The 55,541-nt window shown below is 63.4% G+C and carries 60 protein-coding genes (2 of these 60 running past the window's edge); 25 read left to right on the top strand and 35 right to left on the bottom strand.

The features are described 5' to 3' along the window. A protein-coding gene (gene radA / locus F3N42_RS06855; protein ID WP_150863679.1) for a DNA repair protein RadA crosses the window boundary here: on the bottom strand, positions 1-941 show its 5' portion. Its footprint begins 421 nt before the window's first position; 941 of the gene's 1,362 nt are visible here — the first part of the coding sequence; its start codon is at positions 939-941; its stop codon lies off the left edge, out of view. A gap of 137 nt (positions 942-1,078) precedes the next feature. Between radA and pspF the strand changes: the two genes are divergently transcribed. Continuing rightward, on the top strand, positions 1,079-2,092 hold the full coding sequence (gene pspF, locus F3N42_RS06850) for a phage shock protein operon transcriptional activator (RefSeq protein ID WP_150863678.1): 1,014 nt from the start codon (positions 1,079-1,081) through the stop codon (positions 2,090-2,092). 30 nt (positions 2,093-2,122) lie between these two features. Here the strand turns inward: pspF and dnaB are convergent, their stop codons facing one another. The 5 genes from dnaB to F3N42_RS06825 form a co-directional block, all read right to left on the bottom strand. Then, positions 2,123-3,505: a replicative DNA helicase gene (dnaB, locus tag F3N42_RS06845; protein WP_150863895.1), complete on the bottom strand. Its 1,383-nt coding sequence runs from the start codon at positions 3,503-3,505 to the stop codon at positions 2,123-2,125. 54 nt (positions 3,506-3,559) lie between these two features. Beyond that, positions 3,560-4,009, bottom strand: coding sequence for a 50S ribosomal protein L9 (gene rplI, locus F3N42_RS06840; protein ID WP_150863677.1), 450 nt, complete (start codon positions 4,007-4,009; stop codon positions 3,560-3,562). 16 nt (positions 4,010-4,025) lie between these two features. Further along, positions 4,026-4,250: a 30S ribosomal protein S18 gene (gene rpsR, locus F3N42_RS06835; protein ID WP_150863676.1), complete on the bottom strand. Its 225-nt coding sequence runs from the start codon at positions 4,248-4,250 to the stop codon at positions 4,026-4,028. A gap of 1 nt (position 4,251) precedes the next feature. Beyond that, positions 4,252-4,725 (bottom strand): 30S ribosomal protein S6, encoded by a 474-nt coding sequence (rpsF, locus tag F3N42_RS06830; protein ID WP_150863675.1) that lies wholly within the window; start codon positions 4,723-4,725, stop codon positions 4,252-4,254. Between the two features lie 137 nt (positions 4,726-4,862). Then, complete coding sequence (locus F3N42_RS06825) at positions 4,863-5,186, bottom strand: HesB/IscA family protein (RefSeq protein ID WP_150863674.1); 324 nt, start codon at positions 5,184-5,186, stop codon at positions 4,863-4,865. A gap of 72 nt (positions 5,187-5,258) precedes the next feature. Between F3N42_RS06825 and asnS the strand changes: the two genes are divergently transcribed. The 4 genes from asnS (at position 5,259) to F3N42_RS15595 (ending at position 10,020) form a co-directional block, all read left to right on the top strand. After that, positions 5,259-6,659 (top strand): asparagine--tRNA ligase, encoded by a 1,401-nt coding sequence (gene asnS / locus F3N42_RS06820; protein ID WP_150863673.1) that lies wholly within the window; start codon positions 5,259-5,261, stop codon positions 6,657-6,659. Beyond that, positions 6,659-7,198 carry a 3-hydroxyanthranilate 3,4-dioxygenase gene (locus F3N42_RS06815; RefSeq protein WP_224784784.1) on the top strand — a complete coding sequence of 180 codons (540 nt, stop codon included), beginning with the start codon at positions 6,659-6,661 and terminating at the stop codon, positions 7,196-7,198. The genes asnS and F3N42_RS06815 overlap by 1 nt, the downstream gene beginning before the upstream one ends. A 945-nt stretch (positions 7,199-8,143) precedes the next feature. Then, positions 8,144-9,019 (top strand): DUF6502 family protein, encoded by an 876-nt coding sequence (locus tag F3N42_RS06810; protein WP_191621282.1) that lies wholly within the window; start codon positions 8,144-8,146, stop codon positions 9,017-9,019. Continuing rightward, on the top strand, positions 9,016-10,020 hold the full coding sequence (locus F3N42_RS15595) for a hypothetical protein (RefSeq protein ID WP_191621281.1): 1,005 nt from the start codon (positions 9,016-9,018) through the stop codon (positions 10,018-10,020). Before F3N42_RS06810 ends, F3N42_RS15595 begins: the two co-directional genes overlap by 4 nt. 170 nt (positions 10,021-10,190) lie before the next feature. Here F3N42_RS15595 and F3N42_RS06800 read toward each other — a convergent pair whose 3' ends face one another. Further along, entirely contained in the window at positions 10,191-10,535 is a 345-nt protein-coding gene (locus F3N42_RS06800; RefSeq protein WP_150863671.1) for a histidine triad nucleotide-binding protein, read from the bottom strand. A gap of 70 nt (positions 10,536-10,605) precedes the next feature. Then, positions 10,606-11,316 (bottom strand): SDR family NAD(P)-dependent oxidoreductase, encoded by a 711-nt coding sequence (locus tag F3N42_RS06795; protein WP_191621280.1) that lies wholly within the window; start codon positions 11,314-11,316, stop codon positions 10,606-10,608. Positions 11,317-11,332: 16 nt separating this feature from the next. On the opposite strand from F3N42_RS06795, the gene F3N42_RS06790 reads away from it, so the two are divergent. Then, complete coding sequence (locus tag F3N42_RS06790; RefSeq protein WP_191621279.1) at positions 11,333-11,719, top strand: FmdB family zinc ribbon protein; 387 nt, start codon at positions 11,333-11,335, stop codon at positions 11,717-11,719. A 24-nt stretch (positions 11,720-11,743) separates the two neighbouring features. Here the strand turns inward: F3N42_RS06790 and F3N42_RS06785 are convergent, their stop codons facing one another. From F3N42_RS06785 to efp, 6 genes are read right to left on the bottom strand one after another with little or no spacing between them, the layout of a single operon-like run. Further along, positions 11,744-12,193, bottom strand: coding sequence for a Slp family lipoprotein (locus F3N42_RS06785; RefSeq protein ID WP_191621278.1), 450 nt, complete (start codon positions 12,191-12,193; stop codon positions 11,744-11,746). A gap of 28 nt (positions 12,194-12,221) precedes the next feature. Continuing rightward, a complete protein-coding gene (locus tag F3N42_RS06780; protein WP_150863667.1) occupies positions 12,222-12,614 on the bottom strand; it encodes a GFA family protein in 393 nt (130 codons plus the stop codon). After that, positions 12,611-13,435 carry a squalene/phytoene synthase family protein gene (locus F3N42_RS06775; RefSeq protein ID WP_150863666.1) on the bottom strand — a complete coding sequence of 275 codons (825 nt, stop codon included), beginning with the start codon at positions 13,433-13,435 and terminating at the stop codon, positions 12,611-12,613. Before F3N42_RS06775 ends, F3N42_RS06780 begins: the two co-directional genes overlap by 4 nt. Beyond that, complete coding sequence (gene ubiG, locus F3N42_RS06770; protein WP_150863665.1) at positions 13,436-14,149, bottom strand: bifunctional 2-polyprenyl-6-hydroxyphenol methylase/3-demethylubiquinol 3-O-methyltransferase UbiG; 714 nt, start codon at positions 14,147-14,149, stop codon at positions 13,436-13,438. It abuts the gene before it with no gap. Continuing rightward, positions 14,146-15,465, bottom strand: a complete 1,320-nt coding sequence (locus F3N42_RS06765) for a TRZ/ATZ family hydrolase (RefSeq protein WP_150863664.1) — start codon at positions 15,463-15,465, stop codon at positions 14,146-14,148. The genes ubiG and F3N42_RS06765 overlap by 4 nt, the downstream gene beginning before the upstream one ends. Before the next feature lie 10 nt (positions 15,466-15,475). Continuing rightward, positions 15,476-16,048 carry an elongation factor P gene (gene efp / locus F3N42_RS06760; protein WP_150863663.1) on the bottom strand — a complete coding sequence of 191 codons (573 nt, stop codon included), beginning with the start codon at positions 16,046-16,048 and terminating at the stop codon, positions 15,476-15,478. A 245-nt stretch (positions 16,049-16,293) separates the two neighbouring features. On the opposite strand from efp, the gene F3N42_RS06755 reads away from it, so the two are divergent. Genes F3N42_RS06755 through dxs form a run of 7 tightly spaced genes read left to right on the top strand, consistent with a single transcriptional unit; the run spans position 16,294 to position 24,910 of the window. After that, positions 16,294-18,456: an EAL domain-containing protein gene (locus tag F3N42_RS06755; RefSeq protein ID WP_150863662.1), complete on the top strand. Its 2,163-nt coding sequence runs from the start codon at positions 16,294-16,296 to the stop codon at positions 18,454-18,456. An 8-nt stretch (positions 18,457-18,464) separates the two neighbouring features. Further along, on the top strand, positions 18,465-19,367 hold the full coding sequence (gene gluQRS / locus F3N42_RS06750; RefSeq protein WP_224784782.1) for a tRNA glutamyl-Q(34) synthetase GluQRS: 903 nt from the start codon (positions 18,465-18,467) through the stop codon (positions 19,365-19,367). A gap of 37 nt (positions 19,368-19,404) precedes the next feature. Next, positions 19,405-20,361, top strand: coding sequence for an acetyl-CoA carboxylase carboxyltransferase subunit alpha (locus F3N42_RS06745; protein WP_150863661.1), 957 nt, complete (start codon positions 19,405-19,407; stop codon positions 20,359-20,361). A 10-nt stretch (positions 20,362-20,371) separates the two neighbouring features. After that, the gene (tilS, locus tag F3N42_RS06740) at positions 20,372-21,772 is read left to right on the top strand and encodes a tRNA lysidine(34) synthetase TilS (RefSeq protein WP_150863660.1); all 1,401 of its coding nucleotides are present in this window, start codon (positions 20,372-20,374) and stop codon (positions 21,770-21,772) included. Positions 21,773-21,801: 29 nt separating this feature from the next. After that, on the top strand, positions 21,802-22,041 hold the full coding sequence (locus F3N42_RS06735; RefSeq protein WP_150863659.1) for an exodeoxyribonuclease VII small subunit: 240 nt from the start codon (positions 21,802-21,804) through the stop codon (positions 22,039-22,041). Then, on the top strand, positions 22,034-22,945 hold the full coding sequence (locus F3N42_RS06730; protein WP_224784780.1) for a polyprenyl synthetase family protein: 912 nt from the start codon (positions 22,034-22,036) through the stop codon (positions 22,943-22,945). Before F3N42_RS06735 ends, F3N42_RS06730 begins: the two co-directional genes overlap by 8 nt. Before the next feature lie 12 nt (positions 22,946-22,957). Beyond that, positions 22,958-24,910, top strand: coding sequence for a 1-deoxy-D-xylulose-5-phosphate synthase (gene dxs / locus F3N42_RS06725; protein WP_150863657.1), 1,953 nt, complete (start codon positions 22,958-22,960; stop codon positions 24,908-24,910). Here dxs and F3N42_RS06720 read toward each other — a convergent pair. From F3N42_RS06720 to F3N42_RS06650, 15 genes are all read right to left on the bottom strand, one after another. Continuing rightward, a complete protein-coding gene (locus F3N42_RS06720; RefSeq protein WP_191621277.1) occupies positions 24,852-25,445 on the bottom strand; it encodes an alpha-ketoglutarate-dependent dioxygenase AlkB family protein in 594 nt (197 codons plus the stop codon). The genes dxs and F3N42_RS06720 overlap by 59 nt on opposite strands. Then, a complete protein-coding gene (locus tag F3N42_RS06715; RefSeq protein ID WP_191621276.1) occupies positions 25,438-25,893 on the bottom strand; it encodes a universal stress protein in 456 nt (151 codons plus the stop codon). The genes F3N42_RS06720 and F3N42_RS06715 overlap by 8 nt, the downstream gene beginning before the upstream one ends. A 14-nt stretch (positions 25,894-25,907) precedes the next feature. Continuing rightward, positions 25,908-26,342: a RidA family protein gene (locus F3N42_RS06710; RefSeq protein ID WP_150863892.1), complete on the bottom strand. Its 435-nt coding sequence runs from the start codon at positions 26,340-26,342 to the stop codon at positions 25,908-25,910. 23 nt (positions 26,343-26,365) lie between these two features. After that, positions 26,366-28,045: a GMC family oxidoreductase gene (locus F3N42_RS06705; protein ID WP_191621275.1), complete on the bottom strand. Its 1,680-nt coding sequence runs from the start codon at positions 28,043-28,045 to the stop codon at positions 26,366-26,368. Further along, complete coding sequence (locus F3N42_RS06700) at positions 28,032-28,592, bottom strand: gluconate 2-dehydrogenase subunit 3 family protein (RefSeq protein ID WP_150863653.1); 561 nt, start codon at positions 28,590-28,592, stop codon at positions 28,032-28,034. The genes F3N42_RS06705 and F3N42_RS06700 overlap by 14 nt, the downstream gene beginning before the upstream one ends. An 86-nt stretch (positions 28,593-28,678) precedes the next feature. Next, positions 28,679-29,104 (bottom strand): cytidine deaminase, encoded by a 426-nt coding sequence (locus F3N42_RS06695; protein ID WP_150863652.1) that lies wholly within the window; start codon positions 29,102-29,104, stop codon positions 28,679-28,681. Further along, positions 29,101-29,814: a purine-nucleoside phosphorylase gene (gene deoD, locus F3N42_RS06690; RefSeq protein WP_150863651.1), complete on the bottom strand. Its 714-nt coding sequence runs from the start codon at positions 29,812-29,814 to the stop codon at positions 29,101-29,103. Before deoD ends, F3N42_RS06695 begins: the two co-directional genes overlap by 4 nt. A gap of 12 nt (positions 29,815-29,826) precedes the next feature. Next, positions 29,827-31,152, bottom strand: a complete 1,326-nt coding sequence (locus tag F3N42_RS06685) for a thymidine phosphorylase (RefSeq protein WP_150863650.1) — start codon at positions 31,150-31,152, stop codon at positions 29,827-29,829. Beyond that, positions 31,149-31,547: a hypothetical protein gene (locus F3N42_RS06680; protein ID WP_150863649.1), complete on the bottom strand. Its 399-nt coding sequence runs from the start codon at positions 31,545-31,547 to the stop codon at positions 31,149-31,151. Before F3N42_RS06680 ends, F3N42_RS06685 begins: the two co-directional genes overlap by 4 nt. Further along, the gene (locus F3N42_RS06675; protein ID WP_150863648.1) at positions 31,544-32,164 is read right to left on the bottom strand and encodes a hypothetical protein; all 621 of its coding nucleotides are present in this window, start codon (positions 32,162-32,164) and stop codon (positions 31,544-31,546) included. Before F3N42_RS06675 ends, F3N42_RS06680 begins: the two co-directional genes overlap by 4 nt. A 47-nt stretch (positions 32,165-32,211) precedes the next feature. Then, positions 32,212-32,940 (bottom strand): TSCPD domain-containing protein, encoded by a 729-nt coding sequence (locus F3N42_RS06670; protein WP_150863647.1) that lies wholly within the window; start codon positions 32,938-32,940, stop codon positions 32,212-32,214. A 26-nt stretch (positions 32,941-32,966) separates the two neighbouring features. Next, on the bottom strand, positions 32,967-35,114 hold the full coding sequence (locus F3N42_RS06665; protein WP_150863646.1) for an adenosylcobalamin-dependent ribonucleoside-diphosphate reductase: 2,148 nt from the start codon (positions 35,112-35,114) through the stop codon (positions 32,967-32,969). A gap of 298 nt (positions 35,115-35,412) precedes the next feature. Beyond that, complete coding sequence (locus F3N42_RS06660) at positions 35,413-36,426, bottom strand: NAD(P)H-dependent glycerol-3-phosphate dehydrogenase (protein ID WP_150863645.1); 1,014 nt, start codon at positions 36,424-36,426, stop codon at positions 35,413-35,415. Positions 36,427-36,446: 20 nt separating this feature from the next. Next, on the bottom strand, positions 36,447-36,956 hold the full coding sequence (gene secB, locus F3N42_RS06655) for a protein-export chaperone SecB (protein ID WP_150863644.1): 510 nt from the start codon (positions 36,954-36,956) through the stop codon (positions 36,447-36,449). Positions 36,957-37,050: 94 nt separating this feature from the next. Beyond that, on the bottom strand, positions 37,051-37,476 hold the full coding sequence (locus F3N42_RS06650) for a rhodanese-like domain-containing protein (protein WP_150863643.1): 426 nt from the start codon (positions 37,474-37,476) through the stop codon (positions 37,051-37,053). A 133-nt stretch (positions 37,477-37,609) separates the two neighbouring features. Between F3N42_RS06650 and gpmI the strand changes: the two genes are divergently transcribed. Genes gpmI through F3N42_RS06635 form a run of 3 tightly spaced genes read left to right on the top strand, consistent with a single transcriptional unit; the run spans position 37,610 to position 41,508 of the window. After that, the gene (gpmI, locus tag F3N42_RS06645; RefSeq protein ID WP_150863642.1) at positions 37,610-39,154 is read left to right on the top strand and encodes a 2,3-bisphosphoglycerate-independent phosphoglycerate mutase; all 1,545 of its coding nucleotides are present in this window, start codon (positions 37,610-37,612) and stop codon (positions 39,152-39,154) included. Positions 39,155-39,162: 8 nt separating this feature from the next. Next, a complete protein-coding gene (locus F3N42_RS06640; protein ID WP_150863641.1) occupies positions 39,163-40,299 on the top strand; it encodes a murein hydrolase activator EnvC family protein in 1,137 nt (378 codons plus the stop codon). A gap of 9 nt (positions 40,300-40,308) precedes the next feature. Then, positions 40,309-41,508 carry a S41 family peptidase gene (locus tag F3N42_RS06635; RefSeq protein ID WP_150863640.1) on the top strand — a complete coding sequence of 400 codons (1,200 nt, stop codon included), beginning with the start codon at positions 40,309-40,311 and terminating at the stop codon, positions 41,506-41,508. Here F3N42_RS06635 and F3N42_RS06630 read toward each other — a convergent pair. Genes F3N42_RS06630 through putA form a run of 5 tightly spaced genes read right to left on the bottom strand, consistent with a single transcriptional unit; the run spans position 41,482 to position 48,181 of the window. Then, on the bottom strand, positions 41,482-41,811 hold the full coding sequence (locus tag F3N42_RS06630; RefSeq protein WP_150863639.1) for a DUF1820 family protein: 330 nt from the start codon (positions 41,809-41,811) through the stop codon (positions 41,482-41,484). The two genes, F3N42_RS06635 and F3N42_RS06630, sit on opposite strands and share 27 nt — an antisense overlap. A gap of 21 nt (positions 41,812-41,832) precedes the next feature. After that, a complete protein-coding gene (locus F3N42_RS06625; protein ID WP_150863638.1) occupies positions 41,833-42,540 on the bottom strand; it encodes a rhomboid family intramembrane serine protease in 708 nt (235 codons plus the stop codon). Positions 42,541-42,545: 5 nt separating this feature from the next. Further along, the gene (locus F3N42_RS06620; protein WP_150863637.1) at positions 42,546-43,367 is read right to left on the bottom strand and encodes a general secretion pathway protein GspB; all 822 of its coding nucleotides are present in this window, start codon (positions 43,365-43,367) and stop codon (positions 42,546-42,548) included. A gap of 3 nt (positions 43,368-43,370) precedes the next feature. After that, entirely contained in the window at positions 43,371-45,008 is a 1,638-nt protein-coding gene (locus F3N42_RS06615) for an ExeA family protein (protein ID WP_150863636.1), read from the bottom strand. A gap of 5 nt (positions 45,009-45,013) precedes the next feature. Next, entirely contained in the window at positions 45,014-48,181 is a 3,168-nt protein-coding gene (gene putA, locus F3N42_RS06610) for a bifunctional proline dehydrogenase/L-glutamate gamma-semialdehyde dehydrogenase PutA (protein WP_150863635.1), read from the bottom strand. 236 nt (positions 48,182-48,417) lie between these two features. Here putA and coxB point away from each other — a divergent pair, with 236 nt between their 5' ends. The 5 genes from coxB to F3N42_RS06590 are packed head-to-tail and all read left to right on the top strand — an operon-like array spanning position 48,418 to position 52,526. Next, positions 48,418-49,260, top strand: coding sequence for a cytochrome c oxidase subunit II (coxB, locus tag F3N42_RS06605; RefSeq protein WP_150863634.1), 843 nt, complete (start codon positions 48,418-48,420; stop codon positions 49,258-49,260). A 15-nt stretch (positions 49,261-49,275) separates the two neighbouring features. Next, positions 49,276-50,922: a cytochrome c oxidase subunit I gene (ctaD, locus tag F3N42_RS06600; protein WP_191621274.1), complete on the top strand. Its 1,647-nt coding sequence runs from the start codon at positions 49,276-49,278 to the stop codon at positions 50,920-50,922. Positions 50,923-50,930: 8 nt separating this feature from the next. Beyond that, entirely contained in the window at positions 50,931-51,065 is a 135-nt protein-coding gene (locus tag F3N42_RS15835; protein ID WP_263595892.1) for a hypothetical protein, read from the top strand. Next, positions 51,062-51,625, top strand: a complete 564-nt coding sequence (locus F3N42_RS06595; protein ID WP_150863633.1) for a cytochrome c oxidase assembly protein — start codon at positions 51,062-51,064, stop codon at positions 51,623-51,625. Before F3N42_RS15835 ends, F3N42_RS06595 begins: the two co-directional genes overlap by 4 nt. 28 nt (positions 51,626-51,653) lie before the next feature. Further along, on the top strand, positions 51,654-52,526 hold the full coding sequence (locus F3N42_RS06590) for a cytochrome c oxidase subunit 3 (protein WP_150863632.1): 873 nt from the start codon (positions 51,654-51,656) through the stop codon (positions 52,524-52,526). Positions 52,527-52,551: 25 nt separating this feature from the next. Here the strand turns inward: F3N42_RS06590 and F3N42_RS06585 are convergent, their stop codons facing one another. Continuing rightward, positions 52,552-52,803 (bottom strand): DUF2909 domain-containing protein, encoded by a 252-nt coding sequence (locus tag F3N42_RS06585; RefSeq protein WP_224784779.1) that lies wholly within the window; start codon positions 52,801-52,803, stop codon positions 52,552-52,554. Positions 52,804-52,889: 86 nt separating this feature from the next. Here F3N42_RS06585 and F3N42_RS06580 point away from each other — a divergent pair, with 86 nt between their 5' ends. The 4 genes in view from F3N42_RS06580 to cyoE are tightly spaced (at most 2 nt apart) and all read left to right on the top strand, a layout consistent with a single transcriptional unit that may run on beyond the window. Beyond that, complete coding sequence (locus F3N42_RS06580) at positions 52,890-53,603, top strand: SURF1 family protein (RefSeq protein WP_191621273.1); 714 nt, start codon at positions 52,890-52,892, stop codon at positions 53,601-53,603. Next, positions 53,603-54,187 carry a hypothetical protein gene (locus F3N42_RS06575; protein ID WP_150863630.1) on the top strand — a complete coding sequence of 195 codons (585 nt, stop codon included), beginning with the start codon at positions 53,603-53,605 and terminating at the stop codon, positions 54,185-54,187. Before F3N42_RS06580 ends, F3N42_RS06575 begins: the two co-directional genes overlap by 1 nt. Then, entirely contained in the window at positions 54,184-55,164 is a 981-nt protein-coding gene (locus tag F3N42_RS06570) for a COX15/CtaA family protein (RefSeq protein WP_150863629.1), read from the top strand. Before F3N42_RS06575 ends, F3N42_RS06570 begins: the two co-directional genes overlap by 4 nt. Before the next feature lie 2 nt (positions 55,165-55,166). Next, on the top strand, positions 55,167-55,541 hold the 5' end (the start) of the coding sequence (gene cyoE, locus F3N42_RS06565) for a heme o synthase (protein WP_150863628.1). The gene runs 504 nt beyond the window's last position; 375 of the gene's 879 nt are visible here — the first part of the coding sequence; its start codon is at positions 55,167-55,169; the stop codon falls past the right edge of the window.

The following is a 55,541-nucleotide window of genomic DNA, read 5'->3' as shown; positions in this document are numbered from 1 at the left end:
GTATCGACCAGCGCCTGCAATTCCAGCAGCAGCGGCCGGGTGCCCTCGCGAATGACCGTGACCACGCTGCCGCTGGTGGATTCGACACCGCTGAGGAAAATGGCCGAGGGGTTGCTGACCGGCTTCAGCCCTGTTCCTGTCATCGCAAACAGCCCCAGCTCGTTGACCGTGCCAAAGCGATTCTTGACCGAACGCACGACGCGGTAACGGCTGCCGCTGTCGGACTCGAAATACAGCACCGCATCGACCATGTGCTCCAGCACCCTGGGGCCGGCCAGCGCGCCGTCCTTGGTGACATGGCCCACCAGCAGCATGGTGCACTGGTGCTGTTTGGCATAACGAACCAGCGCGGCCGCGCATTCACGCACCTGTGTGACCGAGCCCGGCGCAGAGGCTACCTGCTCGGAGAACAATGTCTGGATCGAGTCAATCACCACCAGCCCGGGAGAACGTTCAGCGATGGTGGCCAGGATCTGCTCGACGCTGGTCTCGGTCTGGCAATCCAGCGCGCCCGCGTCCAGGCCCAGGCGGCGCGACCGCATGGCAATCTGCTGCAACGATTCCTCGCCGGTCACGTACAGGCACGGCCCGCTGGCCCGAATATGCGCAAGCGCCTGCAGCAGCAAGGTGGACTTGCCGATGCCGGGGTCGCCGCCAATCAGCACCACCGACCCGGAAACCAGCCCGCCACCCAGCACGCGGTCGAGCTCCGCGAGCCCGGTCGAGCGACGCTCATCCGGTGTATCAACGACGCTGGCCAGTGAAACCACGCCGCGCGCACCCGAGCCGGCGTAGCCCAACCGGCCGCGCCCTTCTGACGGCGCCGGCTGCCGTGATTCGGAAAGGGTGTTCCATGCCTGGCAGTCCGGGCACTGCCCGACCCACTTGGATTGCACGCTGCCGCATTCCGAACACTGGAAGCGGGTTTTTGCCTTGGCCATATCGACTCCTGTCTGCAGGGGCGTTTGTAGCACTTCGGGCGCCGCTCATCCAGCCCGATCCGTCCATGACCGCTGACCCACGACAATAATCAGTTCATTTCCTACAATGAGCCGGCGAAAACTGAGGGAATACCCACTTGCGAAACCGTAAGGAGCAACCGTTAATTGGCGAATCGGCCGGCTTCCTGGAAGTACTGGAGCACGTTTCACGGGTCGCGCCGCTGGACCGGCCGGTCCTGGTCATTGGCGAGCGCGGTACCGGCAAGGAACTGATCGCCGCGCGTATCCACTACCTCTCCGCCCGCTGGGACCAGCCATTCGTGAAGATGAACTGCGCCGCGCTGGCCGAGTCCCTGCTGGAAACCGAGCTGTTCGGCCACGAAGCCGGGTCGTTTACTGGCGCCAACAAGCGCCGCCTGGGCCGCTTTGAACTCGCCGACCAGGGCAGCCTGTTCCTGGACGAGCTGGCAACCACGTCAACGCGTGTGCAGGAAAAGGTGCTTCGCGTGATCGAGTACGGTGAACTTGAGCGCGTTGGCGGCAATGACACGGTACGCACCGATGTCCGTATCATCGGCGCGACCCACGAAGACCTGCCATCGCTGGTCGACGAAGGGCGGTTTCGCGCCGACCTGCTCGACCGCCTGGCCTTTGACGTCATCACCCTGCCACCTTTGCGCGCCCGACCGGAGGACATCCTGCCACTGGCCGAGCATTTCGCCGTGAAAATGGCCGGTGACCTGGGGCGAGAGCTATTCCAGGGGTTCTCCGAGTCCGCCCGTGACGCCCTGCTCTCTTACGACTGGCCAGGCAATGTCCGCGAACTCAAAAACGTGGTCGAGCGCGCCGTTTACCGTGCCGACAGTGATGCCGAAACGGTCCGTGACATCGTGTTCGATCCGTTTGACTCACCGTGGCGCCCGAATGCGAACCCTGGCGAAGAAGCCGCGCCTTCACCCGGCCCGGCAACCACAGCGCCCGACACGCCGTATGACTTCAAGCAGCATATCCAGGACGTCGAGATCGAGCTGATCAAGTCGGCACTGGCATCATGCCGTTACAACCAGAAGCAGACCGCCGAACACCTGGGCATGACCTATCACCAGTTGCGGGGTTACCTGAGAAAGTATGAATTGACCGACGCAGAGTAAGCCGGTCGCGGCGAACGCAGTGAAGCCCGATCAGCCCAGTTCGTCGTGATGATGGTAGTAATCGGGCAGGATATTCACAAAGCGCAACCAGGGCCCCTGGAACGCCAGTTCGACCGTGCCGGTTTCGCCGTTTCGGTGCTTGCCGATGATGATCTCGGCCTTGCCCTTGTCCGGTGAATCCTGGTTATAGACCTCGTCACGGTAGATGAAGATGATCAGGTCGGCGTCCTGCTCGATGGAACCGGATTCACGCAGGTCGGCCATCACCGGGCGCTTGTTCGGGCGCTGCTCCAACGCACGGTTGAGCTGTGACAGCGCCAGCACGGGCACATCCAGTTCCTTGGCCAGGGCTTTCAGCGACCGTGAAATCTCGGCGATTTCCGTGGCCCGGTTCTCCTTTGAATCGGGCACCTGCATCAACTGAAGGTAGTCGACAACGATCAGCCCGATGTCGTGTTCGCGCTTCAGACGCCTGGCCCGTGCACGGAGCTCCGACGGCGACAGCGCCGGGGTTTCGTCGATGAAGATCTTGCTTTTCTTCAGCAATGTCATGGCCGAGGTCAGGCTCGCCCAATCCGTGTCATTCAGCTTGCCGGTACGAAGCCGCCCCTGCTCAATCTGGCCCAGCGAGGAGAACAGTCGCATGACCAGCTGCAGCGACGACATTTCCATGCTGAAGACCGCCACGGGCACACCGCCCTTCAATGCGGCGTTTTCGGCGATATTCATCGCGAACGTGGTTTTGCCCATGGCCGGGCGGCCAGCAATGATCAACAGGTCGGAATTCTGCAGCCCCGCCGTCTTCATGTCGAAATCCTTGAAGCCCGTGGGAATGCCGGTGATGTCACCCTGTTGCTCAACCAGTTGTTGAATCCGCTCGAAGGCGTGGTCGATGGTGTCCTTGACCGAAACAAAGCCGGCACCGGAGCGCTGGCCCTTGTCGGCGATTGCGAAAATCGCGCGTTCGGCCTCTTCGAGCAGATCGTGGCTGTTGCGGCCCTCGGTAGAGAACGCCTGGCCGGTGATTTTCGTGCCGACGTCGATCAGGGCGCGCAGAATGCTCTTTTCGCGAACGATATCGGCGTAGGCGCGGATATTCGCGGCACTGGGCGTGTCGAGCGCCAGTTGCTGGACATAACGGCCACCGTCGATACGGTCGATATGGCCGTTGCTGACAAACCACGAGGTGACGGTGACCACATCGCACGGCTCGTTGTCGTCGTTCAGTTCGGTAATGGCCTGGAAGATCAGGCGGTGGTCTTCGCGGTAGAAATCCGCCGCGCCGATACGGTCGGCAACCTCTTCGTAACCCCTTTCAGAAAGCAGCATACCGCCAAGAACGGCCTGCTCCGCCTCGATGGAATGCGGGGGTACCTTGAGTTTTTCGACAGTGGCCAGGTGGGGGTCGGACATCGGGTCGAAGAATAACACGGGCCCCGGTTGCCGGGACCCGTGTTTGAAGAATTTTTATTCTTCGGAGGTGACGATCACCTTGATGGTGGTCTCAACGTCGGCGTGCAGCTGCACCAGGACGTCGTACTCACCGGTTTCGCGGATCGGGCCTTCGCCCATGATCACTTCCGCTTTCTCAAGCTCGACACCCTTTTCGGTAGCGGCGACCGCGATTTCACGCGGGCCGATGGAACCGAACAGCTTGCCTTCGTCGCTGGCGTTGGCGCTCATTTCCAGCACCAGTTCCTCGATACCGCCACGGCGCTTTTCGGCTTCTGCCAGCTTCTCGTTGGCAGCCGCTTCCAGCTCGGCGCGACGGGCTTCGAACATCGCCACGTTGTCGTTGGTGGCCGGTACGGCCTTGCCCTGCGGCACCAGGAAGTTGCGGCCGTAGCCGGACTTCACATCGACGGTGTCCCCCAGGTTGCCCAGGTTCATCACCTTTTCGAGGAGAATCAGTCTCATGTCCTTCGTCTCCCGATCAGTGGTTGTCGGTGTACGGCAACAGGCCCAGGAAGCGCGCGCGCTTCACCGCGGTGGCCAGCTGGCGCTGGTAGCGCGCCTTGGTGCCTGTAATGCGGCTGGGAACGACCTTGCCGGACTCGCCAACGTACTGCTTCAGCAGGTTGAGATCCTTGTAATCGATCTCGGTAATGCCTTCAGCGGTGAACTTGCAGAATTTTCTGCGACGGAAATGACGTGCCATGTTATGCACCCTCCTCGCTGTTGGTTTCCGCAGCTTCTTCCGCTGCAGGCGACTTGTCGGCGTCAGCCTTCACGTCGTCGTTATCGTTGTCGTCATCGGATGACGGCTTGTCACCACGACGATCTTCGCGTTCCTTCTGCACCCGGTCTTTTTCTTCCTTGGCCTTCAGGATCGGTGATTCGTCAACGATTGCGTCCTGGCGGCGCACGGTCAGGTGACGCAGGACCGCGTCGTTGAAGCGGAACACGCCTTCCAGTTCGGCCAGGGTGTCGGCGTTGCACTCAATGTTCATCAGAACGTAGTGCGCCTTGTGCAGCTTGGCGATGGAGAAAGCCAGCTGGCGGCGTCCCCAGTCTTCCAGGCGGTGAATCACACCACCGTTTTCTTCGATCAGGCCCCGGTAACGCTCAAGCATGGCGGGAACCTGCTCGCTCTGGTCCGGATGAACCAGAAAGCAGATTTCATAATGTCGCATTGTCATTCCTCTCGGATAATCGGCCCATTTTCATGGGCTTTCAGAGCCTCCCCGGCCGACGGGCGCCCGGGTGAAGCAAGGATTCTTCACACAACGGAACGGGTCCGGCGCGCGAAGCCGGCGGATTCTAACAGAAATTACTGGATGGTGAAACTCTCACCGCAACCGCATTCCTCGGTCGCGTTGGGGTTATCAAACTTGAACGTGCGGTTCAGCCCATCAATGACGAAATCAATGCGCGACCCGTCAACCAGCGGCAGGCTTTCGGCATCCACCACGATGGTGATCCCGGCGTCTTCAAACTGGTGGTCACCCGGCTCGATCGTTTCCGCCAGCCCGACGACATAGGCCCAGCCCGAACACCCTGTCCGCTTGACGCCCACGCGCAACGCACGGCCGCCTTCACGCGCCATGAATTCGCGTACCCGGTGAATCGCTGCATCCGTCAGTGAAATGGACATTCAATTGCTCGTATCGTGGCCCTGTGTGCTTTATTATCTGGGGCCGATTCATCCCAGATCAACCGAAATTTCATGGCCGCAAGCAGCATCAAACACTGCCTGGCCGGCGACGTGCCGGCAGGTTCAACCGTCACCGTGCAAGGGTGGGTTCGCACCCGCCGCGACTCCAAGGCGGGTTTCTCATTCCTGACCGTTTCCGACGGCTCCTGTTTCGACCCCATCCAGGTCGTCGCGCGTGCCGAACTCGACAATTACGCCAGCGAAATCCAGAAGCTGAGCCCGGGCTGTTCCGTGCGCTGCACCGGCGAGCTGGTTGAATCGCGCGGCCGCGGCCAGGCCTTTGAAATCCAGGCCGACAGTGTCGAGGTCATGGGTTGGGTCGAAGACCCGGACACCTACCCGATCCAGCCAAAGCAGCACAGTTTTGAGTTCCTTCGCGACGTCGGCCACCTGCGCCCACGCACCAACACCTTTGGCGCGGTGACCCGGGTACGCAATGCAGCAGCCCACGCCATCCACCGGTTCTTTCACGAGCGCGGCTACTACTGGATCAACACACCGATCATCACCGGGTCTGATGCCGAGGGCGCCGGCAACATGTTCCGTGTCAGCACGCTGGACATGGCCAACCTGCCCCGGACCGACGCCGGCGACATCGATTTCGGCAAGGATTTCTTCGGCCGCGAGACTTTTCTGACCGTCTCGGGCCAGCTCAACGTCGAGGCCTACTGCCTGTCCATGAGCAATGTTTACACGTTCGGCCCCACGTTCCGCGCGGAGAACTCCAACACCACGCGCCACCTGGCCGAATTCTGGATGGTCGAGCCTGAAGTAGCCTTTGCAGACCTGGACGACCTGGCCAACCTGGCCGAGACGTTCCTTAAATATGTCTTTGAAGCCGTACTGGCTGAGTGCCCGGACGATATGGCGTTCTTTGCCCAACGTATCGAGCCGACCGCCATTGAACGCCTGGAGTCCGTGATCAAGGCCCCCTTTGTTCGTGTTGACTACGCTGAGGCGATTGAAATCCTGCAGGCGTCCGGCAAGACCTTTGAGTACTCGCCCGAATGGGGACTGGATCTGCAAACCGAGCACGAACGGTACCTGACGGAAGTTCACTTCAAGGCGCCGGTGATCGTGCTCAACTACCCCACCGAGATCAAGGCCTTTTATATGCGCCTGTCTGACGACGAGCGTACCGTGGCCGCCATGGACGTGCTCGCACCCGGCATTGGCGAGATCATCGGCGGCGCCCAGCGCGAAGAACGGCTTGACGTTCTTGAGCGGCGCATGGACGAACTGGGCCTGGATAAGGAAGGCTACGACTGGTACATCGACCTGCGCCGATACGGCACCGTGCCGCACGCCGGCTTCGGCCTGGGCTTCGAGCGCCTGGTCAGCTACATCACCGGCATGTCCAACATCCGTGACGCGATCCCCTACCCTAGGGTCCCGGGACGCGCTGACTTCTGATGCGCATGACGATCCCGGGGCTGCCGGTCAATTTCCAGGAATGGATCGTAGCGAACCGGGATCAACTGAAGCCGCCAGTCGGTAACAAGGTGATCTGGAAGAACGGCGACTTTATCTGCATGGTCGTCGGCGGACCCAACATCCGCACCGACTTCCACTTCGAAGAAGGGCCTGAGTTCTTTTACCAACTGGAAGGCGACATGGTGCTCCGCGTTCACGAGGACGGCGCCATCAGGGACGTTCCAATCGCCGAAGGGGAAATATTCCTGCTCCCTCCTCGTATCCCGCATTCACCGCAACGGTTTGAGAACACCGTCGGCCTGGTCATTGAGCGCAAACGGCTCGAAGGCGAACTGGATGGCCTTATATGGTATTGCGAACAATGCGAGACGTTGCTCTATGAAGAGTACTTCCAGCTGACCGATATCGAAACGCAGTTTCCTGCCGTGTTCGAACACTTCTATAACGACCTGGATCACCGCACCTGCAACAGCTGCGGACACCTGAACCCGGCACCCGCGGGCTACCCGCAGGCATAAAAAAAGCGGCCGGGGCAGCATCCTTACTGCCCCAAACCGCTCTGCGGACGTGTCGCCACCCGCGAATTGCCTCCTTGCGCCGAGGTCAAGACGATTCCTTCGTCCCGCAAATCCATCTGCCAAACAACGCTTCCTGCGTCGCTGAAAAAGGCGATCCGTGCCCTTTTCGTCCCTCGTTGAAAACAAGTATAGCCACATTTGGCTAAACACACAAGTGTCTAAACACAAAAAAGTCTAAATACATTTTCGGCTATGTGCGGATGCGGCTAATTTCATATATGGCTATAGACGTTAGTGGCTATACCTGATAAATTATTTCTGAAGGATTCGTGGAAGTGATGTAAACGCGTCAAGGACATGTATCCGGGGAAGCAACGGGACTTGAAGTCCCAGGCAAAACGAATACGACGGTTGTTGCGGGTCGAGAACACAGATGAGCGCAGTTCTAAGGAAGGAACATCACCGGTTCAAGCAAGTGACTGAAGACAGTCACCGCGCAGTAGCCGAAGCACTCACCAAGGACCTCGACCCGACATACGGATGTGGGAAATCCTGGCCAGGACGGCCAAATTGGAGCAGGGACGCTCAAGGAAAGGCGAAAGTTTCCGTCACTTTCGCTCTGTGCAGGGCGCCTACATGGAGTGTAGGCGCCCTATTTTATAACCCGCTGCCAAATTCCCGGCCGCACCGACCCACCCAAACTTAGGTGACATCGGAGCGAACTTTGTTAAAAAATTACGTGCAAGCTATTGAATAAGTAGCTATCCTGATAACTTGGCGTCACTGGCCTCAGCGGATCTACGGCCAAAACGCCAACCAAGAACTTGATGGTCTGCGGCATCAAGGCTTGCACATTGATGGACTTCGGTCGTTAGCGCATTCGCCACACAGCGGACATGGGTGGCGGTGCTCCGCCCTTGCGGACGCCCGAACCCTGGGGAATGAGTGCAGCAACCAATGTTGGGCAGACCACTGGAAAATCAGAATTCAAACCCTGGTGAATACGCATCAGTTGCTGATGCTGTTCAATTGGTGCTCAGAAGACTAATTCGTCTTCTGATCGGCACTTTGTCGTTTTCCGCTCTCATGGATCTCATTCGGGTCATTTACGTAGAAGAGGCGGAAAAGAAACTCTCAAAGGACGGCAAAAAGCCGACAAAGAGCGCGCTAGCGCTAATGACGGGCTTAGATACCCGAGTAGTTACTTCGGTTCTTCAAGACAAGTTTAAGAAAAAGCTTGAACCCAATGAAATTTGTGCCGAAAGTGCTCTTTTGGATATGTGGGCAACCGACCCATTTTTCTCGAATAATGAGACTGGTCAACCCGCCATTCTGCCAGTGGAAGGCCGTGGCAGAACCTTTCAGGGGCTGATTCTCAAATCTGTTGGGCGAAACATCACTGTTAAAACCGTGCTCGACAGAGTTGTATCTTCCGGAAATGTTCAACTGCAATCTGGTGCTGTTGAGAGGGTAAAGCTACTGTCCCCTTGGTATTCACCAGTTTCAGATGATGTAGCAAAAATGACAGACATTGCTTACATCGAATCCTCAAGAGTCCTTAGCGCCGCAATTCACAATATGGAGACTGACCCTGAATGGCGCGTTCCTCAGCAAGGTCGATGGACTTACAGACTGGCACCACAAAACTTTAGATCGTTTAGAAAGGAAGCTAGACAGTTATTAGAAAAACAAATCAAGGAAGGCGAGCAACTACTCGAGAAATTCGAGGAACCAAAAAAGCAACCAGGCCAACTCACTGTAGGTATCGGATGGTACCAATGGGGCGGTCATGAAACTGATGAAGAAGGAGATATGAGATGACTCGTTGGTTAATTGAAAAAAGCGGAACAGGTATTGAGAAAAGCGGCACTGGTATCGAAAAGTCCGGTACTGGTATCGAAAAAAGCGGCACCGGCATTGAAAAGAATGGCACTGGAATTGAAAAGTCGGGAACTGGCATCCGACGGACAGCTCTGGCCTGCGCACTTTTTGCTGCTGGTTTCCTGAGTACTGCAAATGCAGATTCACTGAGCCCCAATGGCGATCTCAGTATCTCGGTTGAGAACAACCGAATTTCAGCATCCTGGCACATCGACGGAAGCATTTTCGTCGGTTTCTCCAGCATTGACGCTGGGTCAGGAAATCTTTCCCTAATTGAAGTTACGCCAACGCGTCGCGACTCAAGACTTGATGTGGCTGGCGGCGGCACAGGCGTCGCTGGTGGAGGCACGGGCGTGCAAGTCGCCGGTGGTGGCACGGGTGTTGCCGGCGGAGGCACGGGCCTCAAGGTTGCCGGTGGAGGCACTGGCGTGCAAGTCGCAGGCGGTGGCACGGGCGTCGCTGGTGGCGGTACAGGCGTACAAGTTGCCGGCGGTGGCACAGGCGTTGCCGGTGGCGGCACGGGCGTGCAAGTCGCCGGTGGTGGCACGGGCGTCGCTGGTGGCGGTACAGGCGTACAAGTCGCGGGCGGTGGCACGGGCGTCGCCGGTGGTGGCACAGGCGTGCAAGTCGCGGGCGGTGGCACGGGCGTCGCTGGCGGTGGAACAGGTGTACACGTTGCCGGTGGCGGAACGGGCATCGAAGTTGCAGGTGGTGGTACTGGAATTGAAGGTATCTCCATTACGCTTCCCGCCGGCACCATGATGAACATGTCCGTAACCCTGGGCTGCAACACCGCGACTGTTTCCGTTCTGGATTCAGCAGGTTATGAAGTTGTGTCGTTTGATAACGTCAAGGTTTCTGGTGCTACGGGCCAGTGCGTTGGCGGATCGATCGGCATTGATGATCGCTTTGGTTCGCCGACGGGGTCAATCCGTCAGTAAGGCTGGCGATTGCATAGCATGAGTTAACCAACGAGAGCTCGCCCCTGCAGCTTTGCAGGGGCGCTTTTTCTCGGCAGGGAATGCTGACGCAGCTGTTTGCAGAGTGGGTTTGATTCTGTAGTGAGATTTGCAACGTCAGCCGGGGATCGTGTGGTCCCCGGCTTGGGTTTTCAGCCTGGCGGCCAGCTGAACTCCCGGCCTGCGAGCAGGTGCAGGTGGATGTGAAATACGGTTTGGCCGGCGCTGCCGTTACAGTTCATCACGACGCGGTAGCCATCTTCGGCGTAGCCCGCCTCCCGGGCGATTTCCTTCGCCACTGAGAATAGTTTTCCTACAAGTATTTCGTCTTTCTGCTCTATGTCGTTAATCGTCCTGATGTGATACTTGGGGACGATCAACACGTGCAGCGGGGCTTGCGGATTGATGTCACGGAAGGCGATCACGTCGTCGTCTTCGTGGACGATATCCGCGGGGATTTCGCGGTCGATGATTTTCAGGAACAGATCTTCTGACATGGTGGCACCTGCTTATGGGTGGCTGTCCGCCCTGCCCCTCTGGACTGCAGGCGGCAGGAAATGGAGTGGACTAGTCTAGCTGCAAGGCTGGCCCGGCTGCGCACTTGCCCAGGACCGCGTCGAGAAACTTTCCGGCGGCACGGTCGGGGGACGGGACCGATGAAGGGTCCTCAGTGTGAAATGCCTTGGCTCGAACACCGGTCCGCATGGGGCCGGGATTGATGCCGTAGACCCGGCATGGCGTTCCTTCACATTCCTCAAACAACATCGTGACCATCGTTTGAAGGGCTGACTGGCTGGTGCCATATGGACCCCAGTATGCCTTGCCGCGAGCCGCATCGTCGTTGATTGCGAACACGACGGCCCCGCCTTGATCCCGTAGCGCCGGCAGCGCGGTACGCGTCAGCAGCCACGGTGCATTGAGGTTGACCTGCATGTGACCGAGCCAGGCGTCACCAGCGACCTGGTCCAGCGGCTGCAATCCATCGAATCGTGTTGCGCAGTGAACAAGGCCGTCGAGTTGGCCATAGGCCTCGACAATGCCGGAAACCAGTTCGTCGCACTGGTCAGGGCCGAGGGCGACCAGGTCGTACTCACAGACGCCGGGCGCGGGCGCGCCGGAACATTCGATCTCGTCGCAGAGACCTGCGAGGCCGCGACGGTCCTTGTCCAGCACCACCAGTTGCATGCCCTGCTTCGCACAGGCCAGGGCCAGTGAGCGACCCAGGCCACCGGCGGCGCCGGTAATCAGGACGGTTTTTACATGCTTGGAATTCGACATTCGGGGAGGCACCGGCTTGAGAGCCGGCAATTTTATTCCGTTTTCAGCCGGGGGCCAAACCATGGGGCTTTGGCGCGCTGGCGATTGCGGTGATAATGGGCGTATGCCGACCTACGTCTATCAACCCACGGGCGACGACCAGTGCCGTTACTGCATGAACGGCTTTGAATGGCGCCAGAAAATCTCGGCCCCGGCCCTGGAACGGTGCCCGGAATGCGGCTCGGCGATCCGCCGCGTCATTTCGGCACCCGCGCTGACCAGTTCAGGGCCTGCGATGGACGAAAAGAACATCGATAAACACGGTTTCACCCAGTATCGAAAACTGGAGAAAGGTGTTTACGAGAAAACGGCTGGCAAGGGCCCGGCGATCATTGACGGGCGAGAAACGGGCACCAAGCGCTGACCGGCTAACAGCCGCAGGAAGACTTCAGAGCGTTACACCAACGCCGACGCCCACATTCCAGTTCGGTGACCAGTTGTAGGGATTGGGCGGCCAGAGGTGGATCTGCCGGACCTTCACGTAGGGCACACTCATCACGTATTCACCGACCTGCGCGTCGGCCAGGCCGTCAAGGTCACCAGCCAGTGTGACCCAGCGCCCTTCCCCGTAGTCCCGCGGTTCCAGGAAGCCGGGGTAAAACGCGATAAACCGCCCTACTGAACGCGAATCCGGTTGCGGAACGTTGCCACTGTCGATGGGTACGGCAAGGATCTGCAGGATGGTGCCTTCCTCGCTGTTGGTCAGGGCCATGACCTGGCCGCCCCAGACCACGACGCCCTGCGTGGGCACACCGTTTTTGCCGACATCGGTGGGATAGACCTGTAACCGGTCTTCGGTGCCGTCAAACTGCACGGTTGTGCACGCACTAAGGGTCACGGCCAGGAGTATGGCCAGGACCGTTCGACTAGTTGACCAGTTCACGGATTTCATCCACGTGTCGCTCCCAGTTGCCGCCGTCAAATTCAACCATTCGAACATGCACGCCGGCCGGCAGTTCCACGCAATTGAGGTTGACGCTCCAGGCGTCGGGGTGGGACCGCGGCTGGTAGAACGACTTGATTCCGCAGTGGGCACAGAACAGGTGCCGGGCAGTACCGGTATTAAAGCGGTATTCCGTCAGTGTGTCGCCGCCGCGCAGCAGCGTGAAATCTTCGTGCCGGATGGTCAGGTGCTGGTAGCCGGTCATACGGCAGATGGAACAATTGCAACGCAGCACATCGACCTCGCCGGGAACGGCGATCCGGAAGCGTACGGCGCCACAGTGGCAACCGCCCTCACAAGCGCGTTGTGCGTTCATGACGCCATTCTAGCAGTGGCGCGACGCGCATGGCGCCAGGTGGAAAACACCTCGCCCAGTGTCGGCACGATGCCCCGCCGCTGTACGGATGCGGGCGCTTTGGCAAGCCTTGCCAAACGCAGAAAGACCACGTGATCGCGCACGGACAGGCCTGTTTCCAATGCGTTGGGGCAGTCCTGCACTTCCGATGGTTTCCTCACACGGGACAATACGGCCCCGGCCAGCTCACCAACCAGTGCGGCCCGTACTGACTCGTCATCGGCGTGAGCCTGGGCCGACATCCCGCCTTTCCTGGCCAGCACATCGAGCGGCAGCCATGTCGGCTCGCCGCCATTGACCAGCCAGGATTCCAGTGGCTCCAGCACAGCCATGGCCAGGCCGGCATCCCTTGCCTCAGTAGATTTGCGGAGCAGTGCCATTTCCAGCCCGCCCCGGGCATTGCAATGCCAGTCGAGCAGCGCGTCTGTGTGGTTGAACGGGCCACCATCACACTGGAGCCCGATGGCCAGGACCCCGTCATTCCAGGCCTCTTCGCGCCAGTGGGCAAGCGCACCCGTGTCCAATGCGGCCTGGATGACCGGGTGCTGGTGCGCACCCTTGACCACCGCGTCGGCGACCGCATCGCGCCACCATTTCAGCTTGACCAGGGCCACGCCGGGGTCAGAGACCGTGGCAGGCACCTCGATCACCGAGCGCACCAGCGCTTCAGCAGCGAGCAGGGATTCAGCAGGCTGGTTGCGAAGGAAACGGGCAGCCGAGTCAAAGGCGGAGCCCGCGCCCGGCACGATCGCCAGGCAGGCTGAACGGGACGCGGGCGTCATCTATGGAGCCGCTACGGGCCGGGAGGCATGAACCAGGTAATTGACATCCAGCCTGCCCCCGGTGCGCACAGTTCCGGACAGCGGGTTGTAATGCAGGCCGGTGACTTCGTGCACCTCCAGCCCTGCGCGCCGCAGCCAGGCTGACAACTCGGACGGGCGGATGAAGCGGTCGTAGCGATGCGTGCCCCGGGGCAACATGCGCATGACATGCTCTGCCCCAACGATCGCCAGCGCGAAAGCGACCGGCGTACGGTTCAGCGTCGAGAAAAACGCCTGGCCACCCGGCTTCAGCAGTCGTGCGCAGGCCGCCACCACGGACACCGGATCCGGAACATGCTCGATCATTTCCAGGCAGGTCACCACGTCAAAGGTGCCGGCGTGGTCGTCCGCATAGGCTTCGACCGTGGTTTCGACATAGTCGACTTCAAGCTGGCTTTCGTGAAGATGCAGGCGGGCGACGTCAAGTGCGCGGCGGGCGACATCCAGGCCAGTGACCCGCGCACCCATCGCGGCCATGCCTTCCGAGAGCAGGCCACCACCACAGCCGACATCGACAACGGCCGCGCCGGCAAGCGTTGCGCGATCACGGATATAGCGCAGGCGCGCCGGGTTCAGGTCATGCAGCGGCTTCGACTCGCCCTGCGGATCCCACCAGCTGGACGCGAGTTCGTTGAAACGATCCCGTTCGGCCGGGTCGAGGTTCGACGTGTTCATGCCGCCCTCACCGCTAGGCGTTCGTCCCATTCGGCGGCGCGTGCGACCACCCGGTCGACGTCCAGCGTGGTCAGTTCGCCCTCTTCCATCAGCGCTTTGCCCGCAACCCAGACATGCGAAAACTGGCGGGAATTGGCGGCGTAGACAACCTGTGACTGAACATGGTGTTCGGGCTGGGTCTCGGGCGCGGACAGGTCCATCGCGGCGAGATCCGCGGCCTTGCCCGGTTCGATACTGCCCAGGCGGTCGCCCAGGCCCAGGGCCCGCGCGCCGGACAGCGTGGCCATCTCGATGGCGGCCCAGGCATCCAGCGCAGCCGGGTCACCCGACGAGCCCTTGGCCAGCAAGGCCGCGGTGCGGAGCTCACCCAGCAGGTCCAGATCATTGTTGCTGGCGGCACCATCCGTGCCGACAGCAACGTTAACGCCTGCGGCCAGCAGCTGCGCGACCGGGCTGATTCCGCTGGCCAGCTTCAGGTTGGACTCAGGGCAATGCACGACATGCACGCCACGTTCTGCAACCAACTCGATATCCGCGGCCGTCAGGTGCACCATGTGCACGGCGACGAAATCCGGGCTCAGCAGCCCCAGGCGGTCCATCCGGGACAAGGTATCTTCGCCGTGCATCTCCTGCGACCGCGCGACTTCCCAGCCCGCCTCGAGCACGTGCATGTTCACCCGCCAGCCCCGCGTTGCGGACAGTTCAGCCACACGGGACAGGCCGGCATCGTCCACGGTGTACGGGGCATGCGGCGCCAGGGTCATGTCCAGCAGCGGTTCGGCCTCGACCATGTCGGACAGGCTTTCGGCCAGCGCCAGGCACTGGTCGATGCCACTGGCCCACGGCGTGGGGACATCAATGACGGGGTTGCCGATCACCGCGCGCACACCGGCCTCGGCCGCGACTCGCGCGATTTCCCGCGGGAAGAAATACATTTCGTTGAAGCAGGTCGTGCCGCCGCGGATCATTTCCGCCATGGCCAGTCGCGTGCCATCACGGACGAAGGCCTCGCTGACCCAGCGACCCTCGGCCGGCCAGATGTGGTCCTGCAGCCAGGTATCCAGGGCCAGGTCGTCGGCGTAGCCACGCAACAGCGCCATCGGCGAATGCGTATGCATGTTGACCAGCCCGGGCATCAACACGTGGCGATCAAGTTCGACACGCCGGTCTTCGGGAAAGCGCGCAAGCGCCTCTGCCCTGGGCAACACCGCGTCGATGTTGCCGTCGACAACGCGAACGGCCATCCCAACCTGCAATTCCCGCGCCGGCCGGACCGGCAGCAGGTAGCGCGGCAGGAGCAGCATGCTGGCGCTCATGGCCGGAACCTCAGCTGTCTTTCACGCGGGAAACGTACTCACCCTTGCGCGTGTCGACCTTGATGACCTCGCCTTCCTGCACGAACAGCGGTACGCGCACCACGGCGCCGGTTTCCAGCGTGGCCGGCTTGCCGCCACTGCCGGAAGTGTCGCCGCGGAGCCCCGGGTCGGTCTCGACGATCTTCAGCTCGGTAAAGTTCTGCGGCTCAACAGCCAACGGGCTGCCATTCCACAGCGTCAGGCGACAGGTGTCCTCTTCCTTCATCCACTTGGCACCCTCACCCACCGTGTCTTTGGCCACAGCGTACTGCTCAAAGCTGTCGGGGTGCATGAAATGCCACTCATCGCCATCGTTGTACAGGTATTGCACATCGGTTTCGAAAACATCGGCCGCTTCAACGGACTCGCCGGACTTGAAGGTGCGCTCGACGGTGCGCCCGGTCAGCAGGTTGCGAATCTTGACGCGGTTGAACGCTTGCCCCTTGCCGGGTTTGACGAATTCGTTTTCGACGATGTTGTAGGGGTCGCCATCCAGGATGATCTTCAGTCCACCCCGGAATTCATTGGTGCTGTATGAGGCCATGGCCTGCTCCGTTTGATTGTTTTTGCGCGGGCGCGCGAATCAGACGCGCATGATATCAGTGAACCCCGGGATGATTCAGCTTGTCATACACAATCATGGAGAAGTTGGTCATAATTGTCGGTTCACCAGGGGGCTAGACTAAATTTTTCATTAACGTGCGGCAGATTTGCGCAAATACGGATATTGTTTTTCCGTAGTTATCGTTGTATCCGCACCAGATCACCAGACACAAGGGAACACGCCACATGCCCATAGAGGGCCAATTCATCCTCGTCATCGACCCGTCACCTGAAGCCGCCGCCGGGCTCAACAGCCAGTTGCGCAATGCCGGCCTCAGCGTACAGGTGCTGCACGCCGACTCGTCGCACGAAGCCGCCCGTCTGGGCCGCGAATTCCGGCCCGTGCTGGTGGTACATGGCGCGGATGGCCCGGTCTCGTTGCATGAAACGGCATCGCTGGCCAATGAGTTGCAGACCTTTTTTGCAGTGACCGCGGACCAGGACAACCTGGCCGGACGTGCTGGCGAGGTCCTCCAGAACGGTGGCATGCTGATCCAGTCCGGCAACGACGACCGCATGGTGTCGTTGTGCCGGCGTTTGCTGGGTGCCGGTGCCGCGCTGCGTAGAAACGACCAGCGCCAGGGTGATATCGATGAACTCCGCGCCCAGCTCGCACTGGTGCTGGAGACCACGAAAGACCCCATTACCTATTTCCATGAAGGCCTGCACGTGGCCGCCAATGCCGCCTACCTTGATCTCCTGGGTGTGGACCAGTTTGGCGACCTGGCTGGCACCTCGCTGCTGGAAATCGTCCAGGCCGAGGATCTCGACCTGAAGCGACTGATCAGGGACCTGGGCGACGGACAGTTCCCACCCGAACCCATCGAGGCACGGATCAAGCCGCGCCAAGATGAGTCTGTCGCCGTATCACTGCGTTTCGACCCCGCACGCCTGGACCACGAAGATTGCATTCAGATGCTGGTCAACGTTCATGAGGCAGCGTCTACCGAAGTCGCCCAGAGCGAAACGGCAGCCGAAGCAGCCGTTGACGAAGCGCCCGTTGCTGAAGCGCCTGTTATTGAAGCCCTCGTGGTGGAGACCCCCGAGCCGGAAGAAGTGCCGTCGGTTGAGGCACCGGCGGTGCCGGCGGTCAGCAATGACACCGTTCCCGCCCTGGCCGACCCTGTCACCGGCCTGCTGTTTCGTGCCGATTTTGTCGCCCGTGTCGATAGCGGCGTGTCCGGTTCAGACGAGCCAGCCCGCGGTGCGGTGCTGTTTGTCGCCGCGGATCAGCACGCCAGCCTGTTTGATGACCTGACGGTGGCCGAGATGGATCACCTGGTCAAGGGCATCTCGAGCGCCATCAGCGATGAATTGCATGACGACGAACTGGCCTGTCGCTTCGGCGACGCCACGTTTGCCGTTTACGCCCTGCGCGAGAACCGCGCCGGTGTTGAAGCCCTCGCGGAACGCCTCAGGGAGGCCGTCAAGCGAAAAGGCACCAGCGAAGCTGCCCGGTCGATGCCACGGCCATGCAGTGTGGGTGTGGCGATGTTTGACCCGTACTCCCAGGACGCGGAAACCGCGCTGGCGCACGCACGTGATGCCTGGCACACCGCGGTCCAGACCGGTGACACCGTGGTTCGCTACAAGCCGGCCCGTGGCGAGCTGACCAGCGAGAATCACGAGGCCGCCTGGGTTGAGCGCATTCGCTACGCCCTCGACAACGACGATTTCTTCACCATCCAGCACAACATCATGCACCTGGAAGGCGAAGGCGAAACCTTGTTCGAGAACCGCACTGTCATGCACGATGATGCGGTCGATGACAGCGACCCCGACTACCAGGGAGCCGCGGAACGTAATGGCCTGGCCAGCCGGATCGACCGGTTGGTGATTCCCGGCCTGCTGCGCGCCATCGATGGCGGAACGGACCGGCACATCATTTCCATCAGTGGGAACTCACTGCAGGATTTCAGTTTTCCTGGCTGGTTCCGCAGGCAACTGCAGGAATCCGGTGTTGCGGGTGAACGCGTGTTCCTGCAACTGGAATCCGGAATGGCCCGCGACCACACCAAGGCCGCCCGACGGTTGATGGACGAACTGGCCAACACTGGCTGCGGTTTCAGCCTGTCGGCCATGGATGACAGCAACCGCAAGCTCGCGCTGATCGATGCACTGAACCCCGAACTGGTGCGCCTTGACCCTGTCCTGACCGAGGAACTCGGGCAGCGCACGGAGCTGGTTGACCGTGTTCGACGCGTGGTCAGCGAAGCCGCCAATCACAGTTGTTCCGTCTACGTGAACAACGTCCGCAGCTCATCCGACCTCGCCCTGCTCTGGCAGTGCGGCGTCAAACTGGTGACCGGGGACTTCCTCGAAGGCAAGCCCAAGGTCATCGGCGAATAAGGCTCGCGGTGACTCGCGGGCGATCTGCCATCACGGGGCGCTTCGCGCCATCGCCCACCGGCGACCTGCATTTCGGTTCACTGGTCGCCGCACTGGGCAGCGCACTGAGCGCCCGCTCGCAGGGCGGACGCTGGCTGGTCAGGGTCGAAGACATCGACCCACCGCGAGAAGTCGAAGGTAGCGCGGAACGCATCATCGCCGACCTCGCCCGCTTCGGCCTGGTGGCCGACGAGCCAGTCCTTTTCCAGTCCACCCGCGCCACCGCCTACGACAATGCCATCGAAAGACTGCTACGCGAAGGCAAGGCCTTTGAGTGCGGCTGCTCACGGGCCGACCTGCCCGATAATGGCGTCTACCCGGGAACCTGCCGGAACGGCATCGCCAGGGGGAAAACCGCTCGAGCGATCCGCGCACGCGTGGATGCGACCCCGGTGACCTTCACCGACGCCGTTCATGGCGTCATTACGGAACAACTCCAACACGATTGCGGCGACTTCGTCATTCGACGTGCCGATGGCCTGCCGGCCTACCAGCTCGCGGTGGTCGTGGATGATGCATTCCAGGGCGTGACGGAGGTGGTTCGCGGTGCCGACCTGCTGGATTCGACCGCGCGCCAGGTGCACCTGCAATCGTTGCTGGGACTGCCGCACCCGGCCTATATGCACCTGCCACTGGTGTGCGACGCAGACGGTCGCAAACTGAGCAAACAGGACGGCGACGACCCGGTCAAGACCCTGGAACCCGCACTGGCGATCGCCCGTGCCCTGCAGGTACTGGGCCAGCAGGCCAGGCCGGACCTGGGTGTCGAAGGGCAGATTGCCGCGGCGACCGCAAACTGGACACCGGGCACCGTGCCACGGAAGGTCTCCGCGCAGTGGCGGGCCCGGGCCGATGCCGCCGGGGCGGCCTAGGCGTTATACTGCGCCCTGCTTCACCAGTGAATTCAACATGAATCCGAACTATCTCGACTTCGAACAGCCCATCGCGGAACTCCAGGAAAAGATCGACGAACTGCGCAACGTCGGTTCCGACAACGCCATCAACCTGGAAGAAGAAATCCAGCGCCTGCAGACCAAGATGCACCAGAAGATTGAATCCATCTTCAGCAACCTGGATGCCTGGCAGATTTCCCAGCTCAGCCGCCACCCCCAGCGTCCCTACACGCTGGACTACGTGGACATGCTGTTCGACGAGTTTCATGAATTGCACGGTGACCGCGCCTTTGCCGATGACCACGCCATCGTCGGCGGCCTGGCGCGTTTCCGTGGTCGCGGCGTGATGCTGATCGGGCACCAGAAAGGCCGCGACACCAAGGCCAAGGTCTTCCGCAACTTCGGCAGCCCGCGCCCGGAAGGCTACCGCAAGGCGCTGCGCCTGCTGCGCACGGCCGAACGCTTTCGCCTGCCCGTGCTGACCTTCATCGATACCCAGGGGGCCTACCCCGGTGTCGGCGCCGAGGAACGCGGCCAGTCCGAGGCCATCGCCCGAAACCTGGCGGTGATGTCCCGGCTGGAAACGCCCATCATCTGCACCGTGATCGGTGAGGGCGGCTCCGGCGGCGCGCTGGCCATCGGTGTCGGCGATCGCGTGAACATGCTCCAGTACAGCACCTACTCCGTAATCTCACCGGAGGGCTGTGCGTCCATTCTCTGGAAGGACGCTGCCCATGCCGAGGAAGCCGCCTCCGCGCTGGGTATCACCTCCGCCAAGCTTTCTGAACTTGGCCTGGTCGATGAAGTGATTCCCGAGCCGCTGGGTGGTGCACACAAGGATCCCGAAGCGGTCGCGGCCAGCATCGGCGAGACGTTGGAACGGCAGTTGAACGAACTGACCGCCATGACCACGGACAAGCTGCTGGACCGCCGTTACGACCGGCTGCTGTCCTACGGCCGCTACAAGGACTGACCCCATCACCATGAGTGGCCAGGACACCGGGTTCAGCGCCAGGTGGCTGGCCACGCAACTGCCCGCTATCTCGCCGGGCGGACGATTCATTGTTGCCCTGTCGGGTGGTGCGGATTCCAGTGCACTGGCCGTAGCCATGGCGGCACTCGCCACGGAACTGGGTTTGCCTGTTGAAGCAGCTCACATCCATCATGGCGTCAACACACATGCTGATGCCTGGCAGAGGCACTGCCAGGCGCTTTGCGAGCGCATTGGTCTGTCGCTGGTCGTGCGCCGCACCCGGCCCGACCCGGACAGTCGCCTGGGCCCCGAAGCGGAATGGCGGCGTATTCGTTATGCCGAGTTCGAAGCGTTACTGCAAAACGGCGATGTCCTGCTGACCGCCCACCACCAGGGCGACCAGGCCGAGACCCTGCTGCTGAACATGACCCGTGGTAGCGGACCTGATGGTCTCGGGGCCATTCCCCGCTCGCGGCAGCTCGGCCAGGGACGGGTCTGGCGCCCACTGCTCGACATCGGTCCGGAGGCATTACGTGACTACCTGCGCGACCAGGACCTGGACTGGATCGACGACGACTCCAACAGCGACACGGCCATGGACCGGGCCTACCTCCGCCAGGCCGTCCTGCCGGTCATGGAACAGCGTTGGCCGGGCATCGCCGCGCGGCTGGCGCGCGTGGCTGGCCACCAGGCCGAGGTGTCCAGCCTGCTGGCCCAGGCCGCCGAACCCTGGCTGGAACAATTGCGCCTCGACGGCCACGTCCTGCCCTGGTCCGGCCTGCGCCAGGTTAGGCCCTACCTGGCCAGCGTCGTCATCCGGCACTGGCTGCGTCGACGGGGCCTTTCGACACCGCCCGGAAAGCGCCTTGACACATTCCTGGAGCAGCTGGCAACCGCCGAGGCCGGCTCGGCCACTTGCCTGGCCTGGAGCGGCCACGCGCTGCGCTACTTCGATGACGCCCTGTGGCTGGGTGCGGACGCCTACCCGGCACCAGCACAGCCTTGCCAGTGGACAGGGGACCAGTCCCTCGACCTGGGTCCAGTAGCGGGTGGGTTGTCATCCGCAGCTGCCAACGACGCCACCACCGAGTTGAGCGTCCGTTTCCGTAGCGGCGGGGAGCAGTTCCGGTTCAGCACCGGGTCACCGCGGCGCGCGCTGAAAGACCTGCTACGCGAAGCCGGCATCCCGCCATGGTTCCGCGAATTTGTTCCCCTGATCTACCGCGGGGACACGCTGGTGGGCGTCGGCCACTGGTTGCTGGATCCCGATGGACAGGAATCCACTGGGAATGTACTGCAGACCCTGTCGTGGCAACCGGCCGACCCCGTGTTGAAACAACTGGCTGACCGGCTTGGACAACAGCAGCACACCCGCCATGATTCCCTTGAATCCCCACCCGCTCTGGGGTAGTGTCGCTGCGCCTTCGCGAGGATCATCGAATGTCAGATAAATCGCCCGAAAACCCCGACTTTGAACACGCCCTTTCCGAGCTGGAAACCCTGGTGCAGAAGCTGGAGTCCGGGGAACTGACGCTGGACCAGTCACTGACCGAGTTCCGCAAGGGCGTGGAACTCACGCGCCGTTGCCAGGCGGTGCTCGACAAGGCCCAGCTGACCGTTGAACAACTGCTGGACATCGATGATGAATCCTCCGCAAGCGACTTCAAGCCGGGTGACTGAAACCGCCCCCGACACGCCATCGCCGTCGGACCAGGCGGCCCTGTGGCGACAGCGTTTCGAGTCCGAGCTGGAACAGCGACTGCGGGAAACCGGCGACACGCCGGGAGACCTGCTGGAATCGATGCGCTATTCCGCCCTCGCCGGCGGCAAGCGCATGCGCCCCCTGCTGGTCTACGGTGCCGGCCAGGCCCTCGGCATTGACGTTGACGAACTGCACGGCATCGCCGCGGCGATCGAGCTGATCCATGCCTATTCGCTGATTCACGATGACCTGCCCGCCATGGACGACGATGACATCCGTCGGGGCCGGCCGACCAATCACCGGGTGTATGGCCAGTCCACAGCGATCCTGGCCGGTGACGCGCTGCAGGCATTGGCCTTCGAAGTGCTCGCCAATGATGCCAACCTGTCACAAAACCCGGCGGCACAGGTCCGCGTGATCGGCGCGGTCGCCCACGCTTGCGGAGCCGCGGGCATGGCCGGAGGGCAGGTTCTGGACCTTGCCGCCATCGACAAGACCATCGACGCGACGGCACTGGAGACGATGCACCGGCTGAAGACCGGTGCGTTGATCCGCGTCAGCGCCACCGCGCCCGCGCTGTACGCCCTGGCGCCCGCCGATCAGGCCAGTGCACTGTCCGATTACGGCGCCTGCGTGGGCCTGGCCTTCCAGATTCATGATGACGTGCTTGATGTCACGGCCAGCAGCCAGCAGACCGGCAAGCCGTCGCAGGGCGATGCCGCCCGCAATAAGCCCGCCTTTCCGTCCGTTCTGGGGCTGGAGCGGTCGCGCGAGCGCGCGTCGGAGCTGGTCGAAAAGGCCACGCGCTCTTTGTCCGAACTCCCGGGGGATACCCGTGCCCTGGCGTGGCTGGCGGGTTACGCCATCCGCCGTGAGGGGTAAAATAGGCCTGTCATGACGTCCAAGTACCCATTACTGGAGCGCGTAGAAACGCCGCTCGACCTGCGCGAACTTGATGAAGCGCAGCTGCCGGCGTTCGCCGAAGAACTACGCGAATACCTGATCGATTCCGTCTCCAGCGCGGGCGGGCACTTCGGCGCCGGCCTGGGTTGCGTGGAACTCACCGTGGCCCTGCATTACCTGTACCAGACGCCTGAGGACCGGATCGTCTGGGATGTCGGCCACCAGGCCTACCCCCACAAGATCCTCACCGGGCGCAAGGCCGAGATCACCACGATCAAGAAAAAGGACGGCCTGGCGCCGTTTCCCAAGCGCGAAGAGAGCGAGTACGACACTTTCGGCGTGGGTCATTCCTCCACGTCGGTCAGCGCCGCCCTGGGCATGGCGCTGGCGGCCGAGCGCCTGGGTCACGACCGCCGCGTGGTCGCGGTCATCGGCGATGGCGGCATGACCGCCGGCATGGCCTTCGAGGCGCTGAACCATGGCGGTGACATCGACCCCAATCTGCTGGTCGTGCTGAACGAGAACCAGATGTCGATTTCGCCGAATGTCGGCGCGATGACCAAGATGCTCGGTCGCCTGATGAGCGGCCCGACGATGATGGGCATTCGTGAGCGTGGCAAGCGCATGATGCGCAAGGACTCACCGGCCTGGCGCTTCATGAGCCGATGGGAAGAGCACGTCAAGGGCATGGTGATGCCCAGCACGCTGTTCGAGGAGCTGGGCTTCAACTACCTGGGCCCCATCGACGGCCATGACCTGCCGACCCTGCTGCGCTCCATTCGCACGGCGCAGACGCTGGAAGGCCCCATGCTGCTGCACATCATCACCGCCAAGGGTAAGGGCTATGCGCCGGCCGAGGACGACCCGGTCAAGTACCACGCGGTCAGCCCCTTCGATCGTGACGAGGGCGTCAAGAGCAAGCCGCGGCCACAAAAGCCGCTGCCGACCTACACCGAGGTGTTCGGGCGCTGGCTGTGTGACACCGCCGAGCAGGACAAGCGGCTGCTGGCCATCACGCCGGCCATGCGGGAAGGCTCAGGCATGGTCGAATTTCACGAGCGTTTTCCGGAACAGTATTTCGATGTCGGCATCGCCGAACAGCATGCCGTGACGCTGGCCGCCGGCATGGCCTGCGAAGGCGCGCACCCGGTGGTCGCGATATACAGCACCTTTCTGCAGCGTGCCTACGATCAATTGCTGCATGATGTCGCCCTGCAGAACCTGCCGGTGCTGTTCGCCATCGACCGCGCCGGCCTGGTGGGTCCCGACGGCCCGACCCATGCCGGCAGTTTCGATTACAGCTACCTGCGCTGCGTGCCGAACATGGTCATCATGGCGCCGGCCGATGAAAATGAATGCCGGCGCATGCTCAAGACCGGGTTCGCCTATGAAGGGCCGACCGCGGTGCGTTACCCGCGCGGCAAGGGGCCCGGCGTCGAGGTCGACCCAGGCGCACCCGGCCTGGAGATCGGCCGTGGCAAGGTCATTCGCGAGGGCCATAAGGTCGCGATCCTGGCCTTCGGCGCCATGGTCGACGCATCCCGCCAGGCCGCCGAGGCCATCGACGCCACGCTGGTGAACATGCGCTTCGTCAAGCCGCTGGACACGGCCCTGGTCGAACGTTTGGCCAAGAGCCATGACCTGCTGGTCACGGTGGAGGAAAACGCCGTGCTGGGTGGCGCGGGAAGCGGCGTTAATGAAGCCCTGGCCGCGGCCGGCGTTCTGGTGCCCATTCTCAATATCGGGCTGCCTGACGCGTATCTCGAACACGGTAGTCGCGAGGAATGCCTGGAGGACGCTGGACTGCACCCCGACGGCATACAGGCGTCCATCGAGGCCCGCCTACGCGCCCTGCCCGGCCAGGCCAGCCCTGCGGCCGGCCCGGTCAGGCTCGCGACGGGCGCGGTGCCCCTGCAGGGGCAACACGGCGAAACGTCAGGTTAATTCTCCGGCCCACCGGCTGGCGGGTCCTGGGAATCGAGTGCCGGAAGTTTGCCTGGCTATCGCCAGACATGACCAGCAGGCTGCCATTTTCCAGCGACAGCCCCGTTGACGGGCCACTCTTGCCATGGCGGACCCGCATCACGCGGGTGGCCCCCAGGCTGACCGAGGCGATGACCGGTTGTGCGCCCAGTTCCGGCTCGTCGTCGGCATGCCAGCCCATGGCGTCATCGCCGTCGCGATAGGCATTCAGCAGGACCGCGTTGAATCGGACCCCCAGGTGCTGGTCTAGCTGCGCCGCAAGGTCCGCGATGTCAGCCGGAAACTCGTCACCCGACATTTCCAGCCCGCTGTAGCGATAGCGGACACCCCGTTCTGCATACCAGGCCGTCAATCGGGGCTGCCTGACCGTGCGACCGAAAAGAACGATGTCCAACTGCTCCCATGGCGTGTTCGCCCAAAGGGCCGTGAACAGCACATCGGCCTGCCCGGCAGGAATGAATGATGGTGTGTAACTGAACCCAGGGAACTCAGTCATCCCCTTTAGCGCCCACCCTGACGGCGAGCACATCGTGACAGGCGCCATGGAGCACGGAATTGGCCGTCGAGCCCAGCAACAACTGAACACCCTTCTGGCCGTGTGTTCCGATGACGATCAGGTCGCAATCGATCTCATCCGCCAGGGCCTTGATCTCGCTCGCCGGCGTGCCGTATCGCAAGTGCGCCTGCCCGGCCGCGACCGAAAACCGGGTGGCCCAGTGGTCGAGGCGTTTGCGCAGTTCATCTCTCAACTTATCCTCGGCCTCGTCGACACCGGGAAAAACCGGCCCGAATGGCACCACGCCCATGTAGACCGTGTCCATCGGCTCCTGGACATGAACCAGGTGCAAATCACCGTCACCGGCAATCGACCGCGCACGCTCAATGATTTCCCCGGACTCGTCGCTCAGGTCAATCGCCACAAGGACTTTCTGGCCACCACTCACGCGCCCGTCTCCTGTCAGTCAAGCGCCGCGATGCACTCGATCTCCACGCGTGCATCCAGCGCCAGTCCGCTCGCACCCAATGCACTGCGGGCCGGCGGGTTCTTCGGGAAATAGGTCATGTAGACCTCGTTCATGGCGCCCCACTCGGCCATGTCGGCCAGGAAGACCGTGCATTTGACCATGCGGTCCATGGAGCCGCCGTATTTTTCCACCGCGGCCTTGATGTGCTCCATGGTCTGCCGGGTTTCCGCCTGGATGCCGCCTTCGACCAGTTGCATGGTTCCGGCGATATTCCCCAGCTTGCCCGACAGGAACAGCAGGTTATCCACCCGCACCGCGTCAGAGAACGGCAGTGGCCGTTCCGATTCGATGGCGTGGTATTGAAGGTCGTCATCCCCAAACAGCGGGAAAGAAGCACCAATCAACATTAAAATAAACGCATATTTCATTGTTTTCACGTGTTTTCCTCTGGTCATATCTCGTTGTTCCTGGCCGCTTCAATAATCTTGTCGGCGGCCCTGAAGGCCAGCGCCTGGATGGTCAGGGTGGGCTGGCCCCGCCCCGACGACACCAGGCTTGAACCATCACAGATAAACAGGTTGGGGACATCATGACTACGATGCGCCGCGTCGACGACCGATGTGGCGGGGTCGTTGCCCATGCGACAGGTCCCCAGCAGGTGCGCAAGCAACGTCTGCGGGACCACCGGCTCGCGCCAGGTCCGGCGGGCGCCGGCCGCGTCCATGATCTCCTCACCGCGGTCTTGCAGGAATTGCATCATGGCCAGGTCGTCGTCGTGGTCCCGGTAGGTCACCCGCAACGCCGGGCGCCCCTTGTCATCCGTGACCGTGGGGTCCAGGCTGACACTGTTTCGCTCCAGCGGTACGGAGGTCGTGCTGCCGAGCACGGCGACATGGTGGCTAAAACCGAAGTCCACATCGCGCCTGAAATCTTTGCCCCAGCGCGGTGTACCCATTCCGGTTTCGGTGAGCGCGTGCATTAGCGGCGTGGCGTTGAGCAGGGGGCGGGCATCGATGCCACCGCCGCCGTAGTGGCCCCGGGCCGGATCAGTCTCGTAGAAATCATGGATGATGCGGGTCACCTGGATACTCTTCCAGTCATTGACCGGCTCGTCGAACGTCGCGTGCAGTGTCGAATGGCCATTGCCCATCAGGTACTTACCGACTAGTCCGGACGAGTTGGCCAGGCCGTCGGGGTGCGCGGAAGACGCCGACATCAGCAACAGCCGGGGCGTTTCCGCGCCGTTGGCCGCCAGGATGACTGCCCGCGCCTTCTGGGCCTGCTCCGCGCCCTGGGCATCGTAGTAGCGCACCTGGTCAACCCGGCCATCGTCACCCGTGTCCACCCGGTAGACCGTCGAAAGCGGCCGGATCTCGCATCGCCCTGTGGCTTCAGCCTGTGGCAGGACCGTTGCCAGGGTGGACGACTTGGCGTTCATCTCGCAGCCAAAACCCATGCAAAAGCCGCAATGCACGCAGGCCGGCCGGCCGTTGTAGGCCTGCGACAGGATGGCGACGGGGGCGGCCTGCGGGTGCAGGCCCAGTGCCCTGGCCCCTTTCTCCAGCAACACGCCGGACGATTTCACCGGCATGGGTGGCAACGGGTATGGCTTGGAACGCGGTGGATCGAATGGCCCCGGCTCCCCGGACACGCCGATCTCCCACTCGACGCGCGTGTAATAGGGTTCCAGTTCGTCGTAGCTGATGGGCCAGTCGGCGAAACCGGTACCCGACATCGGGCCGAGCAGGCTGCGCTCCTTGAAGTCCAGCGGCCGCATTCGCCAGTAATTGCCGGAAAAATGGACGCTCGCGCCACCCACGGTCCGGGCGTACAGGGCGGGTGGCAATCCGCCATTGGCATTGGCGTCGGCAACCGCATCGGGGTCATCGCGAAAGGTCTGCGGATCATTCCACCCGGGATGGGACGTCATTTCGCCCTGGATAAAATTGACCATCTCGTCGTGGCTGAAATCGGCGGCCGTGCGGTAAGGCCCCTGCTCGAGCACGACCACGTCGAAACCGGCCGTGGACAGTTCCCGGGCCAGGATGCCACCGGACGCGCCCGATCCGACAATGACGAAATCGACAGGCTCGCGGGTCGGAAACCGCACCGCCGGCTCAGGCGCTGGCATCGTAGTACCCAAACGGTGGCGTCCAGACATGACGGCTTTCGAAACCGATGGCTTTCCAGCCGGCGAGGTCACGGTTGCCGCCGTAAACGGGCAGCGTGAATACGCCGCACATGGTCAAAAAATGAATCGTACCGAAGAAGGGCGTGTTTTCGACCTGTGTAAGCACCCGGGTCTGGGCATCGAAATCCAGGTCAGCGTAGGTGCTGCCAGCGGTAGCGCTCGCCCTTTGATCGAGATCCGTCATGCCGTCGCGGACCATGCCCAGCGCCCCAGCCATAAAGCCTGCAAGCGCCGCGTCCATGAACCGCACCGCGCCGATATCGGCCGCACCCGGACCATTGTCGGGAGGATAGACCTGGTCCGCCACCGCCCGCAGCGTGGCGACCTCGGCGGGTTGCAGAATCGCCCATGGGGCCGTCGCTTCAATCGACGCGGCCGCGGCCTCGGCTGCCGCGAGAACGCCCGGGGCGTTCAGCCCGAGCCAACCGGCGCCAAGCAGGCGCCCCCCGATTCCCAGGCATTCCCGCCTGGACAGATGACTAGCCATGCGCACCCTCCCCTCGTTGTTTCACACAAGCATAGCATCGGTGTGAACAAAATCACCGGGACGCCCGGGAACCGGGCTGGACGGCTTCAGCGCATCCTGAACGCCCCTGCCATCAACTCATCGCGAACCCAGGTCTCGAAGCGGTCACCGTCACAGCAGGACACGATACGCCCTGCCTCGGCCAGCAGTTCGACCATCCACTGCCGGCATCCACCGCATGGCGGCAGTGTCACCGGGCCCGGAACATAGATCAACACGGCATCCATTTCACCTGGCCGGACGCCGCCGACGATGGCTGCCGCAAAGGCATTTCGCTCCGCGCACTGGGTCAGCCCATAGCTGTCACTCTCGACATTGCAACCGGGGAAGACGGCCCCGGACACGGCGCGAACCGCGGCACCCACACGGTAGCCGCTGTGTGGCGACCAGGCCTGGGCGCTGGCTTGCCTGGCGACCGGGCGCAGGCGCTCGACCAATGCTTCGGCCTGTTCCACGGGGCTCGCGTCTGTCACGCTTCGTTCACCAGTGCTGGCAGGATGGCGTCGATGACGGCGCCGAAAGCGGACTGCCGTTCTGCCGGCGTGAAATGCGCCCCGGCCGGAATGACGTCACTGACGGTCAGCAGAGTCAGCGCCCGGCGCTGATGCTGGCGGGCCAGCGCATAAAGTGCCGCCGTCTCCATGTCCAGGGCCAGTACGCCCGCAGCGGCAACCCTGTCGACGAATTCCGTGTCCGGGTGGTAGAACCAGTCTGTCGACATCACCTCGCCAGCGGTTACGGCGAGTCCGGCCGATACTGCCGCGTCATAGGCGGCGCGCGCCATGGCGAAGTCGGCCGCCGGCGCATAGTCCCAACCCGAGAACCGCTCCCGGTTCATCGCCGAGTCCGTACTCGCCGCGGTCGCCAGCACCAGGTCACCCAGCTGCAGATCAGTGGTCAACGCACCGCAGGTGCCCACGCGCACGATGCGCTGGACGCCGAAATGATCGTAGAGCTCATGCGCGTAGATGCTGATGGATGGCATGCCCATGCCGGAACCCATGATTGACACCTCGTGCCCCTGGTACCGGCCGGTGAACGCGAGCATGTTACGCACGCCATTGACCTGCTTCGCGCCCTCCAGCACCTGCGTCGCCAGGGCCTGCGCACGCAGGGGATCACCCGGCATCAGGACCAGTTCTGCGAAATCGCCCGGGCTGGCGTCGATATGGGGTGTGCTCATGTTACGGCCTCATTAGTGTTGGTGGCCCGGGCGTTCGACCCGGTAAATCATCGTCGTTTTCACCGGCTTCTCGGGGCCAATGCTGACCAGCCGGGCCAGCCGTTCTGCCGCCGCCTCTGCCGCCGCCTCATCCCGTGCATGAATGTTGCCCAGTGCATCGTCCGCATCGAGCCGGTCACCCACGGCGCACAGGCCACTGACGCCAACGGCCGGGTCAATCGTGTCATCTTCGCGCCGGCGACCGCCACCCAGGTCCCGAACCAGGCGTCCGACTTCGAGCGCATCGACGGCCTGTACATAGCCTGCCGCACCCGCCGATACGCGTCGGATGACCGGTGCGGCGCGCAGGTGGTCATCCACGCGCTCCATCAGGTCACGCGGCCCGCCCTGGGCGGCGACCAGGGTTGCGAAGCGCTCCGCCGCGTCGCCGCTGTCCAGGGCATGATCGAGCATTCGCCGGGCTGATTCGTCGTCGGCGGCGCCCCCCACCACGCGCAGGGCTTCCACGGACAGCGCCATGACCACCTCCGTGAAGCGTGGCTCACGCCGGCGACCAAGCAGAAAGTCGATGGCCTCGCGCACTTCCAGCGCATTGCCCGCGGCGGATGCCAGGGGCTGGTTCATATCGGACAGCACGGCGTGACACGGCAAGCCAGCGCCGGCCGCGACCTCGCACAGCGCAGCGGCAAGGTGCCGGGCCCGGCCAAGGTCTTCGAGAATGGCGCCGCGCCCGACCTTAACGTCCATGACCAGGCCATCGAGCCCTTCCGCCAGTTTCTTCGAAAGGATGGACGCCACGATCAGCGGCGTGCAGGACACCGTGGCACTGACATCACGGGCCGCGTACATGCGGCGGTCGGCGGGCGCCAGGTCCGGCCCCTGCCCTACCAGCGCGAATCCGTGCCGGCGAACATGGGCCTGGAAGTCCCCGATATCGATATTGACACTGAAGCCGGGGATGCTCTCGAGCTTGTCCAGTGTGCCCCCGGTATGGCCCAATCCCCGGCCCGAAATCATCGGCACGTACACACCACACGCTGCCAGCATCGGTGCCAGCACCAGGCTGACCAGGTCGCCGACACCGCCCGTGGAGTGCTTGTCGACGACCGGGCCGTCGAGGTCGTCCCAATTCAGTACAATGCCGCTGTCGCGCATGGCGAGCGTCAGGTCGGCCTGCTCGCGGGGCGACATGCCTTGCTGGTAGATGGCCATCAGCAACGCGCCCAACTGGATGTCGCTGAGCGTGTGCTCACCGATACCCTGGACGAGATGCTGGATGGCGGCGGTTTCGAGTTCACCGCCGTCGCGCTTGACCTGGATCAGGTCCGCGGCATTCATGGCGCCGGCGCGCGTCGTCCCCCGCCGAATCGCAACCAGGCCAGCACGGCCAGGTTAGCAACCACGGCAAGTAACAGCCACAGTGCCGCCACCAGGTCGAGCACCTGCTGGCGACTCGCGTCGAGGATGACCGACAACGCCATCATCGCCATGCTAACGAAGACCAGCCAGCGCACCCAGGGCCGCTGCCGGGCCACGCCGACGGCCAGCGCCACGTGTATGCCGGTGAGCACAAGCATCAATAGCGCCGGTTGCACCCAGCCATCGAGTTCGCTCTTGACATGCCCGGCCAGGTAATACGAACCGGCCGCGAACAGGCCCAGGAAGGCGACCAGCCACAGCGCCAAGGCTAGCAGCCTGCTTCCCGCATCCACCACATTGGGATTCGCGCTCATTGATTTCCTGTCAGGGAAACGGCCTTCATTGACCGGGACATGAAGAGAAATTCAAGCATGGCCATTGCCACCAACGTGAGCGCGAGTAACTCGACACCCTCTTCTGCGGCATTCTTCACATGGCGCATGTATTGCTCACCCATGACCAGCTTCCAATGCGTGGTTTGACCAAAAAATCGTGAAAACGCGAGCACGATTACCGCAGTGGCAAACATGCCGAAGGCAGCGGACCGAACGTACTCATTGGCCTGTATCATGATGCGCTTCAACCGGGGAACTGCGTACACGGTCACGGCTACAGCGACTACCGCCGCGAAATACTTCCAAACGCCGTGGGGCAGAAAGAGCTCGAAAGTAGCATCATTCTCACGCAACAACAGCATAAACAGCATCGCCGCGAGACAAATGGCCAATTCGCGACACGTTGGCGACCTCCAGGCGCTGATCAGTGCGAAAATGACGGCCAGGAAGAGCATGCCCGAATGAAGGCGTTCGACAATTCCCCATTCAGAATACATATCTGCAGGACCGAGCAGGCGCGTTTCAAGAATGAGCACCTCACCCAAAAAATAGGTCGACAAAAGGTACAGGAAATACCTGATTCCAACTCCTGTCATTTTCCTCCCCCTTCCACGGAGTCAATCCGACTTCCGTCGGACCGACCCTAGCCGCACTTGCTGTAACCGCAGGACAGGCAGGTAGCGCAGTTGTCCATGATGACCATGGCCTTGGTGTTGCACTTGGTGCACAAAGAGGCCGAGGCCGGGTAACCCGAATCCTCTCCGGCTGCCTGGTTCGTATCAGTCAGCGTTTTTTTTTGACCCGCGGCCTCGGCCTCCGCGCGCTTCTGGTCGAGCATCAGCATCTGCTGCTCGGACAACTGCTCCTTCTCCATCAGGCCGATCTTCTGCAGGTGATGCTCAATCACCGCGCCGATCTCAGCGATGATGGACGGCATGAACTTGCCACCCGGCTTGAAGTACCCACCCTTGGGGTCGAACACGGCCTGCAATTCCTCGGCCAGGAACGTCACGTCCCCGCCCTTGCGGAATACCGCGGACATCAGCCGCGTCAGCGCGACGATCCACTGGAAGTGATCCATGTTCTTGGAATTGATGAAGATCTCGAACGGCCGGCGCTGCTCGTGCTCGGTCCCCGGGTTGAGCACGATGTCGTTGATGGTCACGTACATGGCGTGCTCATCAAGCGGCGTCTTGATCTTGTAGGTCGAGCCTTCAAGCGCCTCGTAGCCTTCCGGGCGCTGCACCTGCTCGGTCATGCGAATGACCTTTGCGCGCGTGCGTTCCTCGGCTTCCGGCTTGCCTTTTGGCGCCTTGTCTTCGGGCTTGGCCACTTCGTAGCCGACGATCTTGTTGTCTATTTTGATGGACATGTGAGCTTCTCTCTCGACGGCCGTTCTCAGAACTTGCCGTAGTAACCTTCTTTCAGGGCATCGAACAGGTTCGCGGCGGTATGGGTCTCACCGTCGTACTCGATCTCTTCGTCGCCCTTCACCTCGACCACGTTGCCGTCTTCGAGCACGAAGCGGTAAGTGGTGTTCGCCAGGTCCTGGTCCTTGACCAGCACGCCCTGGAACGCTTCCGGGTTGAAGCGGAACGTGGTGCAGCCCTTCAGGCCCTTGCCGTGCGCGTAGGTGTAGATGTCCTTGAAATCCTCGTACGGGTAATCCGTCGGCACATTGGCGGTCTTGGAGATACTGGAATCGACCCACAACTGCGCGGCGGCCTGGATATCGACGTGCTGGTCCGGGCTGACGGCGTCCGAGGCAATGAAATAATCGGGAAGTCCATGCTCGGCATCCGCCCCGTCCGGCATGGCCTGGGCGTCAACCAGTTCACGATAGGCCAGCAACTCGTAACTGAGCACCTCGACCTTTTCCTTGGTCTTGCGGCCTTCACGAATGACGTTGCGGTTGTAGTGATGCGCGAAGCTGGGCTCGATGCCGTTGGACACATTGTTGGCCAGTGACAGCGAGATCGTGCCGGTGGGCGCGATCGAGGTGTGGTGCGTGAAGCGCCCGCCTTCGGCAATCAGCGCCTCGACCAGTTCCGGCGCATGCTGGGCCACGCGCTGCATGTAACGGCTGTATTTCGCGTGCAGCACACGACCCGGGACGGTATCGCCCACCTTGTAACCATCGGCCTGCATTTCCGGGCGCCGGCGCAGCATGTCACCGGTGACCTCGAAGGTCTCGTCCATGATGGGTGCAATGCCTTTCTCGCGCCCCAACTCCAGCGACTCTTCCCAGCCGGCAAGTGCCATTTCACGCGCCACCTTCTCGGTGAAATCGACTGATTCGGCTTCGCCGTACTTCATGCCCAGCAGGGTCAGCGTCGACCCCAGGCCGAGGAAGCCCATACCATGACGGCGCTTGCGCATGATCTCGTCACGCTGCTTTTCCAGCGGCAGGCCGTTGATCTCGACCACGTTGTCGAGCATGCGCGTGAACACCTTGACCACCTTGCGGTACTCGTCCCAGTCGAACGCCGCCTGGGCCGTGAACGGGTCGGTGACGAACCGGGTCAGGTTGACCGAACCCAGCAGGCAGGCGCCGTAAGGCGGCAGAGGCTGCTCGCCACAGGGGTTAGTGGCGCGAATGTTCTCGCAGAACCAGTTGTTGTTCATCTCGTTGATGCGGTCGACGAGGATGAAACCCGGCTCGGCGAAGTCGTAGGTGGAGGACATGATCATGTCCCACACCCGGCGCGCCGGTATGCGCTTGTAGATGCGGCAGGCGACCAGGCCATCCTCGCGGGTAACATAGTCATCGGTGACCGGCCATTCGCGCCAGAGCACCTGTTCCGGGTCATCCAGGTCAAAATCACCGGACTCGTCGCTGGCCAGCGGGAACGCCAGCGGCCACTCGCCACCCTCGCGCACCGCGTCCATGAATTCATCGGTGATCAGCAACGAGCAATTGAACTGGCGCAGGCGGCCGTCTTCACGCTTTGCTCGGATGAACTCCATGACGTCAGGGTGGCCGACCTCGAAGGTCGCCATCTGCGCACCGCGGCGGCCACCGGCCGACGACACGGTGAAGCACATCTTGTCGTAGATATCCATGAAGCTGAGCGGCCCGGAGGTGTAAGCGCCGGCACCCGACACGTAAGCGCCTTTCGGGCGCAGCGTCGAGAACTCGTAGCCAATGCCGCAACCGGCCTTCAACGTCAGGCCGGCCTCGTGGACCTTGTCCAGGATGCCGTTCATTGAATCATGAATGGTGCCCGACACGGTGCAGTTGATGGTGGATGTGGCCGGCTTGTGCGCCTCGGCCCCTGCGTTCGAGGTGATGCGCCCGGCGGGAATCGCGCCGCGGCGCAGCGCCCACAGAAACGCCTCGTACCATTTCTCGCGCAGTTCCTTGCCCTTTTCCACCCGCGACAAGGCGCGCGCGACACGCTTGTACGTGTCGTCAATGGTGTGATCGATAATTTCCCCTGTTTTGGACTTCAGCCGGTACTTCTTGTCCCAGATGTCCCAGGACGCTGGCTGGAGAGGAATCGCTTGCGAATCAGTCACGGATGACTCGGCTTGGACACTGCTCATGAACTCTCCCACCCAATTATTTGGTTTTGCTTGGTTTGTCGGCACAAGTGCTTGTGCCTCTTTGTTTGCGCCGGACACAAGATATTGTGCCAAGGAGTCACAAGATACGCCTGCTTTGGGGGGCTGTCAAATGCCGTGAGCCGCCTTTTCGGGCCTTGCTCATTTCACGCTTTCCTCTTCTTTTACAGGAACATAGGCGACGCCAAGGGAGCACACAACGACAGCCGGTTGATCCGCCCTGACGATGCGATGCGGGTTTGCGGGATGTTCGTTTCGTCGCAAACCGCCGTTCCGGCGGTCAGGACGCGTGTTCGGGCTTCTGGTCGCGCGCGAGCAAACGACGGACGCAGGCCTTGGGATCCTGACCCTGGTGAATGATGCCGAAGACCTCCCGGGAGATCGGCATACTGACATCGTGCGCCTTTGACAGGCGCCTGACTTCAGTCGAAGTACCGATCCCTTCGACCACCTGGCCGATGTCCCTGACCGCGGTCTCGATATCGTCGCCACGACCCAGCGCCAGGCCAAGGCGGCGGTTTCTCGACAGGTCGCCCGTGCAGGTCAGCACCAGGTCGCCCATGCCGGCAAGGCCGGTCAGGGTTTCCGGGCGGGCGCCCATGGCCTCACCCAGGCGCATCATCTCCGCCAGGCCCCGGGTCACCAGCGCGGCGCGGGCGTTATCACCCAGCCCCATGCCATCGGCAATGCCGGTGGCCACGGCCAGCACGTTCTTGACCGCACCACCGAGCTCGGCGCCAACCATGTCGGTGGAGGTATAGGCACGGAAGGCCTCGCCATGCAGCCGCTGGGCAACCTCACGGCTGAAATCTTCATCGAAAGCGGCCACGGTAACCGCGGTAGGCAGGCCCATGGCAACTTCGCGGGCGAAACTGGGCCCGGTGATGGCCCCCAGCGGGACGTCATCACCCAGTTGCTTCTGGGCTACTTCATGCAACAGGCGTCCGGTGCCGGGCTCGAAACCCTTGCAGGCCCAGACGATGCCCTGCCCCGGTTGGAGCAGCGGCTGCAGCCGGGTGATGGTATCGGCGAAGGCATGGCTGGGCGCGGCCACCAGCACCACGTCCCCTGCCGCCACGGCGGCATCGAAATCTGCCGTGGGCTGGAGCCCGTCTGGAAATGCGTTATCGGGCAGGTACCGGGCATTGCGCCGGTCAGCCGCCATGGCCGCGACGTGCTCCGGGTCTCGCGCCCAGAGTGACACGGCCTGGCCGTTCCGCGCCAGCTGGATGGCCAGCGCGGTACCCCACGAACCGGCGCCGAGAACGCCGATGGCGGTCGCGGCGCGGCTCATGTGGTGTTCCGGGTCACGCCTCAGGCGTTGCCGGCTTCGATGTCACCCGCAGCCTGCTGCATCTGCGCTTCCTGCAGGCGCTGCTGGTAGACGTGATCGAAGTTGATCGGCTGCAGCACCAGCGGCGGGAAACCGCCATCGGCCACCAGGCCGGTGATGGTGCGGGCCGCGTACGGGAACAGCGAGTGCGGGCACAGGGTGTTCAGCGCGGCCTGCAACTGCGCTTCTTCCAGGCCGTTGATGCCGAACAGGCCGGCCTGGTGCACTTCGGCCAGGTATGCGGTCTTGTCCTTTGACGTTGCGGTGACGGTCACCGACAGCACCACTTCATACAGGCCTTCGCCAACGTTGTTAACGCGCTGGGCCAGGTTCAGCTTGATTTCCGCCGCACCCTCTTCCTGGAACACCTGCGGCGCGCCGGGAACCTCAAAGGACACATCCTTGACGTACAGCTTCTGCAACTGGAAGCGGGCGCCGGTGGCCGGCTGTTCGGCCGCGGCCGCGGGAATCTCGTTCTGCTCTTCTGCCATGACTAAAAATCTCTTTAGGTTGGTTTGAAAGTGGCGCCGGGCCGTACCCGGGCCAAAGTAAAATTATCCCACCCCGCGGGGCGGGTTGGCCAGTTCAGGCCCGGGTCACCGGGAACTGGTCCGAGGCCCACTGGGCCATGCCGCCGCGCAGGACAACGACGTCCTCCGCCCCGGCCTTGATCAGTTTCTGCGCGGCCTGCGGCGCGGCCTGGCCGTTCTTGCAGACCACCAGCAGGGGGCCGGACACCAGCTTGGCGACCTGCTTGTCCGGGTTGTCCAGCGCCGATACCGGCACATTACGGGCGCCCAGGATGTGGCCGCGATTGAAATCGGCGGCCGATGACACATCCAGCACGGCCGCGTTGTTGCGGTTCATGAAAGCCACCGCCTCGGCCGGGCCCAGGGTCCGGAAACGCTGGCCACGACGCATGACCTCGGTCGCCACCAGCAACACCAGTACCGCCAGGAAGCCGCCTGACAACAGGATGTGATTACCAATGAACTCCATCAATTGCTGCATGGTTGTGCCTTTGTGATAATGCCGTTTTTCGCCATGCTCCGGCGGGTGAGCATCATCTGGTGGCGACCGGATGGTTTTGCAAGTCCACCGGCGACATCACTTGAACACTTTCAAACCGGAAACCACCCGACCCATGTCAAATTCTCCACTGGTACTCATGATTCTCGACGGCTGGGGCTACCGCGAGCCCGGCCCGGACAACGCCATCAGCCAGGCCAACACGCCGAACTGGGACACGCTGTGGGACACCGCCGCGCACACGTTGATTGACACGTCCGGCGAGTCCGTCGGCCTGCCCGCCGGGCAGATGGGCAACTCCGAGGTCGGGCACATGAATATCGGCGCCGGGCGCGTGGTCTACCAGGACTTCACCCGCATCACCCAGGCGGTCAAGTCCGGGGAAATCACCGAAAACGCTGTATTGGTCGACGCCATCGAAGCGGCCCAGGCCACGGGGCACACCGTGCATATCATGGGACTGCTGTCTCCGGGCGGCGTTCACAGCCACGAGGAACACTTCCGCGCCGTCGTCGAAATGGCGGCCAGCAAGGGCGCCGGGCGCATCCGCGTACACGCCTTCCTGGACGGGCGCGACACACCGCCACGCAGTGCCCAGCCGTCGCTGGCAGCCATGCAGTCGACGCTGGACGGCATCGAGGGTGCCGCTTACGCCACCGTGACCGGGCGCTATTACGCCATGGACCGCGACCAGCGCTGGGACCGCGTTGAGAGGGCATGGAAGGCCATCGTTGAAGCCGACTCAACCTACAGTGCCGGTTCGGCCGGCGAGGCACTGGGCGCTGCCTATGGCCGCGACGAGAACGACGAGTTTGTGGCGCCCACGGTGATCGGCGATTACGCCGGTATTGCCGATGGCGACGCCGTGATTTTCGTGAACTTCCGTGCCGACCGCGCCCGCCAGATCAGCCGGGCCTTTCGCGAGCCGGGCTTCGATGGCTTCGAGCGCCGCGTGCCCGATCTGTCGGCCTATGTCTGCATGACCGAGTACATCGCCGGCCTGCCCGCTTCGATCGCGTTTCCGCCGGAATCGCTGAGCGACCTGCTGGGCGAAGTGCTGTCACGCGAGGGCCTGCGCCAGCTGCGGGCCGCGGAAACCGAGAAGTACGCACACGTCACGTTCTTCCTGAACGGTGGCCGCGAGGAACCCTTCGCAGGTGAGCAGCGCATCCTGATCCCCTCACCCAGGGTGGCCACGTATGACCTGCAGCCGGAAATGAGCGCACCGGAACTGGCCGAGGCGCTGGATACGAGCATCCGCTCCGGTGACTTCGACGTCATCATCTGCAATGTCGCCAACCCCGACATGGTCGGACACAGCGGCAAGATGGACGCGGCCATGGCGGCCGTGGAAGCCGTTGACGCCGTTATCGGCCGTGTCTGCGCGGCGCTTGACGCGACCGGCGGCGAACTGCTGCTGACCGCCGACCACGGCAATGTCGAGCAGATGTCAGACCCCCACTCCGGCCAGTCGCACACCGCCCACACCACCAACCCAGTGCCGCTGGTGTACCGCGGCCGCGCGGCCCGGCTCGAGGACAACGGCAGCCTGCGTGACATCGCGCCGACAATGCTGCACCTGTTGAAGCTGACCCAACCGGCCGCCATGACCGGGCGCAACCTGGTTCACCTGGACGACGGGCAGAACGGCAACGGTTGAGCCTCGCGGTGACACGGATCGCGCTCGTCGGCCTGGTTTTGCTCCTGGCCGCAACGGCCCATGCCGCCGACGAGCGCGAAGATACGCAGCAACGACTGGATTCGGTCAATGCGGACATCGCCCGCCTGCAGGCCGAACTGGAACAGGAACGCGCGCGCCAGGGCGACGAGCAGGCCGCGCTGAAAACAATCGACCTGGCCCTGCAGGATGCAGCCCGGCGCAACCGCGAGCTGGCCAGCACGCGCGCTGACCATGATGCCGAAGTTGTTCGGCTGGAGGCCGAGCGTCTGGCGTACATCGACCGCCTGGCCGACAGCGGTGACCGGCTGGAAGCGCAGGTCCTGGCGGCCTGGCGTGCCGGGCGCGAATCACGCATCAAGCTGCTGCTGAACCAGGACGACCCGTCCCGCGTGCAGCGCCTGCTGGCTTACTACGAGCACCTCAGCAACGCCCAGGGCGAGCAGATTCATGCGCTCGAAGCCGCCCTCGACGACCTGGACGCCATGACCGCCGCGATCGAAGCCGAACTGGCCGAACTGGCGCAGGCGGAAGCAGCACATCGCGCCGCGGAGGACGAGCTTCGCGGCCAGCGTGAGCAGCAGGCCCTGACCCTGGCCGCCATCGAGGCGGCGCTGGACGAGGGTGAAACACGGCTGCAAACCCTGCAGCGTGACCGCGCCGACCTGGAGACCCTGCTTGAGCGACTGGACGACAGCCTGGCCGACATCCCCAGCGACCTGGGCGGAGGCCTGCACCCCACCGAACTGAAAGGCCAGCTTCCCATGCCGGTCCGGGGCCGTGTCGCCGCGGCCTATGGCCAACCTCGCACCGCCGGCCTGCGCTGGCAGGGCTGGCTGATCAGCGCCCCGGCGGGCACCGACGTCAACGCCATTGCCTATGGACGGGTCGCCTACGCGGACTGGTTGCGTGGCTACGGCCTGCTGCTGATCATCGACCACGGCGACGGCTTCATGAGCCTGTATGGCCATAATGAGGCATTGCTGGCGGAGGTGGGCGACTGGGTCCCGGCCGGGCGCACCATCGCCCAGTCCGGACGGAACACGGGGCAGTCGGAAGGTGTCTATTTCGAACTGCGCCACGACGGCAGCGCCGTCGACCCCGCCGCCTGGATTGATCGAAACTGAGAGACCGCCATGCACCTGACCGCGACACGCATCCTCGCCTGCCTGGCCCTGCTGGCCAGCGCCCTGCCCTCGAATGGCCATGCCGAAGCCCCAGCTGAAGACAGCTCACGGCTGGATGATTTGCGCACGCTGTCCGACATGGTTCAGCTGATCCGCGACAACTACGTCGACGAGATCGGCGAGGACGACCTGTTACACAGCGCCATGGCCGGCCTGGTCGCCGGGCTGGACGAGCATTCCGGCTGGCTGCCGGCCAGCCGCTTCCAGGCCCATAACGACAGTTCCCGTGGTCGCCAGGGCGGCATCGGCGCAACGTTCGAGGTGAACGAGAAGCGGCTCTTTGTCGATGCAATCGCCCCTGACTCACCAGCCGAGATCGCGGGGCTTGAACCCGGCGACCAGTTACTCGCCGTCGATGGCGAACCCGTGCGCGGCCGTCGGCTGGACACCTCGCTGCAGGCCCTGGACGGCGAGCCGGGCACGACCGTGACGCTGCGCATCCGCGACCGCAGTGGCGCGAAACGCACCATTGACATCGAACGCGCCTATGTGCCCGTCGACAGTGTCAGCGGCCAGTGGCTGGAACCCGGAACGGCCTATCTCGCCATCAGCCACTTCAATGACCACACGGACCGTGATTTCGAGCATGAACTCGAACAGCTGGGGCAGCAGCCGGGCGCAATTGAGGCGAGCCGCATCATCATCGACCTGCGCGACAACCGCGGTGGGGTCCTGACCTCGGCGCTGGCCGTGGCCGACGGATTTCTCGAAAGTGGCCTGGTGGTCGAAACGCGGGGGCGTACGCCGTCGACGCGGATGAGCTACGTCGCCCAGCCCGGCCAGTGGCGCCCCCAGGCCCGGGTCGCGGTGCTGACCAGCTCGCTGACGGCGTCTTCGGCCGAGATCCTGGCCGGGTCGTTGCAGGACCATGGCCGCGCCATCGTCCTGGGACGGACCAGCTTCGGCAAGGGTACCGTGCAGTCCGTGGTGCGTTTGCACAACGGCTCGGCGCTGAAGTTCACGACGGCGCGCTATTACACGCCGTCCGGGCGGGAAATCGACCAGTCTGGAATCAAACCGAATATCGAAATTCGGGGTGGGCTGCACCCAACGGGCGACGTCAATGACCCCGTGATCGGGGCGGCGATGTCGGCCCTGAAGACTGACCCGCCCGAGCCGGAATCAGCTGCCCTGGCGACCGGGGCCTGACAGGGGGAACGGGGTCACCTTTTCTCCGGACTCACGGTCGCGGATCACCGACTGGCCCTTGCGGCGGACCTGCTCGATCCTCAGCACCGACTGCATCGGCAGGTGCAGGACCTCGACATCGGCAAATTCGTCGCGCAGCTTCTCCTCGGTGGGGTCGACCACGACCGCGCCGGCGTCATCAAATACCAGCCCGGAAACCTCGACAAAGCCCCAGAGTCCGCTGGACACCACGCCGGTACAGTAGATTTCGTAGACCTTTCCGTGACTGAGAAAAGCAACCCGGTATAGCGTTTTGGACGACATGCGAACAGTTCCCCAAGGAATTCAGTAGCGGCGTGGCCGGAAGTGACTGGCCGCCCGCGCCAACAGCGCCAGCATCAGGCCGAGCGCGAACCCCGTCAGGTGGATCCACCAGGCCATCATTCCGGAAATGGGGCCGACCATGGAGTAAAGCAACTGCAATGCGAACCAGGAGCCAATGACCAGCAGCGCGGGCACGCGAACGGATTGCACGACCAGCCCCAACGGCAGGTAAAGGCCAATCTGGCGCCCCGGGAACAGTCCCAGGTAGGCGCCCAGCACCGCGGATACCGCACCGCTCGCGCCAATCACGATGGTATCGACCTGGGGCAGGCGTTGCGCCAGGATCAGGTAGGCGCCCGCCCCGCCAAGGATGAACACCAGCAGGAGAAACAGTGCCCCGCGCAATCGCTCGATCGGAATGCCGAAAACCCACAGGTAGGCCAGGTTACCCAGCAGGTGCAGGAACTCAACGTGCACGAACAGTGCCGCCAGCAACGGCCGGAAGGTCGCCGCATGCCACTCGCTCACCGGCATTGCAAAGGCCCTGGCCATCGAGCTGGGGTTAACCCCGGCGACCTCGATGACGATCCGGTGTTGCAGCGGCGGAAGTAACGCAATGAGGATGTAAACGGCCAGGCAGAGCACCGTCAGCAACAGGGTCACCAACGGCAAGCCGCTACGGCGTTCGAACAGCCGCTTTTCCCGCCCCTTGCCCCAGGCCGACGCCATTGCGGTCAGGGCTTGACCAGGAAGCGGTACGCGCCTTTGCGGAACACCACGCCATCGCGCCGGATGCGCACCAGCATGACACCCGAGCCGGCATCATCCCCCTCACCCAGGCGCCGGCCATCGACCAGCGCGAACCGGTTAGCAGGCTCATCGGAGTACACCATTACGGTCACGGCCAGTGGCGGCAGGCCGTTGCGCACGGAGCCGGGCAACTCCCAATAGGTCAGCACCTGGGCCCGCGCCTGCCCGTCCGCGCCGTCGCCATGATTCGCGTCATCAAAAGATTCACGGGCGCGGGTTTCATCAGGACGGGATTCTGTGCGCTGCACTTCAGCCGACTCGGTTACCGGTGATGGTTCGCGCAGGGGCGTCATTTCTTCGGCCGATGCTGTCGCGTCGGCGCTCGGTGATTCGCCTTCATCACTGTCGGGCGCCCTGGCCAGGCTCGGCGAATCCGGCAAGTCTTCAACCGGTGAGCGGCGGGTAACCACCCGGGCCTCATTGGCTGTGACTTCACGGCCATCGATATCGGCGGTATTGGGCGATGATGTATTCTCGCCAGCAACATCATCGGCAACGCCCGCTGCTTCGGCCGCAGCCACGCGGCGCTCCTGGCCGACTGACTCACCCAACGGCGCATACTGTTGCCACGCCAGCCAGCCGATACAGGCCAACACGGGAACGACGACTACGGCATACCGCCAGGCAGAGCCCGTGCGATCACCCTGGGGGCCGCCCGGCTCCCCGGCGTCAGTCGCCAGGCTGGGGGCCTCCCCCAGGCGCTGGCGCCGTTCGGATTTCTTCAGTGCATCGAGCAGAATCGACATGGTTCAGGCTCCGCTCACGAACCCGGTGTCGAGCCGTGGTTGTTCAATTGAAAATCGCATCAGGTACAGCAGCGTTCGCGGGCCGACGATACCATCCACATCCAGTCCGTGGCGTCGCTGGAAGTCGCGCAGCCAGGCCTCGAACTCGGGCCCGAAACCGGGCGCACCCCGGTAAGGCGTGTCGGCCAGTGCCGCCATGGCCATGAGCCGGTCCACCACCGGACCCGAGTCGCCGGCGGACACCTGCCTGGGCCATGCGGACGCCTGCGGCCAGGCCACCAGGAACGACCCGAACCATCGCGATTCGAGCGCCTGGCGGCTGATCCGCTCACCGGATCCGGTCAACAGGGTGTCACCATCGATACCGGCCAGCATCACGGGCGTCGCCGCGTTGCCCTCCAGCTCAATGATGACTGGCAAACCAATCTGCAGGATACGTGACCAGGTCCCCTGTTCCCTGACACAGGCATAACCCAGGCCCTCCTGGCCACGGCAACTGGCCTGGACCAGTGCGGCATCCGCCGGCCGGCCCCAGGCCGTGGCCAGTGACGGCCAGGCCGCCGCGCTGGCGGCCAGGAGCCATTCATCGGTGATTTCGGTCACCGCCCGGGGCGCGGCCTGGGCGTCCCCAGCCGTGATGTTTTCCTGGGCCGGCAGGGCCGGTTCAGGCGCCTGCGTATCCGGCATGGTCACCGGCTCTACCGTGGCAACCGAAGGTCCAGGCGGTGTGCCCTGGCGGGTCGCCTGCCAGCTGACGGCCAGCGCAATGCCCACCAGCACGGCCGCCGCAGCCAGCCAGGGCCAACGCGACCGGTGCACACCCGGCTCACCCAGTTGGACTTCGTCAGCCGCCGCATGGACCAGGCGCGCGTCCCCGCGCTCGCGCTCGCGGGCATAGGCGCCCGCTAATGCCCGGTCGGCAATGATATTGATTAACCGCGGCACGCCGCCGGACCGCTGGTACAGGGCGTTAAGCCCCGCGCGGGAAAACAGGTTGCGGTTGGCGCCGGCGACTTCCAGCCGGTGCGCTACGTAATGCCCGGTCTCTTCCCGGTCCAGCGGTGCCAGGTGGTAGCGCGCGGTAATGCGCTGCGCCAGCTGGCGCAGGTCGCGCCGCTGCAGCAGCTCACGCAGTTCCGGCTGGCCCAGCAGGATAATCTGCAGCAGCTTGTCCTTGCGGGTTTCCAGGTTGGTCAGCAGGCGGACCTGCTCAAGCGACTCCGGGCTCAGGTTCTGGGCCTCGTCGATGACCACCACGGTGCGACCACCGCGTTCGTGCACATCCAGCAGAAACACGTTCAGCCGGTCGACCAGCGACTTGGCGCTGCCGCGCGCGCCGTCGATGTCTATGGCCAGTTCCTCGCAAATGGCCTCGAGCATCTCCACCGGGTTCATTAGCGGATTCAGGACCAGGGCGACATGGGTGTCCTCCGACACCTGTTCCAGCAGCGCCCGGCACAGCGTGGTCTTGCCGGTCCCGACTTCGCCGGTCAGCTGCACGAAACCGCCACTGCCACCCTGCCCCACGCCATAGAGCAGGTGCGCGAAGGCCTCGCGGTGTCGCCGACTCAGGTAAATGAACGTCGGGTCGGGCGTTATGGAGAATGGCGTTTCCGCCAGTCCGAAGTATTTGAGATACAAGCCGCTCAGTTTTCCATCGCCAGCAGGCTGGCATTGCCACCCACCGCCGCCGTGTTGATTGTCAGGGTCCGCTCGGTCGCGAACCTCGCCAGGTAATGTGGACCGCCCGCCTTCGGGCCAGTTCCGGACAACCGCTCACCGCCAAAGGGCTGCACCCCCACGACGGCGCCGGTCATCGTCCGGTTAATATAGCAATTGCCTACCCGGACCCGGCTCGCGATTCGCGCCTGCGTGTCCTCGTTACGGCTGTGCACGCCCAGCGTCAGGCCATATCCGGTCCCGTTGATGGCATCGACCACCTGGTCAAGGTCGCGGGCGCGATAACGCACCACGTGCAGGATCGGGCCGAAGACTTCACGCCCCAGGCGGTTGATATCGTCAATTTCGAAGGCGCAGGGCGCGAAGAAATGCCCTTGCAACTGCGGATCCAGCGGTGCCCGGGCAACCAGCCTGCCCTCCGTGGCCATGCGTTCGGCATGGGCCTGCAGCATTGCCAGCGCATCGGTATCAATCACGGGGCCGATATCGGTCGACAGCAGCGCCGGGTCGCCGATGCTGAGCTCATCCATGGCCCCGGCCAGCATGTCCAGCACGTGGTCGGCGATATCCTTTTGCAGGAACAGCACGCGCAGCGCGGAGCAACGTTGCCCGGCACTCAGAAACGCACTGCCAATGACATCTTTAACCACCTGCTCCGGCAAGGCCGTGGAGTCGACCAGCATCGCGTTCTGGCCACCGGTTTCCGCCACCAGGGTCGCCAGTGCCGATTCGCGCGCGGCAAGGCTACGGTTGATCAGCCGCGCGGTTTCCGTGGAGCCAGTAAAGGCCACCCCGTCGACGCGGTCGTCGCGGGTTAACCGTGCTCCGACCACTGCCCCCTCACCGGGAAGGTACTGTAGTGCGGCGTGCGGGATGCCCGCCTGGTACAGCAGCTCGACCGCGCGGGCCGCGACCAGCGGCGTCTGTTCCGCCGGCTTGGCGATGACCGCGTTGCCCGCCGCCAGCGCCGCCGAGACCTGGCCGGTGAAAATCGCCAACGGGAAATTCCAGGGGCTGATGCAGGCGAACACGCCACGGCCATGCAGCGACAGGGCATTTGATTCACCGGTCGGCCCTGGCAACTGGACCGGCTGGCTAAACTGCTCCCGGGCCCCGTGCGCGTAATAGCGCAGGAAATCGACGGCTTCCCTGACTTCCGCGACGGCGTCGTTGACCGTCTTGCCGGCTTCGCGGGCACACAGCGCCATGAACTCCGGCAGGTGTTCCTCGAACAGGTCCGCGGCCCGGTCCAGGGCATCGGCCCGGTCATCCGCAGGCGTCGCGTCCCAGGTCGGCGCGAACTCACGCGCAATATCCAGCGCCCGGTCGACATCCTCCGCGCTGGCATCGGTGGCGCGACCGACCACGCGGCCAGGATGCGAAGGGTCATGACAGTCGCGGAATACCGGGTTTCCAGGTGACGCCTCGCCACCCAGCATCGGCTGCGACACCCAGTCCCGTGCCGCGGCTTCAGCGATCGCCGTCGCCAACTGCGCGCGCGCGGCGCGATCTGCCAGGTTAACACCGGCCGAATTACGTCGTGACGCACCATACAGGTCCCGTGGCAATACAATGCCGGGGTGGGCCACGGCCTCGTTGGCGGCGGCCTTCTCTACCGGGTCCTCGGCCACCTGCCCGATCGGCAGGCGTTCATCGACCAGGCGATTGACGAACGAGGTGTTGGCGCCGTTTTCAAGCAAACGGCGCACCAGGTAAGGCAGCAGGTCCTGGTGGCTGCCCACCGGCGCGTAGACGCGGCAGGCATGGTTATAGCCCGTGGTGCCCAGCACCTCGCCGTAGAGGTCTTCGCCCATGCCGTGCAGGCGCTGGAACTCGTAATCCAGCCGGTCGCCGGCCAGCTCCGTGATCGTGGCAATCGTCTGTGCGTTGTGGGTGGCGAACTGCGGGTAGAACGCCTGGCGATCGGCCAGCACCTTGCGGGCGCAGGCGATGTACGAGACGTCGGTATTGGCCTTGCGGGTGAACACCGGATAGCCCGGGTGCCCTTCCACCTGCGCGTGCTTGATCTCGGTATCCCAGTAGGCACCCTTGACCAGCCTGACCGGGATACGGTGCCCGCTGCGCCGCGCCAGGTCGGCCAGGTAATCGAACACGGCCGAACTCATCTTCTGGTAACACTGCACCGCCAGGCCCAGGCCGTTCCAGCCCTTCATGCCGGGGTCGTCCAGCACGCCGGAGAACAGCTCCAGGGCCAGCGCCAGGCGGTTGGCTTCCTCGGCATCGACGGTCAGCGCCACGTCGCGCTCACGCGCCAACATGGCCAGTGACAGCAGCTTGGGTGCGAGTTCATTCAGCACCCGCTCGCGTTGGGCAAACTCGTAGCGCGGATGCAGCGCGGAGAGTTTCACCGACACGCTGGGCGCGGCGAAGATGTCCTCGTCACCGCGTTGAGCGCCGACCACGCGGATTGCGTCGCGGTAAGCCTGCAGGTAACGCTCCGCGTCGGCGGCGGTCAGCGCCGCTTCGCCCAGCATGTCGAATGAGTATCGGTATTCGCGGTTGCGCTTCTTGCGGGAACGTTCCAGTGCGGACTGGATATCACGCCCCATCACGTACTGGTGCCCCATGATGCGCATGGCCTGGCGTATGGCGCCGCGCACCACCGGCTCACCGCTACGGTTCACCAGCCGGCGCAACGCGCCACGGAAATCCTTGCGGCTGTCACGGCCCAGGCGGACCAGCCGTCCGGTCAGCATCAGCCCGAACGTCGACGCGTTGACCAGCACGGAAGCACTGCGCCCCAGGTGGGACTCCCAGTCCGCGGCCGACAGCTTGCTGGCGATCAGTTTCTCGGCGGTGTCGTCATCGGGCACACGCAGCAGCGCCTCGGCCAGGCACATCAGTACCACGCCCTCTTCCGTGGACAGGTCATACTCCGCCATGAAGGCCTCGAGCGCGTTCTGGTCCTGTTTGCGGGCGCGTACCGCGGCGACCAGGGTCTCGGCCCGGTCCCGTACCCGTTCGCGGGCGCGGGAATCCAGCCGGGCCTGTTCCAGCAGTGCCGGCAGCACGGCATCCTCGTCGGCCAGGTAGAGGGCGTCGATCGCCGCCTCCATTGCGTCGGTCCGGGGAGCGTCCTTCTCCAGGTATGCGGAGGGCTGTTCAGTGGTCATGGGCGGGTTTCCTGGGCAGCCGGCGTTGGCCGGGGGCACAGTTTAAGCAGGCGCCCACATTCAGCCAAGCCCGAAAGTGTTTTCCTTCTTGCCCGGCGAACGTCGCGAAAGTTACAATGTTGCGCTGGCATTACCCAGTCGTTTTACGACTCCCAAAGGTCCAATTCATCCGGTTAAAACGCGGTCTGTATATGACCCCGTCCGGCGTTCGACCGCTCTAGGATCAGGTCGTTTTCATGAAAAAACAGAATACATTCATCGTCAGCCTTGCTGTGCTGGTTGCCGTTATCGCCGCTTTCTGGCTCCTGCTCGTCGCCCCGGCGCACACGGGCAACGAGATCAACATGACGCGGGGCGTGTCCTCGCTGGCGGAAACGCACTACAACCTGCACATGATCATCCTGTGGGTGTGCGTGGTCATCGGCATCCTGGTGTTTACCGCCATGTTCACGTCGATCGTGCTGCACCGTAAGTCCAAAGGTCACGAGGCTGCACAGTTCAGCCACAGCACCAAGGCGGAAATCGCCTGGACGGTCATCCCGGTGCTGATCCTGGTTGGCATGGCCATTCCCGGCACCTCCGCGTTGGTGCAGATGGAATCCCCCGGCGGCGCCGAGATGACGGTGAAAATCACCGGCTACCAGTGGAAGTGGAAGTACGAGTACCTGGACCAGGACATCGCGTTCATGAGCTCACTGACCGCGGAATCCAACGCCGCACGGCAACTGGGTTCAAACATCGACCCGCGGACCGTTGAGAACTACCTGCTGGACGTCGACAACCCGCTGGTGCTGCCAGTGGGTCGCAAGATCAAGTTCCTGATCACGGCGGACGACGTGATCCACGCTTGGTGGGTCCCGGCTTTTGGCTGGAAGCGTGACGCCGTGCCCGGTTACATCAACGAGGGCTGGGTGGAAATCAACGAGGCTGGCACGTACCGCGGCCAGTGCGCGGAGCTGTGCGGCATGGACCACGGCTTCATGCCGATCGTGGTCGAGGCCCTGCCCGCCGACGAATACGATGCGTGGGTCAGCCAGCAGCAGGCCGGTAACACCGCCGCTGGCGCCGCCGGCAACTAAAGAGGGACAGGAACGATGAGCACGATTGCCAGCGAAGGCACCATCACGGGTCACGATAGCCACGATGCCCACGACGACCACGATCACAAGCCGGAAGGCTTCCTGGATCGCTGGGTCTTCACCACCAACCACAAGGACATCGGTACGTTGTACCTGGTCTTCGCCCTGCTGATGTTCTTCATCGGCGGCGCCATGGCCATGGTCATCCGCGCCGAGCTGTTCATGCCCGGCATGCAACTGGTTCGCCCGGATTTCTTCAACCAGATGACCACGATGCACGCGCTGATCATGGTCTTCGGCGCGGTCATGCCGGCCTGGGTCGGTTTCGCCAACTGGATGATCCCGCTGCAGGTGGGCGCGCCGGACATGGCGCTGCCGCGCATGAACAACTGGAGCTTCTGGATCCTGCCATTCGCCTTCACCATGCTGCTGTCCACGCTGTTCATGGATTCGGGCGGCCCGGCCGCGGGCTGGACGCTGTACCCGCCGCTGAGCCTGCAGACCGGCTCCAGCTTCGCCTTCGTGGTGTTCGCGGTGCACATGATGGGCATCAGCTCGATCATGGGCGCGATCAACATCATCGCCACCATCTTCAACATGCGCGCGCCGGGCATGACCCTGCTGCGCATGCCGCTGTTCGTCTGGACCTGGCTGATCACCGCCTTCCTGCTGATCGCGGCCATGCCGGTGCTGGCGGGCGCGGTGACCATGCTGCTGACCGACCACTTCTTCGGCACCAGCTTCTTCAACGCCGCCGGTGGCGGTGACCCGGTGATGTTCCAGCACATTTTCTGGTTCTTCGGTCACCCCGAGGTCTACATCATGATCCTGCCGGCCTTCGGCGTGGTCTCGGAGATCCTGCCGACCTTCAGCCGCAAGCCGCTGTTTGGCTACGCCGCGATGGTCTACGCCACGGCATCGATCGCGTTCCTGTCGTTCATCGTCTGGGCGCATCACATGTTCACCGTGGGCATGCCGCTGGAGGGCGAACTGTTCTTCATGTACGCCACCATGCTGATCGCGGTACCGACAGGCGTGAAGGTCTTCAACTGGGTCTCCACCATGTGGAAGGGCTCGATGACCTTCGAGACCCCGATGCTGTTCGCTATCGGCTTCGTCGTGCTGTTCACCATCGGCGGCCTGTCCGGCCTGATGCTGGCGATTACCGCCGCCGACCTGCAGTACCACGACACCTATTTCGTGGTGGCGCATTTCCACTACGTGCTGGTGCCGGGCGCCGTCTTCACGCTGATGGCGGGCGCCTACTACTGGCTGCCGAAGTGGACCGGCAACATGTACTCGGAGCGCTGGGGCAAGATCCACTTCTGGTGCTCGGCGATCTTCGTCAACGTGTTGTTCTTCCCGCAGCACTACCTGGGCCTGGCCGGCATGCCGCGCCGTATTCCGGACTACTCGCCGCAGTTCGCTGACTTCAACATGTGGTCGTCTATCGGTGGCTTCCTGTTTGGCGCCAGCCAGCTGATCTTCGTGGGTGTGATCATCCACTGCGTGTGGTTCAGCAAGAAGAAGGCCACGGCGCAGGTGTGGGAAGGCGCGAAAGGCCTGGAGTGGACAGTGCCCTCCCCGGCTCCGCATCACACCTTCACGCACCCGCCGACCGTGGATGACACCATGGTCGCGCACGCCGACGAGGCGCACTGAGCGAAGCGATGAGCGGCCGTTTGCCTGATACGCCGGAGATCGCGCGCCGCCGCGCCGCCGCGCGCCGCACCGCCGTGGTGCTGGCCGTGGTGGTGCTGGGCGTGTTCGCCGCGTTTATCTGGAAAGGGGTGTCCGGCGCATGAGCGAACAGTCATCCAAGCGCGGTGGCAACCGCCGCCTGGTCGGCCGACTGCTGGTCGTGGCCGTGGCCATGTTCTGCTTCGGTGTGTTCGCGATGCCGCCGCTGTATGACACCTTCTGCGAGATAACCGGCCTGGGCCAGGCCGGCATCAAGACCACGGGCGAAGTCGAGGCCAATGCCGCGCCACGCCAGGTGAAGGTGCGTTTCGACGCCAACACCAACTCGAAACTGGACTGGGAATTTCGCCCGGTGCAGTCAAGCATGATGGTGACCACGGGCGAGGCCACCACGGCGCTGTACTTCGCCGGCAACCCGTCGGAGCGTGACAGCGCCGGCATGGCCACGTTCAACGTGTCCCCGCCAAGGGCGGCCCGTTACTTCATCAAGACCGAGTGCTTCTGCTTTACCCGCCAGGAACTGGCGGCGGGCGAGGAGCGCGAAATGCCGGTGTACTTTTTCCTGCAGCCTGACCTGCCGGAAGACATCGAGGAACTGACCCTGTCGTATACGTTCTTCCGGAACGAAGGCGACGAAAACGACGTGGCGCAAAGCGCCCCCTGAACGCCCCAGAGGACACAGAGGCCTGAACATGGGACAACACGCGGATAGCAGCATTTACTACGTACCTCACGGCACCAAGTGGCCGATGGTCGGCTCCCTGGGCCTGGCCACCACCCTGGTCAGCGCCGCCATGTGGATGAACGGCGCCAGCGCCGGTGAGTGGGGTATGTACATTGGCCTGGCCATCATCATTTTCATGGTGTTTGGCTGGTTCGGCCAGGTCATTCGTGAAAGCGAAGGCGGCATGTACAACAGCCAGGTCGACGCATCATTCCGCATCGGCATGGTCTGGTTCATCTTCTCGGAAGTGATGTTCTTCGCCTGCTTCTTCGGTGCGCTGTTCTACGCCCGTGCCCTGGCCGTGCCCTGGCTGGGCGGTGCCGGCAACAACGCGGCGACCAATGAGCTGCTGTGGCAGGGTTACGTGTCGGCCTGGCCGACCAACGGCCCGGGTGAAGTCGGTGGTGACTTCGGCACCATTCCGGCGTTTGGCGTGCCGTTCCTGAACACACTGATCCTGCTGACCTCGGGCGTGACCCTGACGCTGGCCCACCATGCCCTGCGCGCCAACCAGCGTAAGCCGCTGGTGATCTGGCTGGCGGTGACGGTACTGCTGGGTGCGCTGTTCCTGTTCTACCAGGTGGAAGAGTACGCGGAAGCCTACGGCCACCTGGGCCTGACGCTGGGTTCAGGCATCTACGGTTCGACGTTCTTCATGCTGACCGGTTTTCACGGCATGCACGTGACCCTGGGCGCAATCATGCTGTTCGTGATCATGATTCGCTGCATGCGTGGCCACTTCAAGCCGGACTACCACTTCGGCTTCGAAGCCGTGGCCTGGTACTGGCACTTCGTTGACGTGGTCTGGCTGGGGCTGTTTATTTTCGTCTACGTGCTCTGAGCAACAGTCGGCATCCCGGGGCGGCTCAGCCGTCCCCGGGCGTGGCTTCGGCCGGTGGTTTCAGGCCAATAGGGCCGGGTGTTGAAGGCTTGACCCAGCCGGCCTGGTAGGCCACCCAGAGCAGTACAAACAGCAGCATCGACAGCCCGATACGCCATGTCAGGCGCCAGACCACGCGGTCGCCCTCACCCTTGTCCCTGATCAGGAACCAGAACGACGAGGCCAGGCACCAGATGATGGCGATGAGAAAGGCGATGATGATCAGTTTGGAAATCAAGCGAACACTCCGTTTACCCGCGCCAGTCATCGCGCGTGGGGCGAGTATAACGGATGTCCCGCCGGTCAATACCCGGACCTAGGATCATGCGATTCCGCCCTTCCCTGTTATCCACGCTGGTGTTGTTCAGCCTGGCCGCCGGCTTTCTCGCACTCGGCCAGTGGCAGGCCGGTCGTGCCGTGGAAAAGGACCAGATCATCGCGGCTTTCGAGTCCGGCGAGCAATCGCTGGCCTTGCCCGCCCAACCCGATGACATGGGTTTTAGCCGGGTGAGCCTGGCCGGTTCATTTGATACCGGGCGCGCCTGGCTGGTCGACAACCAGGTGTTTGAAGGGCGCCCCGGCGTGCATGTCCTGGCGCCGATGAACGTGACCGATGAGCGCGGCGCGGCACGTGTCATCCTGGTCAATCGCGGCTGGCTGTCCCAGGGTCGTGATCGAATGCAGCTGCCTGACGTGCCGCCGCCGCCCGCAACGGCGACCGTACGCGGGCACCTGGCCCCTTTGAAGACGCCCGGGCTGAAGCTGGGCGAGCCGGAGCAGGCACTGGACGCGTCGGCGCCCTGGCCAAGGCGTGTGCTCTGGCCGGACATGGAACGATTTTCAGCGGAACTGGGGCAGCCCCTCTATCCGCTGGTGCTTTATCTTGACGCGAGCAGCCCCGCCGGGCTGGACGGTCGCGACTGGCAGCCCGTGGCCATGGGCCCAGACCGCCACCGCGGCTACGCCATTCAGTGGTATGCACTCGCGGCGACGGCTATCGGGGGCTGGCTGGTGCTGGCCTTCCGCAGGAGAACATGATGCAACAACGTACACGTAACCGGCTGGCGCTGATCGCCATTGCCCTGCTGTTTTTCTGCCCGGTGGCCATCGCCATCCTGATGCAGTCGAAGTGGTGGCAGTTTGAGCCGGCCCATTCCACCAACCGTGGTGCGCTGGTCGAACCCGCCATGCCCTTGCCGGGCGACGCGATTGACTGGAGCAAACCGGTCGCCGGCCATTGGCTGGTGCTCTACCTGGCGCCGTCCGCTTGCGACGCGCGATGCGTGGAAGACGCCACCGCGCTGTCGGCCATCTACGTCGCCGCCGGGCGCCGGCAATCGTTCCTGGCCGTCGGCTTGCTGCCGACACTGCCCGGAGCGCGCCTGGAAGCCGCGGATTTTGGCGATACGGACATCTTCGCTTTTGGCGAAACCCGCGGTGACAGTGCCTTGCGCGTGTTGAGTGACGCCGCGCGCGCGGCCGGCACCGGTGACGCCGACTTGACCGGCAAGGTCTTCCTGGTCGACCCTGCGGGACGGGTCGCACTGGCCTATCCGGCCGGGTTCAAACCGGGTGACATCAACAAGGACCTGAAACGCCTGCTGAAGGGAGCGTCAGAATGAGCCCGAAAATCCACCGCCTGGCCCTGATCGCCGCCGTGGTGGCCCTGTGCGTCATCGTGCTGGGGGCCTGGGTGCGCCTGTCCCACGCCGGCCTGGGCTGCCCGGACTGGCCGGGTTGCTACGGCAAGCTGACCTGGCCAACGGCTCATCACGAAGTATCCGCCGCGAACGAAGCCTTTCCGGAGCGCCCCGTCGAGGTCCACAAGGCCTGGCGCGAGATGGTTCACCGCTACCTGGCCGGCACCCTGGTCCTGCTGGTGCTCGCGATCAACTGGATGGCCTGGCGCGGCGAGCGCTCGGCCAGGCCACTGCGGGGAATCGCCGCCGTGACACTTGTGCTGATCCTGTTCCAGGCCGCCCTAGGCATGTGGACCGTGACCCTGAAGTTGATGCCCATCGTCGTTATGGGTCACCTGCTGGGTGGCATGGCCACGCTGGGCCTGTTGAGCTGGATTGCGTTTCGCAGCGGACGGTTGCCGTACGAGCGGATCACCGGCATGCGCGGAATGGTCCTGGCGGCGCTGGGTGTGCTGGTCCTGCAGATCGCCCTGGGTGGCTGGACCAGCGCCAACTACGCCGCTCTCGCCTGCCCGGACCTGCCGAAATGCACGGGGCAGTGGATGCCGGAAACAGATTTCGCCGGTGCGTTCACGGTCTCGCGCGAAGTGGGCGTGAACTATGAAGGCGGCATCCTTGACCAGCCGGCGCGTGCCGCCATCCACATCACTCACCGGATCGGCGCCATCGTCACCCTGCTGTTTCTGCTGGCCACTGGCCTCAGGCTGATGCACTGGCAGGAGTTGCGCAGCGGCGCACTAGCGCTGATGACGCTGGTGTCACTGCAGTTCTGCCTGGGCCTGCTGAATGTTCACCTGAAGCTGCCGCTGGCCAACGCGGTGGCGCATAACGGCGTGGCGGCGCTGCTGATCGCCTGCCTGGTCTGGCTGCTGGCCCGGACCACGGTACGAAGGGCCTGAGCATGAGTCACTGGCGGGACTACCTGGAGCTGTGCAAACCACGCGTCGTGGCACTGATCGTGTTCACGGCCGTTGTCGGCATGTTGCTGGCGACCACGGGACTACCGCCATGGAACGCGCTGCTGGCGGGCACGGCGGGCATTGGCCTGGCCGCGTCGTCGGCCGCCGCCATCAATCACCTGCTCGACCGCCGTATCGATGCCGTCATGGCACGCACCCGTGAGCGCCCGCTGCCCACCGGTCACCTGACCAGCACCCGGGTGGTCGTGTTCGCAGCCGTGATTGGCATTGCCTCGATGATCATCCTGGTGGTTTTCGTCAATGTGCTCACGGCCGTGCTGACCTTCGCGTCGCTGATCGGCTACGCGGTGATCTAC

It is taken from the genome of Marinihelvus fidelis (genome assembly GCF_008725655.1).
GTDB lineage: Bacteria > Pseudomonadota > Gammaproteobacteria > Xanthomonadales > SZUA-36 > Marinihelvus > Marinihelvus fidelis.
This window is presented reverse-complemented; position numbering and strand designations above follow the sequence as displayed.

Coding starts and splice junctions, on each gene's coding strand:
- asnS (WP_150863673.1), top strand. CDS start 5,259: ATGGCCGCAAGCAGCATCAAACACTGCCTGGCCGGCGACGTGCCGGCA.
- F3N42_RS06825 (WP_150863674.1), bottom strand. CDS start 5,186: ATGTCCATTTCACTGACGGATGCAGCGATTCACCGGGTACGCGAATTC.
- F3N42_RS06660 (WP_150863645.1), bottom strand. CDS start 36,426: ATGAGCCGCGCCGCGACCGCCATCGGCGTTCTCGGCGCCGGTTCGTGG.
- gpmI (WP_150863642.1), top strand. CDS start 37,610: ATGTCAAATTCTCCACTGGTACTCATGATTCTCGACGGCTGGGGCTAC.
- F3N42_RS06745 (WP_150863661.1), top strand. CDS start 19,405: ATGAATCCGAACTATCTCGACTTCGAACAGCCCATCGCGGAACTCCAG.
- F3N42_RS06575 (WP_150863630.1), top strand. CDS start 53,603: ATGCAACAACGTACACGTAACCGGCTGGCGCTGATCGCCATTGCCCTG.
- ubiG (WP_150863665.1), bottom strand. CDS start 14,149: ATGAACACGTCGAACCTCGACCCGGCCGAACGGGATCGTTTCAACGAA.
- F3N42_RS06570 (WP_150863629.1), top strand. CDS start 54,184: ATGAGCCCGAAAATCCACCGCCTGGCCCTGATCGCCGCCGTGGTGGCC.
- F3N42_RS06720 (WP_191621277.1), bottom strand. CDS start 25,445: ATGACTGAGTTCCCTGGGTTCAGTTACACACCATCATTCATTCCTGCC.
- F3N42_RS06705 (WP_191621275.1), bottom strand. CDS start 28,045: ATGCCAGCGCCTGAGCCGGCGGTGCGGTTTCCGACCCGCGAGCCTGTC.
- F3N42_RS06700 (WP_150863653.1), bottom strand. CDS start 28,592: ATGGCTAGTCATCTGTCCAGGCGGGAATGCCTGGGAATCGGGGGGCGC.
- F3N42_RS06630 (WP_150863639.1), bottom strand. CDS start 41,811: ATGTCGTCCAAAACGCTATACCGGGTTGCTTTTCTCAGTCACGGAAAG.
- F3N42_RS06625 (WP_150863638.1), bottom strand. CDS start 42,540: ATGGCGTCGGCCTGGGGCAAGGGGCGGGAAAAGCGGCTGTTCGAACGC.
- F3N42_RS15595 (WP_191621281.1), top strand. CDS start 9,016: ATGACTCGTTGGTTAATTGAAAAAAGCGGAACAGGTATTGAGAAAAGC.
- F3N42_RS06665 (WP_150863646.1), bottom strand. CDS start 35,114: ATGAGCAGTGTCCAAGCCGAGTCATCCGTGACTGATTCGCAAGCGATT.
- F3N42_RS06670 (WP_150863647.1), bottom strand. CDS start 32,940: ATGTCCATCAAAATAGACAACAAGATCGTCGGCTACGAAGTGGCCAAG.
- F3N42_RS06755 (WP_150863662.1), top strand. CDS start 16,294: ATGCCCATAGAGGGCCAATTCATCCTCGTCATCGACCCGTCACCTGAA.
- F3N42_RS06595 (WP_150863633.1), top strand. CDS start 51,062: ATGAGCGAACAGTCATCCAAGCGCGGTGGCAACCGCCGCCTGGTCGGC.
- F3N42_RS06710 (WP_150863892.1), bottom strand. CDS start 26,342: ATGAAATATGCGTTTATTTTAATGTTGATTGGTGCTTCTTTCCCGCTG.
- rplI (WP_150863677.1), bottom strand. CDS start 4,009: ATGAGACTGATTCTCCTCGAAAAGGTGATGAACCTGGGCAACCTGGGG.
- rpsF (WP_150863675.1), bottom strand. CDS start 4,725: ATGCGACATTATGAAATCTGCTTTCTGGTTCATCCGGACCAGAGCGAG.
- F3N42_RS06620 (WP_150863637.1), bottom strand. CDS start 43,367: ATGTCGATTCTGCTCGATGCACTGAAGAAATCCGAACGGCGCCAGCGC.
- F3N42_RS06775 (WP_150863666.1), bottom strand. CDS start 13,435: ATGACGCCCGCGTCCCGTTCAGCCTGCCTGGCGATCGTGCCGGGCGCG.
- F3N42_RS06735 (WP_150863659.1), top strand. CDS start 21,802: ATGTCAGATAAATCGCCCGAAAACCCCGACTTTGAACACGCCCTTTCC.
- tilS (WP_150863660.1), top strand. CDS start 20,372: ATGAGTGGCCAGGACACCGGGTTCAGCGCCAGGTGGCTGGCCACGCAA.
- F3N42_RS15835 (WP_263595892.1), top strand. CDS start 50,931: ATGAGCGGCCGTTTGCCTGATACGCCGGAGATCGCGCGCCGCCGCGCC.
- F3N42_RS06780 (WP_150863667.1), bottom strand. CDS start 12,614: ATGAACGCACAACGCGCTTGTGAGGGCGGTTGCCACTGTGGCGCCGTA.
- F3N42_RS06635 (WP_150863640.1), top strand. CDS start 40,309: ATGCACCTGACCGCGACACGCATCCTCGCCTGCCTGGCCCTGCTGGCC.
- ctaD (WP_191621274.1), top strand. CDS start 49,276: ATGAGCACGATTGCCAGCGAAGGCACCATCACGGGTCACGATAGCCAC.
- dxs (WP_150863657.1), top strand. CDS start 22,958: ATGACGTCCAAGTACCCATTACTGGAGCGCGTAGAAACGCCGCTCGAC.
- F3N42_RS06650 (WP_150863643.1), bottom strand. CDS start 37,476: ATGCAGCAATTGATGGAGTTCATTGGTAATCACATCCTGTTGTCAGGC.
- F3N42_RS06765 (WP_150863664.1), bottom strand. CDS start 15,465: ATGAGCGCCAGCATGCTGCTCCTGCCGCGCTACCTGCTGCCGGTCCGG.
- F3N42_RS06590 (WP_150863632.1), top strand. CDS start 51,654: ATGGGACAACACGCGGATAGCAGCATTTACTACGTACCTCACGGCACC.
- coxB (WP_150863634.1), top strand. CDS start 48,418: ATGAAAAAACAGAATACATTCATCGTCAGCCTTGCTGTGCTGGTTGCC.
- F3N42_RS06815 (WP_224784784.1), top strand. CDS start 6,659: ATGCGCATGACGATCCCGGGGCTGCCGGTCAATTTCCAGGAATGGATC.
- secB (WP_150863644.1), bottom strand. CDS start 36,956: ATGGCAGAAGAGCAGAACGAGATTCCCGCGGCCGCGGCCGAACAGCCG.
- rpsR (WP_150863676.1), bottom strand. CDS start 4,250: ATGGCACGTCATTTCCGTCGCAGAAAATTCTGCAAGTTCACCGCTGAA.
- dnaB (WP_150863895.1), bottom strand. CDS start 3,505: ATGTCCGACCCCCACCTGGCCACTGTCGAAAAACTCAAGGTACCCCCG.
- F3N42_RS06800 (WP_150863671.1), bottom strand. CDS start 10,535: ATGTCAGAAGATCTGTTCCTGAAAATCATCGACCGCGAAATCCCCGCG.
- F3N42_RS06580 (WP_191621273.1), top strand. CDS start 52,890: ATGCGATTCCGCCCTTCCCTGTTATCCACGCTGGTGTTGTTCAGCCTG.
- F3N42_RS06685 (WP_150863650.1), bottom strand. CDS start 31,152: ATGAATGCCGCGGACCTGATCCAGGTCAAGCGCGACGGCGGTGAACTC.
- F3N42_RS06675 (WP_150863648.1), bottom strand. CDS start 32,164: ATGACAGGAGTTGGAATCAGGTATTTCCTGTACCTTTTGTCGACCTAT.
- F3N42_RS06795 (WP_191621280.1), bottom strand. CDS start 11,316: ATGTCGAATTCCAAGCATGTAAAAACCGTCCTGATTACCGGCGCCGCC.
- deoD (WP_150863651.1), bottom strand. CDS start 29,814: ATGAGCACACCCCATATCGACGCCAGCCCGGGCGATTTCGCAGAACTG.
- putA (WP_150863635.1), bottom strand. CDS start 48,181: ATGACCACTGAACAGCCCTCCGCATACCTGGAGAAGGACGCTCCCCGG.
- efp (WP_150863663.1), bottom strand. CDS start 16,048: ATGGCCTCATACAGCACCAATGAATTCCGGGGTGGACTGAAGATCATC.
- F3N42_RS06680 (WP_150863649.1), bottom strand. CDS start 31,547: ATGAGCGCGAATCCCAATGTGGTGGATGCGGGAAGCAGGCTGCTAGCC.